Raw genomic sequence first — 44,536 nt, 5'->3', positions numbered from 1 at the left:
CCGCTGCTGCCCTCGACGCGCCACCGCGATCGTCCAGGCCATCCTCGTCCTACATCACATCCACACCAGCCGAAACCCACGATGAAAAGGGCTCACCGCACCCTTGTCGCTCATCTACTCCGAATTTCGGTGCCGGTCCCGTGGATGGGAAGTGGGTTCGATGCTAATCTGCAGGCCGCGATCCTTCCGTTCTTCGACTCACTGGCCGCACGTTTCCTGGCGTTCTTCAACGGGCTGGAAGCTTGGAGTCGGATCGCGTCCGAGCTGGGTGTGACGCACAACGACACATGGTTGAGGAAACGAATTGTGGAAACTGCGGCGCAGCGTTACCGCAATGACTATCGCCTGCTGGCCGCGAAGGTGCCGGAGTTCGGCATGTGGGTACTCCTGGATCAGTTCGAATCGGCGGAGACGGTGCGTAAGGTCGAACATCGGCAATCCGCGCAGTTCATGCAGCACTCGTTGGTCCTGCTTGAGGAATTGCTGAGCCAGGTGTCCCGGATCGGGAGCGCTCTGCAGCATCGCAGCCGGGAGATGCTGGCCCAGCGCAACCAGCAGTTCCTATCTGAGCCGCTGGCTCCGGTCAGCGATCTAGATCGACTGTCCGGCCTGAGGATGCCTGACGTCAGGTCGGGATACGTGAATCCCCGCTTTCGATGGGCTGTAGTCGGTGCTGACTCCCGTACCTGGGACGAGCAGTGGTGGCAGCGGCAGGCGCCCGGACGGAATCTCGATCAGTTCCTGGCCGGGTACTTCGTGTCCGCTCGTGCTACGGAACAGCCCTTGGTGATTCTTGGCCATCCCGGCGCAGGAAAGTCCTTGCTGACCAAGATTGTGGCAGCGCGACTGCCGCCGGACCTCTTCGCGACGGTTCGGGTGCCACTGCGTGAGGTCAGGAACCCCGCAGCCAGAATTTACGAACAGGTCCAAGAATTTCTCGACGAGGAGACCCACCTCGGCGTGCGGTGGCGGGACTTGTCCGATGCCAGTAAGGACGCCACGAGAGTTGTCCTACTCGACGGCCTTGACGAACTGATGCAGGCCACAGGAGCCACCGAGTCCGAATTCCTGCACGAAGTCCGGCAGTTCCAGGAGAAGGAGGCGGCCATCGGTTCGCCCGTAGCGGTGGTGGTCACCTCCCGCACCGTCGTGGCCAACATCGCGAACATACCGGCTGGGTCGATGGTGTTGAAGTTGGAAGACTTCGACCAGGCCCAGATGGCGGATTGGGTTGGCATGTGGAATGGTGTCAACCAAGGTTCGATCACAAGCGGGACAGTCAAGCCGCTATCTGTCAACGCTGTCTGGTCTATGGGGGAACTCGCCTGCCAACCACTACTGCTCCTCATGTTGGCCATCTTCGGTGCCACCGAGGAATTGCCCAACAACGACGGAGGGCGGGTTACGCAGGGGCAGCTATATAAATGGTTGCTGAACGGTTACGTCAAACGTGAGGTGACCAAGTTGCACGGTGCGACCGTGGCGCCGGCGGCTATTTTGGAAACCAATGATGTCAGTGCTCGTGTGGATCAAGAGTTGTGGCAACTGGGACTTGCTGCCTTCGCCATGTTTAATCGCGGCCGGCAGTCCGTAACCGGTGAGGACCTGAATAGAGACCTTATCCCGATGCTGCCCGCGACGGTCACCCACGTCGGGCCGCGCAAAAACCCGGCACATTCACTGGATGCGGCGATTGGCACTATTGCCCGCTTCTTCTTCATTCACGCCGCTGACACCACCAAGACCCTCATGGCCGGCAGTAGCTACGAGTTCCTCCATGCCACCTTCGGCGAGTATCTCATTGCCTACCATACGCTCAATCAGGTCGGCAGTCTAAATGATGCCAGGCGCCACGTGCCCCTAGGTCAGGAATGGACCGACGATCAGCTATTTGCGCTGCTATCTCATCAGCAGCTATCCATCGGCGGTGCGGTACTGCCGTTCGTACGAGAACTCTTCGACGCCATGCCGCCACCCCGCCAGCAGGTCATCGTTGCCGAACTCAAGACGCTTGTGCAGACCGTTCAGAACCGTCAAGGTGTAGGTCGCCTTGGCGGCTACAATCCCTCAGGCCGTAACCTCATCAGTCGGATCGCCGCCTATTTGGGAAACCTTCTCGCCCTCCTCACGGAGATCAGCAAGGAGCCGATCCCGCTCAACGAGTTGGCACCGGGCGGGACCGATTGCCGGACCTGGTGGCGATCGACAATCCGGTTCCTGCACTCGGGCCTCGACGAAACTGGATGGACAACGCTCCTGTCTATCCTGGATGTCTCCATCGCGGGTGATCTGGCTGTTTCCAAGCGTAGGACGCCGGCCGACCGTCTGCTAATCTACGCTTACGAAGCCCGTCTCGCTGGCGATCGAGATCGCGAACTGCAGATCCTGCTCGGCAACACAGCCCTCTACGGGCGCCGCCTTGCATTCTGGGACGATCCGTTCGGTGACGCCTGTATGAAAGTCTTGTCGTCGTTGATGCGGCGCAATGAGCAACCGGATGACCGTAGTGCGATCCTCGACATGGTGAACAGAGACTCGTCGCAGGAAATGACTACCTTTCTCGTCGAGTATCTGGTCCGCTGCTCCGGCCGGCTCGCCTACCAGGATGTGCGTCCTATTGCCCAGGCTGTGGTCGCCACCAAGAGCACCGAATTGGCGGTGCGTCTCGCGCCGATCGTGGCCCAATACCCGGACCTTCTGCGAGAGTTTCCTCGGCTGTTCTACACCTACCAGCACGGTCTGGCCAACACCCGGGACATCGCTGAGGTATTTGCTGCGGTGCGCGTCGGCTTGGCCCTCTGGCGCGGCAGTGAAGGGGAGATCCTCAAAGAATTGCTCCGCCATCTTGTCGGAAAAGCGAAGGAACTCGGGGAACCAGCGACCGATGTGTTCAGGCAGATATCAATGCTGGACCCAAAGTCCCTGCTTCCCGCCATCCCATCCATCGTCGCGGTGATCGCCGACTACTATGGCCCTCGTGGACCAGTCGTCACCTATCGAACAAGCCTGATCAGCGGCCAACACCGTCACGACTAGCGACCCATCGACGACAATGCCAAGCCCCGGAGCAGGAGCCAAGAAACTGTAGGTCCCGATCTCTACGCGAGACGACGACCGTGCGCCGCCATCGAGCATCGGCGAAGATGCACACGGGTTTAGAGGGAGCGTAGCGCTCGCCTTATGAATCTTGCTTCAGGGTTCGAAGCCGGCGATACATACATCAGATGTTGCGTTGCCCGCCCGGTCACGGTGTAGATCTGCCGGATGTCAGCAGGTTCTGGACCAGGTACGCCTTTCTTCGCGCGCCGGCTCGCTCGGCTCGAATCCCGCCGAGTAGACAGTCGGTTGTCTCGCTGGAAGCGGGGCTGCTGCTGGGAACGGCACGTCGTCCAAACCCTAGCGGTCTGGGGACGAGAGGTGGGAGCCGCCGCCTCCGACGGCTCCATCCCTGTTCCGGTGATCAGCGGCGGGCGTGTCACGGCGTCGGTGCCGAGTGGACTGCTCCTGCCTGGCGCGTTCCCGCAGGTGCTCGGGCACGAGTTCGAGCAGTTGGTCGGGGCGCAGCGGCAGGTTGAGGAGGCTGAGCTTGACGCGGTTGCGTCGCCCGAGTGCGGCGGCGTCGAACCGGACCACGTTGACGACGTTCGGTCGTAGCCGCAGGGTCACGTGGCCCCCGGGCCCGACCCGGCTGACGGCCGCACCGTCGAGGGACATCCGCAGGGCCTCCTCCTCGGAGGGATTGCGGAGCGCGACGGTTTCCTCGCCGCCGAGGACGATGGTGCGGCTGACGCCCGACATGGGCGCGACCGGCGTCAGCCCGATCGCGGGGATCGCGGGGGAGATGACCGGCCCTCCCGCGGCGTAGTTGTAGGCGGTGGAACCGGTGGGTGTGCACGCGATCACCGCGTCACAGCGGTAGTAGCCGTGGCGGACGTCGTTGATCTCCAGATCCAGGGTCACCGCCGCCCCTGGCCGCTCGCCGGCGAGCACGATGTCGTTGAACGCGGTCGCCGGTCCGAGGGAGCCGGTGTCGCCGTCGACTTCCAGGCAGCTGTGTGGTTCGAGGCTGAACCGGCCGTCGACCATCTCGTCGAGTGCGGCGGGCAGCTGCGCCGGGGAGACCTCGATGAGGAAACCGAGGTTGCCGTGGTTGACGCCGAGCACGGGAGTCTGCCGCCCCGCCATCAGACGCATGGCGCCGAGCATGGTGCCGTCCCCGCCGAGGCTGATGACGGCGTCGACGCGCTCGACGAACTCCTGGTCGTCCATGGCCAGCACCCCGTCGCCCAGCCGCGCGGCGTCGCCCGGGCGGGCCACGACGGGTGAGCCGTGACGCGCGGCGGCCCGCGTCACCGTGGCGACCGACTCGCTGACGTCGTTGCGCGGATGAACCACCAGGCCCAGGACGAAAGGCTCCCGTCCTGGTGTGGGCACGTCGGTCATGCTGCTCCCGTCCCGGGTGGGCCGGTCCGCCGCAGGGCCACCCCGATCAGGGCACAGGTTACGCACCGGACGGCCCGGGAGTCCGCAGCACCGGGAAAGCCGTCCCCGGCCGGCTCGCTCGCGTGGTACCTGCTGGCTGCGTCGCGGGACGGGCGCGGGGGCCGGGTACCCGGCTGGCGCGCGTTCCCTGGCCGAAGACGCCGGACCAGGCAGGACCCGCCGGACCCCGCTGGCCCCGGCCCCGTCCGGTGCGCTAACTCTGGTCGACCCCCCGCCAGTGCCGCCCGGCGGTCCCGGGGGCGGGCCCCGGCACGGTAAGGGGCTCCGGGCCGGCGAGAGGCTCCGGGTCGCCCACCGGGTCCACCGCGGTCGCCGCGGCGGGGTGGGTCGCCGGAGCGGCACCGGGGCGGGGCTTTTTGGCCGGGGTCCAGGCGAACGCCAGGCAGCCGCCGACGAGCGCGAGCAGCAGCCCGACGAAGAACCCGCCCAGGTTGGAGGTCAGCCAGGAGACCAGGGCGAGCACCAGGGAGACCAGTGCGTAGAAGAGCCGCTGGGGCGGGTGGGCCACCAGCAGCACGCCGCACAGCAGCAGGATGACCGGCACGAGGTAGCCGGCCAGCCCCTGCGGCCCGATGTGCAGGATCACCGGCAGCGGGGCGCGCAGGGTCACCAGGATCTCGGCGCCGCCGAGGGCGACCAGCAGCCCGCCCCAGAAGGGTCGGCTGCGCCGCCAGGCCCGCCACCGGCCGCCCCGCGTCGCACCACCGCGCCCCGTTCCGGCCACGCGTGCCCCGTCACCACGCGCCGTTCCGGCCACGCGCGCCCCGCCACCCTCGGTCATATCAGCACCCTTCGGAGGTGAACCGCATCCGCAGGTTCGGCAGGGTGAAGACCGCCGCCGTGGTGGCGTAGTTGTTCTGCCGCAGGTCGGTGATGGTCACCGTGTCGGCCTGCTGGCCGAAGACCCCCGGGTTGCCCCGTACCCCGGGCACCTGATCCAGCGTGCTGGCGTCCTGCCCGATGTCGATGGACTTGAACGAGGCGTTGCCGGAGAGCTCGTCCGAGTCCACGACCAGGGTGCGCGCGCTGACCGGCTTGCCGTCGCCGCCGGCGGTGAGCTTCATGTACATGCCGCCGAGGTTGATGCTCTGGCACAGGTTGGTCAGCTCGGCCTTGTCGATCGCCGAGACGATCACGACGACCTGGCCGCCCGTGTCGCCCTGGTTGGGGCTGTCCTCGATCATCTGGTCGAGGGTGGCGAACTGCTCGAACCCGGTCCCGCTGAGCTTGTCGGCGGTGACCACGAAGGGCATTCCGGAGATCGCGAACTGGGCGCCGAGCACTCCCTGGGCGGTCAGCATCACCATTCCTGCGGCGCCGGCGCCGACGACGGCCAGGCTGGCCACGAATCGCCGCCAGCGCACGCCGCCCTGGGGCGGGACCGGCTCGATGGGTACGGTGTCGTCCGACATGACGGCTCCTCTTCGAGATCGATTCGTCCGCGACAATGCGATGAACGCGCCGCGGATCATGGGGGATGATCTGAATTGGTTGCGCGTTGTGCTGTTCGGGTCGCTGCCCCGCGAAGTTACCGCTCAGTAAAGGGCGGGTCAAGATTGGCGTCCGGTGGAATCGGCGGATCTGCGAAATGCGGCCAATAGTGAGAAACCGCAGCGGTTTCTGATGGTGGCCGGCGGGTCGGTCAGGCGCCCCGCCTGGGCGGGCGGGCCGGGTCGGCCGCGCAGGGGGCCGTGACGCCGGGGGTGGCGTCCGCGCTGGCGGTCCGGGCGGCCCGCCCGCCGGCGGCCGGGCCGAGGAACGGTGCCGTCATGGCGTACGTCAGCGCCGGCAGGAGTTGGGGCAGTTCCGCCGTGCGCCCCTGGGCGACCCGCTGCCGGACGGTGGTGTGGATGCCGCCGACCACGGCGGTGACCAGCAGTTCGTCGTCCTGTTCGGTCAGCGGGGACCGGGGGCGGGGCGGGTGGAAGAACCGGTGGAACTCCGCCAGTAGCAGGTCCCGCTCGCCCCGGGCGGCCGGGCCGGCGGCGTCGATCTCCACCAGCGCCATCCGGGCGAACGCGGGCACGCTGGCCAGCACCTCCAGCAGGGTCCGCAGGGTGGCCCGGGCGGTGTCCGTCCAGTCCGGTCCGGATGCGGCGTAGGCGTCGTCCATCAGGCGCAGCAGGACGGCGGTGCCGTGCCGGTAGGTGGCCAGGAAGGCGTCCTCCTTGCCGGCGAAGAGGGTGTAGAAGGCGGGGCGGGTCACCCCGGCCGCGCGGCAGATGTCGGTGACCCGGGCGTTGTCGTAGCCCTTCGCCGCCACCTCGTGGACGAGCCCGTCGAACAGCCGGTCGCGCTGGGTCGCCGCCACCACCTCGGCGGACAGGCGGCGCGGGCCGCGTTTGATCGCCCGTTCGGGATCGCGGCCGGGGCGGGCTCCGGGCAGGGGGGTCGCCCCGGCCGCCGGGTGCGGTGCCAGCGACATTGATATCGACCTCCCTGAATTGACGATTGACTTTGCGACCCCCCGGGGTTTATAACTTCACCACGTTGAGTTCCGGTCGTGTCACTCATGGTCATCTTCACCGGGCGACCGCACCGAGCAGCGCTGAAGGAGGGCTCGATGTTCGCCATTATCGCTGACCGCACCCTCGCACCCAAGGCTGGAAGATCCCAGGTGACGCGGCTGCGCCGCAGTGCACCAGCCCGCACCGCCCGCTGACCGGCCGGAAGCCCTCGGGCCCGGTGGTTCACCGGTCCCCGGCCGCCGATGCGCACGTCGCCCCGCCCGGCGGCGTCCAACCCACCGCCGAGGCCGTCCCCGGCGGCGTCCAACCCGCCGTCGAGGCTGCCCCCGGCGACGGGCCCATCGGCCGCGATACGTCCCTACGCGGCCGTCCCCTGAGCGGCCGTCCGGTCGCGCCCGGTCCACGCCGGGCACGGTCGACCCCGGCCGGCCGCCACCGTCGCACCACCGTCGAAAGGATCCACCATGCCCAGGTACGGACGCGCCGTCGTCGGCCTCGCCGCCGTCGCACTGCTCGGCTCCCTCGTCGCGGCGGCCCCCGCTGCCGCAGCACCGCCCGCCTCCCTCGCCAACACGGTGCTCACCACCGGCAGCGCGGCCGGCACCGCCGTGGCGGTCGGGGACGTCCTGCAGGCCAGCCTGAAAGCCAGCACCACCGCCAACTTCTACTCCACCGCCACCGGCACCACCGGCGTGAAGTGCGCCGCGTCCGCCTTCACCGCCAAGGTGCTGACCAACCCGGCAGCGCCGGGAACCGCGACCGAGAGTCTCACCGCGCAGACCTTCACCAACTGCACCACGAACGTGGTCGGCACGCTCGGGGTGAACAGCGTGATCGTCGACAACCTGCCGTACTCCGTCTCCGTCACCAGCGCCGGCGCGGTCACCCTCACCGGGGCGATCCAGAGCACCGTCTCGCTGCGCACCCTGCTCGGCAACATCATCTGCGTCTACAAGGCCAACGGCAACGTCGTGAGAGGGACGGCGTCCAACGCCACCACCTCGATCGCCTTCGTCAACCAGCCCTTCACCAAGTCCTCCGGGCCGGGCACCTGCTTCTCGGCCGCGTACTTCAGCGCCACCTACTCGCCGGTCCGGGACACCACCCAGGCGGGCAGCCCGATCGTCTACGTGAACTGACCGCGCACCCGGTCCGGGTCGGCGTCCGACACCCCGTCGGGCGTCGGCCCGCGCCGCCTCAGCCGGCGGCGAGGCTCGCGTGCAGGGCGCGCATCGACCGGATCGCCGAGCGGATCTCCTGAAGGTGGCGGCCCGGGGTGAGCGCCGGCTCGGGCAGCCGGGCCAGGTCGGGCACCTCCGGGTCGACGCCGACGGTCTCAATCGCGCACCCGTACGGCACGGCGAGGGTGCGCAGCGCGTCGCAGTGCTGGAACGGCACGTAGATCGGCGCGGTGACCACCAGCACCGGATCGCCCGGCGAGAGCCGCACGTGCTCGGCCCAGAACCGCTGGGTGTCGGCCGTGTGCGCCCGCCGCCGGTCCGGCTCGCTGGACGGGGCGGCGAGCACCCGCACCGGGGGCAGCCCCGCCGGCCGGTAGGTCCGCGAGGACCAGGAGTGGTGCGGGTGCCCGGCGTCCGCACCGTCGGACGCGGCCGGCCCGGCCACCCGGAACGCCAGCCGGACCGCCGCGTCGAGGGCGTCCACCTCGGTGTCGCCGTCCGTCACGCCCGCCTCGGCCAGCGCCCGTAGCTCGGGGCCGGACAGTGGACGGAAGCTGCCCAGCACCGCCACCTCGCCGGCCACCCGGGTGCCGGAACGCAGCAGGTGCGCGGCGTATCCGACCCGGCGCAGGCAGGCGTGCGCCAGCCCGCCGAGGACAACCAGGTGGGCGTACCCGGGGCGGGCCGGCGGGACCGGGCGGACCAGGCCGAGAGCCGACGCCGCAGCGAGCACCAGGCCGGCGGTGCGCGGGTCGAGGGCCGGCTCCCGGGCCTCGGGGCGCTCCCGGCCGCCCCGGAAGTCCCAGTGCCGGGCGGAGAAGTCGTCCAGCCACGCCAGCACAGCAGCCAGATCCCCGGTCGGCCAGTCCCCGCCGAAGCGCGCCACCAGCTCCCGCAGCGGCGGCGACGTCACCCAGGACCGCACGCCGTCGGCGATCTCCTGCGGGGTCGTGCCCGCCCCGCCGCTCGGCAGCGCCACGTCCGGGATGATCCGCACTCGCCGGATCCTACCTCCGGGGCCAGCAGGCGACCCATTTTCCCGCCCCACGTCGGCTGGGATAGTGAACTGATGGTGCCTGTGGTCGCCTTCGTCGGTATGCCGGGTGTGGGGAAGTCGACGGTCCTGGCCCAGGTGGCTGACAGGCTGGTCCCGACCTGGACGCCGGTGGGGTGGTCGATCGACGACGTGCTGGAGATCCAGTGTCCGGAGGGGACCGCCGAGTTTGCCGGCTGCCGCCTGTATGTCCGCGACGGGGCGCACTTCCTGATGCATGACGAATGGCGTCCGGACCAGATGCGGCGGGCCACGCGTGGCCTGGTCGCGCTGGCCCGGGCGAGCGCCCGACCGGCGTTGTTCCCGCGTCCACCCGTGCTCCTGCTCGAACTGCCGCTGACCGAGCTGGCCACCTTTCGCGCCGCGGTGGCCGGGCAGCCGGACCTGACCGGGCTGGTGGCGATCCTGCGGGGCAGCCGGTCGGTGCGGTGGAGCCGGAATGCCCAGCGGGGTGAGCGGCAGCGCCTGCCCGAGCCCGTGCTGGAGTACTTCGAGCAGGCGCTGCGCTCGGTGGACGTGGTGGGGGAGTGCGCGATGATGCGCGCCGCGGGTTGGCGAGTCGTCAACCAGCGGACAAGCCAACCGCCCGCCGTGCTCGCCGAGCGGTTGGCCGACATCGTCAGATCGATGCTCGCGCCCGGCCCCGGCGACTGAGAGAGCGGTGTGCGACTGAACGGCTGCGGTCGGTCGGGTGACTGCTGGCCGGTTGGTGTGGCGGCGGGTTTGCTGACCGGCCGAAGTGGGCGGACACGACCTGCCACGTCGCGTCGGTCAGCGCGCACGGGCAGGCTCGGTGGGCGTCGAGGGGTTCCCCTGGCCGGCGACCTCAGGTGGCCGACTGGTTACAACACTCACTCAACTCGGTCGTGTGCGAGGACGTTGATCACGTGGCCGTCAGGATCCCTGACGAAGAACCGTCGCACACCCCACGGTTCTTCGGTCAACTCGTGCACGATCTCGGCTCCCGCAGCCCGGACGGCCTGGTAGCTCGCCTCCACGTCGTCGACCTGGATCGAGGCAACCGGGACGACGGGAGCGGTCGCGTCATGGGTCATGAGACTCAACTGCACGTCGGGATGCCCGGGGTCGGCCAGCGTCACGATCCAGCTATGATCCATGACCACCTGTAGCCCGAGGACCTGCGTGTAGAACTCTCCGAGGGGTGGCAGTCGGTCGGGTTACAGCTCGTGCGGCGTCATGCGGCCGAGATAGTTCGTGCCGGCCCAGGCGCAGTCCAGGTCGACCACGTGCACGGCGAGCGCGTCGCGTGGGCGGGAACCGTCCGACTCGGCACTGCCGTGCAGGACCAGACCGTCGACGGCGACGGCGTCCCCCGGGTCGCACGGAACCAGGGTGAGCGCGTCGAGGCCGTCGCGCAGCCGGGGGTCCGGTACGGCGTCCGACAGGGGGACCAGCCTCGCTTCGTCGGCGTGGCGTACCAGCCGGTGGCTCGGGCCCGGCACGGGCCCACGCTCGTCCACCAGTAGCCCGCCGTTGGACTCGTCGGCCCGGTCGAGGGCGATCCAGAACACCTGCACCGAGGGCGGGTCCGTCCACAGATAGGTGTGGTCCAGGTGCGGCGGTAGCGGATCCGACCACGCCGACTTGCGCACGAACATCGTCTCGATCACGGCAGGCCGTCGGCGGCCGGTACGCCGGCTCCACTCGCCCAGCTCGCTGCCGCCCAGCCAGTCCCGCACCGCGCCGGGTATCGCGTGCAGCCCGTGGCCCACCCGGGCCACGGCGTCGGTGTACCGCTCGATTCCCACCTGGTCGGTCCAGGTGAGCGCGACAGGCTCGTGGAACACGGTCGCGGCCATGCCTGAGTCCAGGAAGAGCGGATCCCGGTCGTGACTTCCATCGATTTTGTCGAATGCCGCGACCCGCTGCCCGGCCGCGTGGGCCGCGCCGATCAGCGAGTACAACTCGGACTTGAGTCGGTCGACGGTCCCGGCCGGCACCAGGGCGGGGATCCTGGCGGATCCCCGCTCCGCGTACCGGGCGGCGAAGGACTGGGCAGTCTCGGGCATCGTGCGATCTCCTCACCAGCCGTCAAGGACATAGACCCCGGCGGCGCCGCCCACCACAAGTTCGTCGAGGTCGGGCCGCCACAGGGCGCAGTACAGGGGTTGTTCGAAGGCCAGCGCGATCTCGGGCGACTCGCCGGTCAGCATGTTGATCCGCGCCGTATGGTCGTCGGAGACGCTGGCCACCCTGGTGCCGTCCGGGCTGAGGGTGACCTGGCCGACCCAGTCGTCGTGGGTGGCGATGACCCGCCGGTCGACCAGGGTGCCGCCGCTGACCGCGACGAGGCGGACCACGCCGTCGTCCCCGCCGGTCACCACGTCGTCACCACCCGGCCCGGCATCCAGGCAGAGGGCCGGGCCACGGTGGGCGGCAACGCGAGACAGCAGCGTCCCGTCCACGGTGTGCAGACAGATGTCACCGCTCTCGTGCACCGACACCAGCCGCTTCCCGTCGGGCAGCAGCCGCGCCTCGTAGACCGACCCGTAACCGGCGTCGATCCGGCGCACCGGGATCAGGTCGCCGTCGATCCAGCGCAGCAGGTGGATCAGGCCGTCGTGGCACGAGGTGACGACGGTGCCGTCCACCGCCGTCTGCTGCACGCGCCGGATGCTGCGCCCGGAGAGCTTCCGGAGACCGCGGGTCACCCACGACGTGCCTCGCGGCTCGATGTGCAGCAAGTTCCCGCTGTCCGTTCCGGCCAGCAGGACGCCCCGAGGGGCGACGGCCAGCCCCCGCACCCCGCTGCCCACCTCTGCCTGGTCGGTCGCCGTGTACTCCGGCCTGCCGTCGAGGCGGATCAGACGGTTCGCGGTGGTGCCGACGTAGAGCAGGTCGTTGCGCACGTCCGCGGCGATGGCGAAGACCCACTCGTTGCGGCCGTCGTGGCGGGCTACCTCACTGCCGCTCGTCAGGTCCCACAACCGAAGCGTCCCGTCGTCGGAACCGGAGACGGCCAGAGCGGTGCGGCGGGCGGTGCGGCAGCACATCACCCAGCTGGTGTGACCGACCAGGTCGCGGCGCCCGCCCCGGCCGTCCACGGGCCACAGCGAGAGGAGGTTGTCGTGTGCCCCGGCAGTCAGCACAGCCGACCCGTCGGCGGCGAAGTCGACATCCCGGATGACGCAGCCGTGCTCGCCGAGGACGCGGGCTTCGTCCTCACCCGCCCCGGTGCGCCAGAGCCGCACCGTACCGTCGTCGGAGACCGAGGCGATGTGCCGGCTGTCGGGCGCCACGGCGACCCCACGGACGCGCGCCGTGTGCCCGCGCAGCACCTCGTGGACGGTGGCGTCCGCGCTGTTCCATCGCCGGACGGTGCCGTCGTCGGAGGCGGAGACGATCCAGCTCCCGTCCGGGGCGACCGCGACGGCCCTGACCCGGTCGGAGTGGCCGTGGAAGGTGTTGAACAGCATTCCGGTCTTGAGATCCCACCGCCGGATGGTCGTGTCGTCGGAGGCCGAGACGACCCAGTTCCCGTCGGGGGAGACGGCCAGGGCACGCACCTCGCCGCGATGGCCGGCGAGGACGGCCATCGGTGTGCGTTCGGCATCGCGGAACAGCCGGATCTGCCCGTCGTCGCTGCCCACCGCGATGCCACCCGGGATGAACGCGCAAGCCCGGGTCCACCCGCCGGGCAGCCGGAGGGTCCAGCGGAGCTGCAACAGCGCTGCGTCCAGCACCGCCACGATGCCTTCACTGGTGGTGACCAGCACCTCCGTCTCGGTGGCGTTGAGCGAGCAGCCGAGGATGCTGCCCTGTAGGCGGCGCGGGCGGTCCCCGTCTCCGAGGGTGAGCACCTGCCGGTACCGGGGACCGCGCGGGGCGCCCTCCGTCTCGCCGAGGAACGAGCGGACCGACGCCGTCGCCGATGCCCGGTCCCGCAGGTGCCGCATGCTCGCGGTGAGTCGGGTCACGCGGTGGGTGCGCCAGTCGTTGGCGTCCCTGACGAGCGTCAGGTCGGCCAGGACCGCGCCGACCCCCGCCGTCACGACCTTCGCCCCGACGTACTCCGGGTCGGTGACGATGCCGGCGAGCCGGGCTGGGGAGACGAAGGCCCGCAGGTGCCAGACCAGGTTCTCGCGCAGGTAGGCGTCGTTCTCGATCGCGTCGGCCAGCCGCACGCGGTCGAAGTCGTCGCTGTCCAGCGCGAGGCCGACGAGGCTGTCGACGAAGTCCCTGTGCAGCGCCGCCTGCTCGGCGGGGCCGAGGTTGTAGCGCAGGTGGTCGAGCAGGATGTCATGCACATTCACGAGGTAGCCGTTTCCCTCGAAGCGCAGCTCCGAGATCAGGGAGTGGCTCCGGAACTGGTCGACTATCGTGAACGCCTCGTGCGGGGTCACGTTCCACACGTGTGCCAGCACCCGTAGCGGCACGGCCTGGTCGCTGCGGAACAGGGCCAGGTGGCGCAGCCGGTCGGCATGGTGCGGCGGGAGCCGTTCGATGCTCCAGTTGAGCAGGGAGCGGGCAGTCGGCCCGTCACTCGCCCCGACCACCGACTCGACGAGCCCGTCGATGTCAGCCACACCGGCCACCCGGCGCAGCAGGTCGTCCACGGCGTCCTCGGGCGGCCGTCCCGCCTGGATCTCCTGGCGTAGCTGGCCGCCCACGAGGCCGAGCAGGAACGGTCGGGCCCCCATCAGCGCGCTGACCCGGGTGCAGTCCAACTCGTGCAGCGCGGGCGCGGTGCTCTTGAGCATCCGGGCCCCCAGCTCGGTCGAGGGCCCGGTCAGCACGTGCCGTTCGGCGTCGGCGCCCAGCAGCGTGCCGTCCCGAGTGGTGATCAACACCGACGCGCTCGTCGCGACGAAGCGGAGCATCTCCGGCCAGTCCTGCTGCCAGATGTCGTCGAACGCGAGCAGGCAGCGCTGGTCGTTCAGGCGCCCGGCGAGGAACTGCGCGGCGAGCACCGGATCGGTGACCTCGGGCCGTACCCCGGACGCCAGGAAGGTGACCTCGTTCAGCCGCTGCGCGAGATCGGGAGCCGCGAGATCTCGACCGATGCTGAGCCAGTAGACGTGCTCACCGAACGCCTCGGTCAGCCGCGGGTCCCGCACCACCTGCTGGGCCAGGGCGGTCTTGCCGTACCCGGACGGGCCCACCAGCGCGACCATGCCCTCAGCCCGGAGACGGTCGACCGTCGCGTCGAGCACCGGGGGGTACAGGACGATGGGTGAGGGAGGCTTCGGGCCGGGCAGCCGGAACCGCGGCGCCGGTGTCACCTGCTCTTCCCGGGCAGCCGCGCGGGCCCGTCGGTAGAGCAGCAGCCCGCGGGTGGCGTCGTCGTCCCCGCCGCCGAGCGCCTTCACGAGGAGCCGTACCTGCGGCTCGTCGGCGGGAAGAGTGCCGTTGGCGCCGCGCAGCAGGGCACTCACCCGGGACCGGGAGGCCAGGCGCATCGCCCCGGCGATGACGGTCAGGCTCTTCGTGCCGTTGGCCTCGTGCACCTGGTCCAGGTGCTCCAACAGCTCCCGGTGCGGGCCGGACGCAGGCCAGGCGGTCCGGTCGATGCGCCTGCCGTGGTGCACGGTGCCTCCCCTCGATGACGGGCTCCGGGCCCTTTGCTGTGCGCCACCCCCGCACCGCCTGTCGCGGTCACGTCGGCGCAGCGCCTGATCGCAGGTGTTCGCCCGGCTGTTCCGCCGTCACGGCACAGCCGAGCACAGCCCATTCCACGGTGCTGCCCCGATTCTCGATGTCACGAGGAGCTGGCCAGCTCAGCAGAACCGGTGGAAGAGGAGTCGAGGGTGGACACGATGTCGTTCTGTCTGAGCATCGCCGCGGACGCGGCGAATCTGTTGACGGCTGTGGCGGTGCTGGTGATCGAGTTGCGGAACCGGCGCCGCCGGGACGGCGGTCACCGATCGTGATCAAGTCGTGGAGGGGTGACTGTTCGGTCTGATCGGACGGTCCGGACGTGGGGACGGGATCTCGGCTGGCGCAGTTCCGCAGCCCGCCGGGGTCTCGTCCCCGTCGGGGCGCTGTGCGTGGTCGGCGGCGGCCCGAATGACCGCAGGTAGCTCCGGTGGCACGTCCAGCGCGGCCACCTCGTCGACCGGCACCCATGCGTAATCGCTCAATTCCCTCGGCTGGACGACCGGGGTGCCGCCGAGCGGGCGGCAGACGTACACCATGTCCACCTGCCGGCGGGCCTCCGGCGGGCCCTCGGTGTCGAAGGCCAGCATGAGGAAGGGCGCGGCAATCGCCTTGACTGCGGCATGCCGCACCGGAGGGCCACGGACCAGATCGATCTCGATGCCCAACTCTTCCCGGATCTCGCGGCGCAGGCCGTCGACCGGGTCTTCGTCGTTCTCGAGATGGCCACCGGGATAGATCCACCTGCCCAGTCGGCGGTGCTTGACGAGCAGAACCTGGCCGGCTTGGAGGATGATCGCCGAGACCGAGAAACGGTGGATCACGCCGGCCTCCGATCTGCTCGTGGCGTCACACATCGTACGGCGAACAGGTGCGTCCCGCGGACCCCGGACCGCTGTCGGCATTACGACGTGTCAGGGGCCGCGCCGCAGTGCGCTACATGGTGGCGGTTGCCTCTCGCGGCAGCGCGGTGGAAGCGTGCGGTGACCGCCAACGCCCTGGAGGGTGCGACGAATGACCGACGACCTGCTGGCCCGGCACCGGGCCGTGCTGCCTTCCTGGATGCCGCTCTACTACGCCGAGCCGATCGAGCTGGTCGCCGGCTCCGGTCGCCGGGTCACCGACGCGCGGGGACGCAGCTACCTGGACTTCTTCGGTGGCGTGCTGACCAACATGATCGGCTACGACATCCCGGAGATCCGGGAGGCCGTCGAGCGGCAGCTCCGCACGGGCGTCGTGCACAGCTCGACGCTCTACCTGATCCGCCAGCAGGTCGAGCTGGCCGAGAAGATCACCCGGCTCTCCGGCATCCCCGACGCCCGGGTGTTCTTCACCAACTCCGGCACCGAGGCCAACGAGGCCGCCCTGCTGGCCGCCACCAACCACCGCCGCTCGCACCAGATCCTCGCGGTGCGCAACAGCTACCACGGCCGGTCGTACGCGGCGATGGGCGTCACCGGGAACCGGAGCTGGTCGGCCAGCGCGCTCAACCCCCTCCAGGTGGCCTGGCTGCACTCCGGCGAGCGGCTGCGCGGCCTGCTGTCCCGGCTCGACCCGGCCGACCGGGTCGACGCCGCGGTGGAGGACCTGCGCGAGGTGCTCGCCACCCAGACGGCCGGCGACGTGGCCTGCCTGATCGCCGAGCCGATCCAGGGCGTCGGTGGGTTCGTGCACGGCCCGGACGGCCTGTTCGCCGCCTGGAAGAAGGAACTCGACGCTCACGGCATCCTGCTGATCTCCGACGAGGTGCAGACCGGCTGGGGGCGCACCGGCGACCACTTCTGGGGGTACCAGGCGCACGGCGTCACCCCGGACCTGCTCACCTTCGCCAAGGGCATCGGCAACGGCTTCGCCCTGGCCGGGTTGGTCGGCCGGGCCGAGATCATGGAGTCGGTGCCGGCGATCAGCTTCTCCACCTTCGGCGGCAACCCGGTCTCCACGGCCGCCGGCAACGCCGTCCTGGACTACCTGCTCGACCACGATCTCCAGGCCAACGCCGCCCGCACCGGGGCGATCCTCGCCGACGGCCTGCGCGCCGCCGTGGGCGGCCTCGACTGCGTCGCCGAGGTACGCGGCAAGGGCCTGATGCTCGGCGTCGAGTTCGTCCACCCCGGCGGCGTCGAGCCCGACCCGACGCTGACCGCGCGGGTGTTCGAGGCGTGCCGGGCCGGCGGCCTGCTGGTCGGCAAGGGTGGCCTGTACGGCAACGTGCTGCGGATGGGCCCGCCGCTGACCCTCACCGAGGACGAGGCCCGCGAGGGGCTGGCCATCCTCGTCGACGCGATCCGCGCCTCGGCGGCGGTGCCGGAGGTAGCGGCGTGAACCGCACCCCGACGGCGGTGCCCGGGGCGGCGGCGTGAGCGTGGCGGGGGACGGGCCGGTGACCGGGCACTTCGTCGACGGCAGCCGGGTCGACGGCACGTCCACCCGGCGCGGCGACGTCTTCGACCCGGCCACCGGCCGGCGTACCGGGCAGGTGGCGCTGGCCTGCGCCGCGGACGTGGCGGTCGCGGTGCGGGCCGCCTCCGCGCTGGTCGCGGTGGAGCCGGTCGCCGACGCCCTGGTGGCGCGGATCGCCGGGCGGACGGCCCGGCTGCGCACCGGCGACGGCCGGCGGGGCTGGGACATGGGCCCCTGGTGACCGCCGCGCATGCGGCCCGGGTGCGCGGGTACGTCGAGGCGGGGGTGGCCGCCGGGGCGGTCCCGGTGGTTGACGGGCGGGACGTCGCCCCGGACGGGGACCCGGCCGGGTTCTGGCTCGGCCCGACCCTGTTCGACCGGGTCACCCCGGACATGTCGATCTACACCGACGAGATCTTCGGCCCGGTGCTCGGCGTCCTGCGGGTCGGCTCGTACGACGAGGCGGTGGACCTGGTCAACGCCAACCCGTACGGCAACGGCGGCAAGGTGGTCACCAGCCGGTGGCCCGATCCCCGGCACGGCGGGGTCAACCTCGGGTTCCCCACCCAGACCTGAGCAGCCGGAGCAGCCCCGCCCCGGCCAGGTACGCGACCAGCGCCGGGGCGGGCAGCCCCAGCGGCGCGGGCGCGCTCTGCGGGGTGACGGTGTTGACCAGCAGCCCGCCGAGCGCGGCGGCGTACCCGGCGACCACCAGCGCGGTCCCGACCCGCCGGTGGCCCGTCGACCGTCCCCCGGCCGGGCGGCGCCGGCCGCCACGTGTCTCGACCGGCCCGAAGACGGCGACCAGGCCGGCCAGCACCAGGGCGAGCAGCAGCAGCCACGGCACCCGCCAGGCGTACCAGGCCGCGGTCCCCACCGCCGGGGTGGGCAGCAGGCCGATCGCGTCCAGCAGCCCGATCAGCAGCAGGACGGCGGTGAGCTGCCAGAGGAACACGGTCAGCACCACGGAGTTGACCGCGATCACCGCCTGCCACGGGCCCGGCCGGCGCAGCCACCGCCGCGCGGGCCGGCGCAGCAGCAGGATCAGCCCGAGCTGGGCGGTGGCCAGGGCGAGCAGCGCCAGGCTGGGCGGGCCGGTGTTCTCCAACCGCTGACCGGGCACGTGCAGCATGGAGACCGGGTACGGCCCGATCGTGGTGAGCAGCAGCAGCGCGCCGAACCCGCCGACCAGCAGGGCCGTCGCCGTCCGCCGCGAGGTCGGCAGGGGGTGCCGGGTCCGGTCGCGTCCCGGGTCCCCGGCCGGGCGGGCGTGGGCGTCGTACCAGGCGAAGCCGACCTGGTGCACGGCGAGCCAGCCGGCCAGGTAGTTGCCGGCGGCCAGCGCCGCCGGGCCGGCCAGCCGACCCAGGTCGCCGAGGGCCACCAGCGCGACCAGCGTCACCGGCACGGCCAGCCCGAAGCGGCGGTGCAGCGCGTGCATCGGCGGGGTGAGGACCACGACGGCCAGGTAGGGCACGAGGAACCACAGCGGGATGGTGGCGAACCAGACCACCTGGCGGACCTGGGCCGGGTCGATGCCCCAGAGGTAAGCGCCCGCCGCGCCGGCGGCCAGGACCACCAGCAGGACGGTGGTCGGCGGTACCAGCCGGGCGCTGCGGTCGAGCAGCCAGCCGGTGGCGTCGCCGCCCCGGCCCCCGTGCGCGGTCAGCGAGGCCGCGTTGGCGAACCCGCCGACCAGGAAGAACACGGGAAGCACCTGGGCGACCCAGGTCAGCGGGTACGCCCACGGCAGGTCGCCGAGCGCCGAGTGCCCGGTGGGCCGTCCGGCGGCGTCCCGGTCGATCACGGTGACGCCCCAGTGACCGACGACGACCATCCCGATCGCGACCGCCCGGAGCAGGTCGACGTAGCGCTCGCGCCCTGCCGGCGTGCGCTCGGCGAGCTGCCGGAGACGGCGCATGGGCTCAGGCTATGCCAGGTCGGGTTGCCCGACGGTGATAACGGTTCGGTGGCCAGGGCTTGAAGTCGACGCCCTCCTGCCGTAGAAATTCTTCAGTCGACTTCAGTGACGTGAAGAGAAAAAACAGATTCGCCCGGGACGATCCGAGGAGCAACGATGGACAGGCGTGACATCCTGCGGCGCAGCGCCGCCGCCGGCCTGCTGGCCACCCCCGCCGCCGGCCTGCTCGCCGGCTGCGCCAGCTCCGGCGGCGACGACTCCGCTGACGCCGAGGTGTACAAGGGCACCAAGTCCGCGCAGAACCCGCTCGGGGTCGCCGAGGACGCCCCGCTGGAGGTCGTCATCTTCAACGGCGGCTTCGGCGAGGACTACGCCAAGGCCCACGAGGCCATGTACACCGCGAAGCACCCGAAGGCCAAGATCAAGCACTCGGCCACCGCGGAGATCAGCAAGACCCTCCAGCCGCGCTTCGTCGACGGCACCCCGCCGGACGTGGTGAACAACTCGGGCGCCGGGCAGATCGACTTCAACGGCCTGGTCTCCCAGAACGCCCTCGCCGACCTGGGCGAGCTGCTCGCCGCCCCGAGCCTCGACATCCCCGGCAAGACCGTCAAGGACACCCTGCTGCCGGGCGCGGTCGAGGTCGGCTCGTACGACGGCAAGTTCCTGGTGATGAACTACACCTACACCGTCTACGGCATCTGGCACTCCACCAAGCTCTTCGCCGACCGGGGCTGGGAGTACGCGAAGACCTGGGACGAGCACATCGCCCTGTGCAAGAAGATCAAGGCCGCGGGCATCGCCCCCTGGACGTACGCCGGCAAGCACCCCCGCTACATGAGCTGGCCGGTGATCTCCACCGCGATCAAGTTCGGCGGCACCTCGGTCGCCACCGCGATCGACAACCTGGAGCCGAACGCCTGGAAGTCCGACGCGATGAAGGCCGCGGCCGACGCCTGGCACCAGATCGTCAAGGACAAGTTCATCCTCGACGGCACGCCCGGCCTGGACCACGTCCAGTCGCAGACCGCGTGGTGCCAGGGCAAGGCGGCGTTCATCTCCTGCGGCTCCTGGCTGGAGAGCGAGCAGAAGGCGGTCACCCCGGCCGGGTTCAACATGACCGTCGCGCCCACCCCGAGCCTGGGCAGCGGCGACAAGCTGCCGTTCGAGGCGGTCCGGGGCACCGCCGGCGAGCCGTTCATGGTGCCGGCCAAGGCGAAGAACCTCGCCGGCGGCCTGGAGTACTTCCGCACCATGCTGTCGAAGCAGGGGGCCCAGGACTTCACGAAGAAGGTCGCCAGCCTGACGGTGGTCGCCGGGGCCACCGAGGGCGTCGAGCTGCCGTACGGGCTGACCACCGTGGTCAAGGCCCTGGAGGCGTCTGGCGCCAACGGCTTCAACTGGGTCTACAACAACTACTACCGCAAGCTGGAGCGCAACCTCGTCGACGCCGCCTGCGGCGAGTTCTTCAGCGGACGGATCGGCCCGGCGGAGTTCCTCGCCCAGTGCCAGAAGGGCGCCGACTCGATCGCCGCCGACACCTCGATCAAGAAGTACAAGCGGTCGGCGTGAAGCACGGCAAGATTCCGCTGATCGTCACCTTCCTGGTACCGCCCCTGCTGCTCTACGTCGTCTTCGTCGTGTCGCCGTACCTTCAGGCGTTCCAGATCTCCACCACCGACTGGCTCGGCTACTCGGCCGAGGCTAACCCGGTGGGGCTGGCCAACTTCAAGGCCCTGTGGCACGACGACTACGTGTGGAACGCGCTGAAGAACAACGCGATCCTGCTCGCCCTGGTGCCCGTGTTCACCATCGCGTTCGGGTTGTTCTTCGCCACGATGCTCAGCATGGGCGGGCGCCGGGGCCGGGCCGGGGTCACCGGGGTGCGCGGCGGCGCGTTCTACCGCACCGTCTACTTCTTCCCGCAGGTGCTCTCCGTCGTGATCATCGCGGCGCTGTGGAAGGAGGTCTACCACCCCACGAGCGGCCTGCTCAACGGCATCCTGGGGACGGTGGGGCTGTCCGGGCCGGCCTGGCTGGGCGACCCGGGCTTCGCCTTCTGGTGCGTGCTGGCGGTGATGGTGTGGTCCAACGTCGGGTTCTACGTGGTGCTCTTCGGGGCCGCCATGTCGGCGATCCCGAGGGAGATCTACGAGGCGGTGCTGCTCGACGGGGCGTCCCGGTGGGCCACCCTGCGCCGGATCACCATCCCGCTGCTCTGGGACACCGTGCAGGTCGCCTGGATCTACCTGGCCGTCGCAGCCCTGGACGGGTTCATCCTGGTGCAGCTCATGACCAACGGTGGCCCCAACTTCTCCTCGGACGTGATCGGGGTGCGGATGTACGACACGGCGTTCGGCAGCGAGACCAAGTTCGGCTACGCGTCGGCGATCGGCGTGGTGATGTTCTTCCTGACCCTGTCGGTGGCCGTGCTGGCGCTGCGGGTCAGCCGGCGGGAACGGATCGAGCTGTCATGACCGCTCTGGACAGGCCCGTCGGCGTGGTCGTCGACGGTGACCGGGACGCCCGGGAACCCCGCCCGGTGCGCCGCGAGCGGGGAGTCGTGAACCTCCTCTCGCACGGCTTCCTGCTGTTCTGGAGCGCGTTGACCGTGCTGCCGCTGCTGTGGATGCTCATCAGCTCGTTCAAGACCAACGCCGAGATCATCGCCGATCCGTGGGGCCTGCCCGGCGCGCTGCGGTTCGACAACTGGGTCCGGGCCTGGACCGGGGCGCACATCGGCCGGTACTTCCTCAACAGCGCCGTGGTGGTCACCGGCTCGGTCATCCTCACCATGCTGATGGGGGCCACCGCCGCGTACGTCTTCGCCCGGTACGAGTTCCGGGGCCGCCAGCTCGCCTACTACCTGTTCGTCGGCGGGCTGATGTTCCCGGTCTTCCTGGCCCTGGTGCCGCTGTTCTTCGTGGTCCGCAGCGCCGGGCTGTTCGGCACCTGGACCGGGCTGGTGCTGGTCTACGCGGCGTACTCGCTGCCGTTCACGGTCTTCTTCCTCACCGCGTTCTTCCGCACCCTGCCCACCTCGGTCGCGGAGGCGGCGCTGGTCGACGGGTGCGGCCACTTCCGGCTGTTCTTCCGGGTGATGCTGCCGATGGCCCGACCGGGACTGATCAGCGTCGCCATCTTCAACTTCCTCAGCCACTGGAACCAGTTCCTGCTGCCACAGGTGCTGCTCCAGGGCGACGACTCGAAGTGGATGCTCGCCCAGGGCCTGGCCGCCCTGTCGATCAGCCAGGGATACGCCGGCGACTACGCCCAGCTCTTCGCCGGCCTCACCATCGCGGTGATACCGGTGCTGGTGGTGTACCTGCTCTTCCAGCGTCAGGTGCAGTCCGGGCTCACCGCCGGCCAACTCAAGTAAATTGACCCGGTAGCGGTTCTGGCGCGACGTCCGCACCGGCAGCGGGCGCCGCCCGGGCCCCCGACGGGGCGACCTGGCCGTCAGACCGGCGTCGGTACCAGCAGCGGGTGCAGGGCTGCCGGGTCGGTGACCTCGGGCAGGTCCCGGGCGGCGAGCCAGGCCGCCGCCGCGGCCCCGTCGCCGGCGGTGCGCAGCGGCGCGTCCGGCCATCGCCGGCCCAGCTCCGCCCGGAGCGCCACAGCCAGCGGGGTGTCGCCGGTGAGCAGGCCGCCGCCGAGGACCACCGGGTCGACAGCGCCGGGCGGACGGATCCGCCCGGCGCTTTCCACCAGTTGCCCGGCGGCCTCGTCGAGCAGCCCGGTGGCGACCGGGTCGCCCGCGAGGGCGGCGGCCACCACCAGCGGCGCGAGCCGGGCCAGCTCCACCGGCGGCCGGCGGGTGACGGCCTGGACCACCGCGTCCACGGTGTCCCGGGGACGGGCGGCCACCCGGTCGGAGCCGACCAGTTCGGTGAGCACCTGGGCGGCCAGCGGCCCCGCCGTCCGGCCCCGGTCCAGCTCGGCCAGGAGCCGGCGGACCGCCTCGCGGCCCAGCCAGAAGCCCGAGCCCGCGTCGCCGAGCAGCCAGCCGTGCCCGTCGGCCACGCGATCCAGCCGCAGGTCGCTGACCTGTGCGGCGATCGCGCCGGTGCCGGCGATGAGCACCGTGCCGTCCGGGCTGGCGGTGCCCGAGGCGTACGCCACCAGAGCGTCGCCGTGCACCGTGCAGGGGCAGCGCAGCCCGGCGTCCCGCCAGGCCCGGTCGAAGGCGGCCTTCCCGGCCGGGTCGGCGAGCAGCCGGCCGGCGCCGGCCAGCCCGATGGTGCCGGCCCGGACCCGGGACGGGTCCGTTCCCGACAGCGCCCCGCGCAGGGCGGTCAGCACCTCCCCGGCGGCCTGCTCGGCGCCGTGGCTGGTCGGGTTGCCCCCGCCACCCCGCCCGGCGCCGAGGCGTTCCCCGGCCAGGGTGAGGGCGACCGCCCGGGTGGAGGTACCCCCGACGTCGAGACCGACCACGACAGTGTCGGACATCGTTCGGGCCTCCCCGGGACTACGTTGCGGGCGGGTTCATGTTGGCCGGGCCCGGCTGCCGGAGGCAAGCCCTCGGGCTCGGTCGGCGGCTGTGGTTCAGGTAACGGTTTGAAAACTTCGCCCACAGGCTTGACACCGAGGGGTCTTTAGTAAGAAATTTTACCACTAACAGTTAAGACTCTTTCCCGAAAGGCGTCGCATGGTGGATCACGAGTTGGAGACCCCCGAGGGGGCCGCCGTGGTCGACGCCGACACGGCCGACCGGCGGGGCACGCTCCCCACCGACGGAGTGCTTGCCCGGGTCCGGGCCGGCGCGGGCGAGTTGACCGGCGCCCTGCGCCGGGTCGCTGAGCACGTGCTCAGCGACCCGGAGTCCGCGGCCCGCGCGACCATCGTCGAGCTGGCCGAGCGCAGCGGCACCTCCCCGGCCACCATCACCCGGTTCTGCCGGGCGATGGGCTTCGACGGGTACGCGGACCTGCGGCTCGGCATCGCCGCCGAGACCGGCCGGGCCCGTTCCGCCGGCTGGACCGTCGACATCGGCCGGGAGATCCAGCCCGGCGACCCCCTGGCCCGGGTACTCGGCCAGATCATGGCGGCCGACACCCGGGCCATGCACGACACCGCGACGCTGCTCGACCTGACCGAGGTCGAGCGGGCGGCGGTGGCCATCGCCGGCGCCAACCGGGTCAACATCTTCGGCGCCTCCGGCAGCGCCCTGGTCGGCGCGGAGATGCAGTTCAGCCTGCACCGCATCGGGGTGGCCGCCTGGGCCTGGAGCGACGTGCACGAGGGGCTGGCCAGCGCCGCACTGCTGGGCCCCGGCGACGTGGCACTGGGCATCTCGCACACCGGGCAGACCCGGGAGACCATCGAGATGCTCGCCGAGGCGGACAGCCGGGGCACGACCACCGTCGCCCTCACCGGCTTTCCCCGCTCGCCGCTGGCCGAGCTGGCGGACATCGTGCTGCTCACCGCCAGCCAGGCCACCACCTTCCGGCCGGACGCGCTGTCCGCCCGGCACCCGCAGCTCGTCGTGCTCGACCTGCTCTACATCGCGGTGGCGCAGCGCACCCACGCCCGCGCCCACGCGGCCTTCCGGCGCACCGCCCAGGCCGTCGACGGGCACAAGGCCGCGAAGGGGGCAGCCGCATGATCAGCGCGCAGGGGTACGCTGAGGCCGTCCGCCCCGTCCTCGACCGGCTCGTCGACTCGCAGGCCGAGGCTGTTGGCCGGGCCGCCGACCTGATCGCCGCCAGCCTGCGCGCCGGCGGGGTGCTCCAGGCGTTCGGCGCCGGCCACTCCGAGGCGTTCGCCGCCGAGCTGGTGGCCCGGGCCGGCGGGCTGGTCCCGACCAACCGGATAACCCTGCACGACCTGGTGCTGCATGGCGACGTACCCCGCGACGTGCTCGCCGATCCGAAGCTGGAACGCGACCCGGCCGTCGCCCACCCGCTCTACGCCCTGGCCGCCCCGCGCCCGCGGGACGTCTTCGTGGTCGCGTCCCAGTCCGGCATCAACGGCTCGGTTGTCGAGCTGGCGACGCTGGTCAGGGGCAACGGCCATCCGCTGATCGCGGTCACCTCCGTCGAGCACACCGCGCGGGTCGCCCCTCGGCACCCGTCGGGGCACCGGCTCGCCGACCTCGCCGACGTCGTGCTGGACAACGGCGCGCCGTACGGCGACGCACTGCTGCCGCTCGAGGGCGGCGGCGCGGTCTGTGCGGTCTCCTCGGTCACCGCCGCGCTGCTGGCGCAGCTGCTGACCGCCGAGGTCGTACGACGGTTCCACCAGGCCGGAGAGGTACCCCCTGTCTACCTCTCCGCCAACGTCCCCGGTGGGGACGAGCACAACCTCGCCCTTGAGTCGCGGTACGCCGGGCGTCTCCGGCGGACCGCCTGATTCGACACCACCAAGGAGAGACAACGATGTCGGTTATCCCCGAGCACCCGCTCGACCTGAACCGCCGGACCCTGCTGCGCCGCGCCGGCGCCGCCGGCCTGCTCGCCATCCCGGCCGCCGGCCTGCTCAGCGCCTGCGCGACCAGCAGCTCCGACAAGGAGAGCGACACCAAGGCCGAGACCGGCACCAAGAGCGCCACCAACCCGCTCGGTGTCAAGGACGACGCCCCGCTAGAGGTGATCATCTTCAACGGCGGTTACGGCGAGAAGTACGCCACCGACGTGCACGAGCCGCTCTACAAGAAGGCGTTCCCCAAGGCGGAGGTCAAGCACCAGGCGACCCAGGCGGTTTCCACGGTGCTCCAGCCCCGGTTCGCCTCCGGCAACCCGCCGGAGTTCGTCAACAACTCGGGCGAGAAGCTGATGGACTTCGGCGCCCTGGTCGCCGACGGGCAGCTTCAGGACCTCACCGAGCTGTGGGACGCCCCGTCGGTCGACGACCCGAGCAAGAAGGTCCGCGACACCGTGGTCCCCGGCACCGTCGACGTCGGCTCGTTCAACGGCAAGCCGTACGTGCTCTACTACGTCTCCACCGTCTTCGGCATCTGGTACTCCGGCAAGCTGTTCAAGGACAACGGCTGGGCGCCCGCGAAGGACTGGAGCGAGTTCACCGCCCTGCTCGACAAGATCAAGGCCAAGGGCATCACCCCCTATGGCTACGCCGGCGCGAACGCCGCGTACTACCAGTGGAACGTGATCCTCACCCAGGCCGCGAAGATCGGCGGCGCGGACGTGCTGAAGAACATCGACAACCTGGAGGACGGCGCCTGGCAGCAGGACGCCGTCAAGCAGGCGGCCACGGCGTGGGCCGAGATCGGTGCCAAGTACGTGGACAAGAGCTTCGAAGGGCTCAAGCACACCGACGTCCAGCTCCGGCAGAACCAGTACAAGTTGGGCTTCTACCCCAGCGGCGACTGGCTAGAGGGCGAGCAGAAGAAGGACACCCCGGCCGGCTTCGAGTACCAGCTCATGCCGGTGCCGAGTCTGTCGGCGTCCGACAAGCTGCCGGCCACCGCCCTGCGGGCCACCGCCGGTGAGGGCTACTTCGTCTCGGCCAAGAGCAAGAACCCGCGCGGCGGCCTGGAGTACATGCGCCAGATGCTGTCCACGGCCGGCGCGAAGGGCTTCACCGAGGTGGTCAAGGCCCCGACGGTCGTCACCGCCGGCTCCGAGGGATACGCCTTCCCGCCCGGCGTGGCCAGCTCCCAGGCCGCGCTCAAGGCAGCCGGCCAGGACGTGTTCAACATCTACTTCGACGGTTGGTACAAGGAGCTGGACACCGAGGTCCGCACCGCCACCAACGAGTTGATGTTCGGCCGTATCAAGGCCGACGCCTTCGTCGAGCGGGTGCAGAAGCGCGCCGACGCCATCAAGAAGGACAGCTCCATCACCAAGTTCAAGCGCTGATCGGAGCGGGGTCATGCGGCACGGCAAGTATCCATTCGTGATCGGATTCCTCTTCGCCCCGGTCACGCTGTACGTGGTCTTCGTCATCGCACCGTACGCCCAGGCGTTCCAGATTTCGATGACCAACTGGCGGGGCCTGTCCGCCCCCCAGTGGGTGGGCTTCGACAACTACCGCAGGCTGCTGGACGACGGCAACTTCTGGAAGGCGGTCCAGCACCACGGCGTACTGCTGCTTGCCCTGCCGCTGATCACGATCGCCATCGCGCTGTTCTTCTCCTTCCAGCTCAACGTGGGCGGCCGGAGCGTCGGCGGTCAGCGTCAGGGGGTCTGGGGGGCGAGGTTCTACCGGGTGGTGTTCTTCTTCCCCCAGGTCCTGGCCGTGGCGATCATCGCGGTGCTGTTCCAGATGGTCTACCGGCCCAACGAGTCCGGCCTGATCAACGGCGTGCTGATGGAGTTCGGTTTCGACCCGGTGCTGTTCCTGGTCAAGCCGAACCTGGCGCTCTGGTCGATCATCGCGGTGCTGGTCTGGCAGGCCGTCGGCTTCTACGTGGTGCTCTTCTCGGCCGGGATGGCCTCCATCCCGGGCGAGATCTACGAGGCCGCCGAGATGGACGGGGCGACCCGGGTCACCCTCTTCTTCCGGGTCACCCTGCCGCTGCTCTGGGACACCCTCCAGGTTGCCTGGGTCTACCTCGGCATCGCCGCGTTCGACGCGTTCGCCATCGTCGCGGTGCTCTCGGTGGACAGCGGGGGCCCCGACGGGGCGACCACGGTGCTGGCGAACGAGATCTACCGCAACGCGTTCGTCTACTCGAAATACGGTTACGCCTCGGCGATGGGCGTGGCGCTGTTCTTCCTCACCCTCACATTCGCGGCGCTGACGCTGCGGCTGACCAAGCGGGAAAGCGTGGAGTACTGACATGAAGACCACGTTGCCGTCGGCGCCGGCGGCGCTGCCACCCCGTACCGGGAAGTCCACCACCGGGTCCGACCCGAAGAGCCGCCGCTCGGAGGTGCGACTGCTCGCCGGCCTCGGTCACGTCGCGCTCGCAGTCTGGGCGGTGATCGTCATCGTGCCGATCCTGTGGACGTTCCTCGCGGCGTTCAAGAACACCAGCGAGATCTTCAGCAGCCCCTGGACCCTGCCGGCCGAGCTGCGCTGGGAGAACTTCGGCCGGGCGTGGACCAAGGCGCGCGTCGGCCGGTACTTCGTCAACAGCGTCATCGTGGTCGGGTGCAGCACCTTCGCCACCATGCTGCTCGGCTCGATGGCCGCGTACGTGCTGGCTCGCTACAAGTTCTGGGGCAACCGGGCGGTGTACTACCTGTTCGTCTCGGGGCTGGCGTTCCCGGTCTTCCTGGCCCTGGTGCCGCTGTTCTTCGTGGTGAAGAACCTGGGCCTGCTGGACACCCACACCGGCGTGATCCTGGTCTACACCGCGTACTCGCTGCCGTTCACCGTTTTCTTCCTCGCGGCGTTCTTCCGGACGCTGCCGAACTCGGTGGCCGAGGCCGGGATGATCGACGGCTGCTCGCACACCCGGCTCTTCTTCCAGGTGATGGTGCCGATGGCCAAGCCGGGCCTGATCAGCGTCGCGATCTTCAACATCATCGGCCAGTGGGCGCAGTACCAGTTGCCGCTGGTGCTGCTGTCCAACGCCAAGGACAAGTGGGTGCTCACCCAGGGCATCGCGGACATTTCCGTCAATGCGGGGTACGAGGCCGACTGGTCCGGCCTCTTCGCCGCCCTCACCATCGCCATCCTGCCGATGATCATCGTGTACGCCGTGTTCCAGCGGCAGATCCAGTCCGGTCTGACCTCCGGCGCGGTGAAGTAGCCCCACCCGCGTCCCGTCGGGCGCGCGTACTACGGGAGTGACCAACCCCTCCAGGGGTTGGTCACTCCCGTGCGTCGTGCCCGTGCCCGGCGTGAGGGAGTGTCACACGGGCGAGGCAGAATCACGTCCGTGCTGGTGGCGGTGGTGTCGGACGACCGGGGCGGGGGAGTGCTGCAACCCCTCGACCCCGCCGGCCGCCCCACGGCCCCGGCCGAGCCGGTGGCCGACCTCGCCGCCGCCGTGGCCGCCCGGGAGGCCGCAGAGCGTCCGCGCTGGGTCTGGGCCTGCGGCGCGGCCGTCTACCCGGCGCTGCTGCGCGCCGGGGTCCGGCTCGACCGCTGCCACGACGTCGAGCTGACCGAGTCGCTGCTGCTCGGGCACGCCGGCCGCTGGGGCGAGCCCCGTTCGTTCGCCGCCGCCTGGGCCCGGCTGACCGGTGCGCCGGTGCCGCCGGACCCGCCGCCCCGCGCGGCCGAACCGCCGGGCCACGGGCAGGGCGCGCTCTTCGATGCGCTGCCCGGCCCGCCGGGCCCGGGCATCGAGGCCCTGACCCGGGTGTACGCCGACCAGCTCGCCCGGACCGCGGCCACCGGGCACCCCGGTCGGTTCCGCCTGCTGGTGGCCGCCGAGTCGGCCGGCGCCCTGATCGCGGGCGAGATGGGCGCGACCGGGCTGCCCTGGCGCGCCGAGGTGCACGACGCGCTTCTCACCGAGCTGCTCGGCGAGCCGTCCCCGGTCGGCGGCCCGCCCCGTCGGCTGGCCGAGCTGGCCGCCGGGATCGCTGCGGCGTTCGGGCTGCGCCAGGTGCACGCCGACTCCCCGGCCGAGCTGCTCAAGGCGTTCGCCCGGGCCGGGGTGGAGCTGCCCAACACCCGGGCCTGGGTGCTGCGCGGGGTCGACCACCCCGCGGTGCCGCTGGTGCTGGAGCACAAGGAGCTCTACCGGATCTGGACGGCGCACGGCTGGGCCTGGCGGGACGCCTGGGTGCGCGGCGGCCGGTTCCACCCGGAGTACGTCCCCGGCGGGGTGGTCTCCGGCCGCTGGGCCACCCGGGGTGGCGGCGCGTTGCAGATTCCGAAGGTGATCCGGCGGGCGGTGGCGGCCGACCCGGGCTGGCGGCTCGTCGTCGCCGACGCCGGTCAGCTCGAACCGAGGGTGCTCGCGGCGGTCTCCGGCGATGCCCGGCTCGCCGCCGCAGGCGGGGCCGGCGACCTCTATGCCGCCCTCGCCCGGGACTCCTTCGGCGGCGACCGCGCCCGGGCCAAGGTGGCCCTGCTCGGTGCGATGTACGGGCAGACCGGCGGGATGGCCGTCCCCGCCCTCGCGGTGCTGCGGCGCAACTACCCGACCGCCTTCGCGTACGTCGAGGCGGCGGCCCGCACCGGCGAGGCGGGCGGGCTGGTCCGGTCCTGGCTGGGCCGGACGTGTCCGCCCGGCACGGCCGGCTTCGCCGACGGCGACGACGCCGGGATCGACCCGGACGCGGCGGCCGACCCGCAGGGCCCCCGGGCCCGGGCGGCCCGCTCCCGGGGCCGGTTCACCCGCAACTTCGTCATCCAGGCCACCGCCGCCGAGTGGGCCTCCACCCTGCTGGCCACCCTGCGGACGGCGCTCGCCGGCACCGACGCCGAGCTGGTCTTCTTCCAGCACGACGAGGTGATCGTGCACTGCCCGGCGGCGCAGGCCGACGCCGTGGCCGAGGCGGTGCGCGCCAGCGGCGAGCGGGCGGCTGCGCTGCTGTTCGGCGACACCCCGGTCCGCTTCCCGCTCGACCTGTCCGTCGTCGACTGCTACGCCGACGCCTGAGACGCCACCGCCCCGGGGCCCGGCGCTGGTCGGGTCCGCGCGCCGGTCAACCGACGCCCGGTCAGCCGACGCCCGGGCGGGCGCGCCCGCGCAGCAGCGGCAGGTACACCTCGTCGACGATCTCGACGAGCACGTCGTCCGGCGCGCTGGCGACGCCGCGCGTGATGATCTCGTTGCGCAGCAGCGCGAGGGCCACCGTGGCCACCCGGGGGTGCCGGGCCTCGGGTGACGCCTGCCCCCGGGCGACGGCGCGGTCGAGGACCGTCAGCCAGCCGGCCGTCCCGGCGGCGCCGGCCTGCTCCTGCAACTGGGCCAGCAGCTCCGGCTCCTCGCCGACGCCGGACAGCAGGCCGCGCAGCACCTCGCCCAGCGGGGACGTCCAGTGGCAGTTGGCCCGGCGCAGCAGCTCCAGCGCGTCGCCGCGCAGCTCGCCGGTGTCCGGCGGGTCCAGGTTGGCCACGGCGAGCTGCCGGTACGCGGCGACGCCGAGCGCGGCCCGGTTCGGCCAGCGCCGGTAGATCGCGTTCTTGTTGGTGCCGGCCCGCCGGGCGACCCGGTCCATGGTGAGGCCGGCGTAGCCGGACTCCAGCAGCTCGTCGGCGGCGGCGCGCAGGATCGCCTGTTCCAGGGCCGCCCCGCGCCGCCGCGTCGCCCCGGTCCGTTCCGCCCCGTCGCCTGCCATGACGGGTACGGATCGTACCCCAGCCCCCGTCTTGCGCCGCGTCCCGCCACCGCTTTAAGGTACCCTGCGTACCCTAACGAAGGTGGGCAACTGTGCGCGGCAAGGGAATCACGTACGACACCGGCTTCGTCGACGCCGGCGAGAGCACCCGTGAGCCGTTCGACCCGGAGGTCGTGCGGCGCGAGATGCGGGTCATCCGGGAGGACCTGCACTGCACGGCGGTCCGGGTCACCGGCGGCATCCCCGAGCGGCTGGAGATCGCCGCCCGGCACGCCGCCGACGTCGGGCTGGAGGTGTGGTTCTCCCCGTTCACCTGCGACCTGACCACCGACGAGCTGCTCGACGTCCTGGCCGACTGCGCCGAGCGTGCCGAGGGGCTGCGCCGGCGTGGCGCGGAGGTCGTCCTCGTCGCCGGGGCCGAGCTGACGCTGTTCACGAAGGGGTTCCTGCCCGGCGACACGCTCGCCGAGCGGCTGGACGCGCTGACCCGGCCGGACCTCCTCCGCGAGGTGCTGCCCGAGGTGCCCGCCCGGCTGAACGCCTTCCTCGGCGAGGCCGTCCGGGTCGTCCGCGCGCGGTTCGGCGGGAAGGTCACCTACGCCTCGCTGCCGAGCGAGCGCGTCGACTGGACGCCCTTCGACTACGTCTCGTCCGACGCCTACCACTCGGCCGAGGTCGCCGACGCGTACGTCGACGGCATCCGGACCCTCGTCGCCCAGGGCAAGCCGGTGGCGATCACCGAGTTCGGGTGCACGACCCACCGTGGGGCCGCCGACCTCGGGGCGCGCGGCATGTTCATCGTCGAGTGGGACGGCGCCAACGGCGTCCGGCTGACCGGCGACTACGCCCGCGACGAGGACGAGCAGGCCGGGTACCTGCGGAAGCTGCTCGACATCTTCGCCGCCGAGGGGGTGGACACGGCGTTCTGGTGCACCTTCGCGGCGTACAACCTGCCGCACCGCGAGGACCCGGTGCGCGACGTGGACCGGGCCTCGTACGGCCTGGTGAAGGTGTTCGAGGACCGGCTCGGCGACACGTACCCCGACCTGCCGTGGGAGCCCAAGGCGGCCTTCACCGCGCTGGCCGACGCGTACCGCCGCTGAGCCGACGTCGGGGCGATGCGTGGCAAATACCCGTTTCGCCCCGACACTGATCTGTCGGGCGCTCGTTGCACCCGATGTGCGAATCGCAGGAATGATCATCGCGGCGGGCGGGGGACGCCGCCTCGGCGGCCCGGAGGCATTGCTCCACCAGGGCGGGCAACCCCTGGTGGACCGGATGATCGAAACGATGACCGAGGCGGGCTGCGAGCAGCTCGTGGTGGTGCTGGGCGCGGCGGCCGACCAGGTCCGGCAGACCGCCGACCTGGCCCGGGCCACGGTGGTGGTCAACCGCGCGTGGGGGACCGGGGTCGGCTCGTCGATCCGGGCGGGCCTGGCCGCGCTGACCGACGAGACGGTCGAGGCGGTGGTGGTGGTGCCCGTCGACATGCCAGGGCTCACCCCGGCGGCGGTGCGGCGGGTGGCCGCGCTGCCGTACCCCGACGTGCTGGCCTGCGCCACCTACAGCGGGCTGCGCGGGTACCCGATGCTCTTCGGCCGCCGGCACTGGGCCGGCATCGCCACCCTGGCCAGCGCCGACGTCGGCGCCCGGCCCTACCTGCTGGCGCACAAGGACCAGATCGTGGACATCGCCTGCGACTCGGTGGCCGACGGCAGCCGCGTCGACACCCCCGAACTGATGGCCCTGTACGGCCTCACCGTCCCGCCCCAACGCGTCGGCGCCTGACGATAGGCGTCATTGCCGGGGTGACTCGAACGTGCGTGCGGCGGCCGGCTCGGTGAGAACGTAGGGTCGAACGGGTGTCGCGTCCCCCCATCGACCTGGTGCCCCCCGACGAGCCGGCCGAGGAACTGACCCACAACCCGCTCAACGCGGTGACCGGCGGTATCTGGCGGACCCGCCGCCGCGGCCGCCCGGCCGTGCTGAAGCTGATCACCCCGCCTGGCCGTGAGGGTCCGGCGCACTGGGCCGGCAGCGTCGACCCCGGGCACTGGAACTACTGGCGGCGCGAGGTCGAGGCGTACCGCGAGGGCCTGGCCGCCCGGGCGTACGCCGACGCCGGGCTGGCCGCGCCCGAGACGCTGGGGGTCGACGAGCGCCCGGACGGCGGCGTGGCGCTCTGGCTGGCCGACGTCGCGGGGCGGCCCGGCACCGCCGGCACGGTCGCCGACCTCGGCGACGTCGCGGCCCGGCTCGGCGCCGGGCACGCCGCCTGGCTCGGCCGGTCGCCCGGTCACGACTGGCTGGCCCGGGACTGGCTGCGCGACTACACCCTGACCCGGCCGGTCGTCGAGCCGGTGCCGTGGGACCACCCGGTCGCGGTGGCCGCGTGGCCCGCGCCGCTGCGCGCCGCCCTGCGCGGGCTCTGGGAACGCCGGCACGCGCTGCTGGCCGCCGCCGACGGGCTGCCGCGTACCCTGTGCCACCACGACTGCTGGCCGATGAACCTGGTGTTCGGCACCGCCGGCCCGGTGCTGCTGGACTGGTCGTTCGTCGGTCCGGGACCGGTCGGCGAGGACGCCGCCAACCTGGTGCTGGACACCTTCCTCGACGGGCTGGTCGACGTCGCCCTGCTCGACGAGGTGGCGACCACGGTCGTCGACCGGTACGCCGACGGCCTGCGCGGCGCCCTCGACCGGACCGAGGTCGCCCGCGCGGTACGGCTCACCGGGGCGGCGAAGTACTTCTGGCTGGCCCCGCTGATGCTCGGCCGGGCCGGCGGCGGCACCGCACAGACCTACGACCTGCGCGGCGAGGCCGAGATGTTCGCCGGCCGCCGCCCGGTGCTGGAGCTGCTGGCCCGCTGGGCGGACGAGCAGCTCCGCTGAGCGCGCCTCCCTCCCTCGGAGGGGAGCAGGCCGCCCAGGCGAGCGGGGCCGGTCAGGAGCCGGCCGGCGGCTCCAGCCGACCCGTGGCGACCAGACCCCGGTACCAGTGCGCGCTGTCCTTCCAGGTCCGGGCCTGGGTGTCGTAGTCGACCCGGATGATGCCGAACCGCCGGTCGTAGCCGTACGACCACTCGAAGTTGTCCAGCAGCGACCACGCGAAGTAGCCGCGGACATCCGCGCCCGCGTCCATCGCCGCCCCGACCGCGTCGACGTGCCGGTACAGGTAGTCGACCCGCCGGTCGTCGTGCACCCGGCCGTCGGGGGAGACCACGTCGTCGAACGCGGCGCCGTTTTCGGTGATCATCAACGGCTGGCCCGGGTGCTCCCGGGACAGCCGCAGCAGCAGCTCGGTCATCCCGCTCGGGTCGATGTTCCAGCCCATCGCGGTGTACGGCCCGGGCTGGGGCAGGAAGTCGACGTTCGCGGCGCCGACCCACGGGGTGTGTGCCGAGCTGCCGTGCCCGTCGGCGGCGGAACGGGCCGAGGTGCCGTCCCACGCCCGGACCAGGGTGGTCGAGTAGTAGTTCACCCCGAGCACGTCCAGCGGCACCCCCGCCGCCCGTTCGTCGCCGTCGCGTACGAACGACCAGTCGGTGACCTTCACGGTGTCGGCGATCAGGTCGGCCGGGTACGCCCCGCCGAGCATCGGTCCGAGGAACGACCGGTTGGCCAGCGCGTCGATGCGGCGCACCGCGTCGGCGTCGGCGGCCGAGTCCGACGCCGGGCGGATCACGTGCAGGTTCAGCGTCACCGACAGCTCCGCCGCCGGGGCCAGCTCCCGCACCGCCCGCCCGGCCAGCCCGTGCGCCAGGTTCAGGTGGTGCACGGCGGCCAGCGCCCCGGCCGGCTCGGTGCGTCCCGGCGCGTGCACCCCGGAGCCGTAGCCGAGGTACGCCGAGCACCACGGCTCGTTGAACGTGGTCCAGGTGTGCACCCGGTCGCCGAGCGCGCCGACGATGCCGGCCGCGTAGTCCCGGAAGCGCAGCGCGGTGTCCCGCTCCGGCCAGCCGCCCGCGTCCTCCAACTCCTGCGGCAGGTCCCAGTGGTACAGGGTGGCCACCGGGCGGATGCCCCGTTCCAGCAGGCCGTCGACGAGGCGGGAGTAGAAGTCCACCCCGGCCCGGTTGAACGCCCCGGAGCCGCCGGGCTGCACCCGGGGCCAGGAGATCGAGAACCGGTACGCCCCGAGTCCCAGCTCCGACAGGTGGCCGAGGTCGTCGACCCACCGGTGGTAGTGGTCGGCGGCCACGTCGCCGGTGTCCCCGTTCAGGGTGCGGCCGGGAGTGTGGCTGTAGGTGTCCCAGATGGACGGACCCCGGCCGTCCTCGGTGGCCGCGCCCTCGACCTGGTACGCCGCTGTGGCGGCCCCCCACAGGAACCCCTCGGGAAAACTTCTCGTCACCGGTTCGCCTCCGCTCCCACGACCACCACGGCATACCCCGACGATTCTCCGCCCACCAGTTCGGCGGTGGCCGCCCCGTCGGCGTACCGGATCTCGAACTCCGCCCCGGGCCCGCCGCCGGGCGAGGGCACCCGCACCCGGGTCCGCTGCCCCTCGACGGGCGCGTACAGCCGCAGCTCGACGCCGTCGGCCCACGCGTAGTCCGGCCGGTCGTGGGTGGACCCGACGGCGAGCACCGCGCCGGGCCGGGCCAGCACCGGCAGGCTGTCGAAGCCGTGCCTCTGGTCCACCCAGGCCGGTCCGGTGAGCTGCTCGCCGGTGACCACGTGGGTCCAGGTGCCGGCCGGCACCCAGAACGTCACCCGGCCGTCGGCGCTCAGCACGGGCGCCACCAGCAGGTCGGGGCCGAGCATGTACTGCCGGTCCAGGTACGCCGCGGCCGGGTCGTCCGGGAACTCCACCACCATCGGCCGCATCACCGGCACGCCGTCGCGGTGCGCCTCCTCGGCCGCCGCCGCGAGGTACGGCATCAGGCGCAGCTTGAGCCGGGTGAAGTGGCGCAGCACCTCGACGGCCTCGTCGTCGAACGCCCACGGCACCCGGTACGAGCCGGAGCCGTGCAGCCGGGAGTGGGAGGAGAGCAGCCCGAACGCGATCCACCGCTTGAACACCGCCGGATCGGGGGTGCCCTCGAAGCCGCCGATGTCGTGGCTCCAGTAGCCGAACCCGGACGCGGACAGCGACAGCCCGCCCCGCAGCGACTCGGCCATCGCCGCGAACGTCGATTCGCAGTCGCCGCCCCAGTGCACCGGGAACTGCTGGCCGCCGGCCGTGGCCGACCGGGCGAACACCACCGCCTCGCCGGTCCCGCGTTCGGCCTCCAGCAGCTCGAAGACCGCCCGGTTGTAGAGGTGGGCGTAGTAGTTGTGCATCCGCTGCGGGTCCGACCCGTCGTGCCAGACCACGTCGGTGGGGATGCGCTCGCCGAAGTCGGTCTTGAAGCAGTCCACGCCCATGTCGAGCAGCGCCCTGAGCTTGCCGGAGAACCAGGCCACGGCGTCCGGGTTGGTGAAGTCGACCAGCGCCATGCCGGCCTGCCACCTGTCCCACTGCCACACCGAGCCATCGGGGTTGCGGACCAGGTACCCGGCCTGCCGGCCCTCCTCGAACAGGTAGGAGCGCTGGGCGATGTACGGGTTGATCCAGACGCACACCTTCAGGCCCCGCTCGTGCAGCCGGCGCAGCATGCCCTCCGGGTCGGGGAAGGTCGCCGGGTCCCAGACGAAGTCGACCCAGTGGAACTGCCGCATCCAGAAGCAGTCGAAGTGGAACACCGACAGCGGCAGGTCCCGCTCGGCCATCCCGTCGATGAACTCGGTGACGGTCTTCTCGTCGTACGAGGTGGTGAACGACGTCGACAGCCACAGCCCGTACGACCAGGCCGGGACGCGGGCGGGCCGGCCGGTCAGCGCGGTGTAACGGCGCAGGACGTCCTTCGGGGTGGGCCCGTCGATCAGGTAGTAGGTCAGCGACTGTCCCTCGACGCTGAACTGGGTCTGCGAGACGACCTCGGAGCCGATCTCGAACGACACGTGCTCGGGGTGGTCGACGAAGACCCCGTACCCGGCGCTGCTGAGGTAGAACGGCACGTTCTTGTACGCCTGTTCGCTGGCGGTGCCGCCGTCGGCGTTCCAGATGTCGACGGTCTGTCCGTTCTTGACGAACGGGCCGAAGCGCTCGCCGAGGCCGTACACCGTCTCGCCGACGCCCAGCGCCAGCCGCTCGTGGACGTACGTGCGGCCCTCGTCGTCGGTGGCGATGCCGACGCTGCGCTCGGTGGACGAGGTGACTAGGCGGTCGCCGCGCAGGAAGTCGACTCGCCACCGGTCGACGAGCGTGACCCGGGTGGTCAGCTCGCCGGTGGTCAGGGACGCGCTGTCTCCGGTGACCTCCACGGTGACCGGGTGGTCGTCGCCGGCCGACAGCGCGAAGCGGGGCTGCTTCGGCAGCCCGCCGCGGTGGTGGCCGACGGTCACCCCGACGACGCCGGGGGCGGGGGAGAAGAACCGGACGGTGACGACCGGCCGGTTGAGGGTGTCGCCCCGCCCGGTGATCCGGCCGGTCGGCGCGAAGACGGTGAAGCCCCGTTCGTCCGGCTCGACCGACTCGACCGTGCCGGGGCGCAGCACGCTGACTCCCGGCCGCAGTAACCAGTACCCGTCGGTGAACTTCACTTTTCGGCTCCTACCGTGATGCCGCGGCAAGTCGACCCGCGTCGAAACCCTGCGTCGCACCACTCGCGTGAAACGCCCTGTCGAACCACCGCGTCGAAAACGCTACGTCGAAACGCTTCGACAAGACGTTTCGGCAGACCGTAGGACACGTGTCACGAGGGCGTCAATAGTCGACGACGCCAGCCGCTGGACCCACGCGACGCCGGGCGCTACCCCTGGCTCCGCCGGACGTCCCTGACGAACACGATCCCGTCCGTGCTGGCCAGGTGGGCCGGATCAAGCGGGAAGTAACCGAACCAGGGGGACACCCGGGGAACGGGCGTCACCGTGGCGAGGGCGGTGACCAGCCGGCGGGTGTCGACGACGTATCGCTCCTGCGGGAGCGCGTACAGCAGCCCCTCGACGGTGTTCGGAGGCGGGGCGTCCACTCCCTGGTGGGGGATCGTGCCGAGGGCTGTGGCGAGGAAGGCGTATCCCTCGCCCAGGTGGGCGCTGACGATCGCGCCGGCGCTCCACCACTCCACCGGCAGGCCGCCCATCCGCATCGTGCTCTTGTTCCGCTGGAGGTGGCCGTTGTGCGCGTTCACCAGCGTCGGCCCGCGTTCGGCGAGGGCGAGCAGGTTGGCGGCCATCATCGAGTCCCGCACGCCGAGCAGCCACGCCATGCGACTCGGTGACGTGTCGGCCATCCAGAAGTGGTAGCGCAGCAGCCCGGTGGCGGTACGCCCGTACAGGCGTGCCCGGTGCCAGTCCTCCTCCGGGGAGGCCGCGATCAGGTGGGGTTGCTGCGCGTCGAGCAGGGCCACCAGGTCGTCGGCGAGCAGCCGCAGCTGCCTGGCCTCGGGCGTCCGTCCCACGGACCGGGACGGGTCCATCATTGCGGCGGGGTTCGGCCAGCGGTCGTCGGCCCCGAGCAGGCGGTCGAGCGTTTCGGCGGGGCAGGGGAGCAGGTCGGCGCCCACCCAGGCGGTGAGGTAGGCGTGCAGTGCGGTGAGGGCCTGCCGGGGGCTCGCGGCGCCGGTGATCTCCAGCGGGCCGTCGAAACCGGCGAAGCGCAGCTGCTCCGACGCGGGCCGGCCGTCGTTGTACGCGCGCATCCAGCGCACCAGCTCGCGGTTGCCCGCGAAGGCGCCCCACCCGTGGCTGAAGCCGCGCGCCATGACCTCGTCGAGGATGCCGGTGCCCGAGGTGACGTAGTCGTCCACGACCAGGCCCGTCAGGCAATCGCTCTCGATCGCGATCGTCCGGTAACCCTCCTGCTCGACGAGCTGCCGGAAGAGATCGTTTCGCAGGTCGAGCAGAACGTCCTCGCCGTGGGTGGGCTCGCCCAGGGCGAGTAGCCGTGGCCTGGTCGGGAGCAACCCCATGACGGCGGCAGGGGCGAAGACTTGGGCGGCGTCGGCGAAACCAGTGGTCATGCCATGAACGGTATCGTTGAACCAACGGTGAAGACTTTTCGTCGAGATCAGCAGTGCAGCGAAGCAGAACCCTCAAAGCAGTGGACAGTGCAGCCCGGTTCACCCGGCGCGAGCGCACGCTCTGTCCACATGAGCGGATCGCGCCCGCCGGCGCGTGGCTGCCCACTCGGCGGGATGCTCTCGGATCGAATCGTGAGTAGTAGATGAAAGACCCTCACGGATGATGGACCTCGGCGCTCGGCGGCGGCTACGTTGTTACGCCCCGACCACCCGGAGTCGCCACAATGTCCTCTGGCGCCGCAACGCCAATGCTCTCCGTCATCATTCCCACCTACAACCGCTCCCGCCTGTTGCACGGCACGCTGACGGCCCTGGCTGACCAGCGGATATCGTCGGACGCCTTCGAGGTCATCGTCGCCGACGACGGGTCGACCGACGGCACCCGCCAGACGGTGGAGGCCTTCACCGACCGGCTCCGCCTGCGTTACCACTTCCAGGAGGACCTGGGCTTCCGGGCCGCCGCCGCCCGCAACGCCGGCGCCCGCCTCGCCCGGGGCGAGATCCTGGCCTTCGTGGACAGCGGCATCCTGCCCGGCCCCGACTTCGTCGCCGGGCACCTGGCCGCGCACCGGGAGCCCGGCCCGGCGCGGGCGGTGATCGGCTACACCTACGGCTTCCGTCCCGACTACCCGACCCCCGGCCTGGAGGGGATCCTCCAGACACACACCCCCGAGGAGGTCGTGCGCGACCACGGCAGCGACCCGGAATTCCAGGACTCCCGGCACTCCCTCTTCGCGACCGCCCGCTTCTACCTCGCCCGCACGGCGCTGCCCTGGCAACTGTTCTGGACGTGCAACTGTTCCGTCCCGGCCAAGGAGTTCTGGGCCGTGGGCGGCTTCGACGAGATCTTCCAATCCTGGGGCGCCGAGGACACCGAGCTGGGCTTCCGCCTGTACCGGCACGGCCTGTCGTTCGAGGTAAGCCGCGAGGGCTGGGCGGTGGACGCGCCGCACCCGCGCCGGTCGGACCCGGACCTCAGCGACAACCGCAGCAACATGCTCACGTTCCTGCACAAGCACCCCGAGCCATTGATAGAACTGCTGTGGGCCTGGTACTCCAAGCACCTGCCCCAGCTTGAGGACACCCGCGACTGGCACGTCAGGCTGGAACTGCCCGCCGTCCGCCGGGGGACCAACCGGGTCCGCGGCCTGGACGTGACGGCGGAACTGGCCCACCTGCGCGACACCCTGCCGCCGGGCACCCGGATCGCCGTGTTCGGCTGCGGCGACACCCTGCCGGCCGGGTTCCCGGCCGCCGAGCTGTTCGACTACGACGAGACGCTGCTCGAACGGCTGCCCGCCGACCCGGCGCACCCGACCCACCACGCCATCGGCATCCGCACCGTCCTGCCCGACGACGCCGTCGACGTCGTCCTGGTCACCTCCCGGCTCACCCCGCTGTGGCGACGCTGGCGCACCCACATCCTGGCCGAGGCCCACCGCATCGGCCGATCCGTGCGGGGGCCGCTGCTGGAGGCCGTCGAGCCCGAGTTGGGCGTCGGAGGCTGACGCCCATCGGTCGAGGACGGCGCCGCCGGGAACCGGCCCGGCGGCGCCGTCCTCGACCGGACCCGCCGGCCAGGTGGGACGGTCGGTCCGTCGGCGCGGCCCGGGCGGCTGACCGGGGCGCGGTCAGATCTCGATGTTGAACTTCCGCAGCACCGAGGGGGCGACCAGGCCCACGGCGGCCAGCACGGTGATTGCGGTCAGCACGCCGCGCAGCACGATGACCTCGGCCTTGCTGCCGGTGCGCAGGGCGATGCTGTTCGGCAGGCCGACCATCGTCCACATCCGGCGCTTGATCGGGATCGGCCAGAGGATCGGCACCCCGGCACGGGTGATCATGTCGCCGAGGATGTGCACGAAGCAGCCCACCCCGACGGCCAGCCCGATCAGCGGGTACCCCCGGTCGCCGGGCAGGTTGACGAAGGTGAACCAGGCGGCGGCGGCCGAGGACAGGGTCACGATCACCCAGCCCGCGCGCTCCGCCCACCGGTCGAACAGCCCGCGCAGGGCCAGCCCGAACATGAAGAACAGGATGCCGACCACGGCCCACTTGCCGTAGGCGGCACACAGCGCGGTGGTGCCCCAGCCGACCAGCACGGTGAAAGGGATGGTGTGGGTCAGCGTGCGGTGGCCGTTGTTGCGGCGCGGGTCCTTGCTCAGTTTGGTGGCGTAGTAGACGCCGAGCGAGATCTTCTCCATTACCTCGGCGACGAAGAGGCTGACCACCCCGAAGGTGCGGGCCACCGTGGCGCCGCCCTGGTTGCGGGTCACCTTGCCGGACAGGTCGAGGTCGGGGAAGAGCGCCCCGCCGGCGCAGACCGCGGTGCCGACCGCCAGCGCCAGCGGCGACTGGTGGTAGTCGGCGAACTGGTCGAGCGCCCAGGAGCCGGTCAACCACACCGCCGCGCCCGACAGCGCGTGGGACGGTCCCATCATGACGCCTCGCCCTCCCCAGGGTTCTTGATCCACAAACTATGCCACTCTGGCAGAGCCGCCGCCCGGGGGCAACAACCCGAACGGTCCACAGGAGACGGTGTCGGCGCGCCGTGTCGTTTCGGCACCGCGTCTCAGCCCGGGGTGCCGGGCCGGAAGCTGACCCGCACCGTGTTCCGCTCGGTCGCGCCGGTCAGCCAGTCCGCGTCGGGGGCGCTCCAGGACAGCGACCACGCCCGGGCGTCGCGCGGGATCAGCTGCACCGCGTGCAGCCGGGCCCCGTACGGGGCGTCCCAGGCGGACTCCCACTCCGACCCCCGGCCGGCCACCGTCTCCAGCCGGATCCTCGCGTACCCGCGCAGGGCGCCCGCGTCCAGCGCGCGCCGCTCGTTCACCCGTAGCTGGGCCAGTGGGGCGGAGTCGGGATCGCTGGCCGGAGCGACGGTCAGCACCCGCCGGGCCGTCGGATCCTGGAAGCAGACCGCGTCCCCCACCTGGTAGTGCCGCCAGCCCGGCGGCACGGCGAGCCGGAACCCGGCCAGGTCGGCGTACCAGCGCCAACCGGCCGGCAGCCGGAGCCGCTCGCCCCGGGTGGGGGAGACGGTGGGAACGGGTTCGCCGGCGGGGTAGGGCCGCAGACAGGGGAAGGGCGGAGGCGGTACGGGCCCGCCGGGCGGCCCCGCTCCGGGCTCGGCTCCCGTCCCGCCCGGTACGGCTCCCGTCCGCCCGGCCTCGGTCCCCGGCGGCGTGCCCCGGTCGTGCTCGCGCTGGCCGATCGCGAGCGCGGTGGAGATCGCGGCGAGCACGGCGAACGCCCCGGCCGCCACTGCCAACGGCCAGCGCCGGCCGCTCGGGCCGGATCCGGCGGGGCGGCCGTGGTCGGCCGGGGTGGACGGCCACGGGGCGGCACCCGGGCCGAGGACGTTCGGCGGCGGCACCGTGGCCGGTGCGGCGAGGGCCAGGGGGCACGGTTCCCCGCCCCCGGTGGCCGAGGCCAACCGCCGCCGCGTCTCGTCGTGGTCGGTGCGGTCGCGCGGGTCGCGGCGCAGCAGGCCGGCCAGGACCGGGCCCAGCGGGCCGGCGTGCGGCGCCGGGTCGGGTGGCCGGGTGGCCAGGGCGCTCAGCGTCGCCATCGCGGTGCTGCGGGCGTACGGGGACCGGCCCTCGACGGACGCGTGCAGGGTCGCCCCGAGCGACCACAGGTCCGCCTCCACGCTGGAGCACCCCTCGGCGGCCCGCTCCGGGGCGACGAACTGCGGCGAGCCGAGCACCAGCCCCGGCCGGGTCATCGCCGGGTCACCGTCGTCGAAAACGGCCAGCCCGAAGTCGGTGAGCATCACCCGCCCGTCGTGGGCGATCAGCACGTTGGCCGGCTTCACGTCGCGGTGCAGCACCCCGGCGTGGTGCGCGGCGCGCAGCGCGGCCAGCAGCGCCAGCCCGATCGACGCGGCCCGCCGGGGCGACACCGGCCCGGACGTGTCCAGCACGTTCTGCAACGACCGGGACGGGACGTACTCCATGATCAACCATGGGTCGTCGCCCACCGTCACCACGTCGTACACCCGGACCACGTTGGGGTGGTTGAGCCGGGCCGCCGTCCGGCCCTCCCGCAGGGTGCGCAGGCGCAGCTCGTCGCGCTCCTCGTCGGACAACCAGGCCGGCGGGACGACCTGCTTGACCGCGACGTCGCGGTGCAACACGTCGTCCCTCGCCCGCCACACCCGGCCCATCCCGCCGCGACCCACGAGGTCGAGCAGGCGGTACCGGCCGGCGATCACTACCTGCTGCACCGTTCTCCTCACCGCTGGTCGACGTACACCATAGCCAGCGGATCGGTGTGCACCTATCGGACGACAGGCCGGGGAAAGCTGTCAGCAGGCCGTATGTCCAGCCGTCAGCAGGTTCCCCTCCGGAATGGCGATCCGGGTGCGCCCAATGGCCAGCCGGCTCGCCGCCCGCCGGGCCTGGAACGTGCCGTGCTCGCGGCGGGCCGCGGCGTAGCTGCTCGCGGTGTGCGCGGCGATGGTCGTCCAGCCGTACCGCTCGCTGACCATGGTGCGGGCCCGGCGGGCCACCCGGCGGGCGAAGACCTCGTCGCCGAGGAGCCGGTCGACCGCGCGGGCGAGCGCGTCCGGGTCGCTGTGCGGGAAGGTCACCCCGGTGACGCCGGGCTCGACGATCTCGGCGAGGCCGCCGGTCGCGGAGACCGCCAGCGGCGCGCCGGCCGCCGCGGCCTCCAGGGCGACCATGCCGAACGGCTCGTAGAGGCTCGGCACCACGGTGGCGTCGGTGGCGGCCAGCATGGCCGGGAGTTGGGTGGAGTTCATGAAGCCGGCGAAGCGCACCGTGTCGCCGAGGCGCAGCCGGTGCGCCTGGTCCACCAGTTCCTCCTTGTACGGGCCGTCGCCGGCGATCACCACCCGCAGCCCGGGGTGCCGCTCGCGCAGGTACGGCACCGCCTGCATCAGGTGTTGCACGCCCTTCTCGTAGACCAACCGGCCCGCGTACCCGACCAGGGGGCCGCTCCCGGCGAACCGGGCCCGGGCCCGGACCACCGCCCGGGGGCGGGCGTGCCAGGCCCGATCGTCCACCCCGTTGGGCACCACGTCGACCCGGCCCGCCGGTACGTCGAACAGCCGGGTCACCTGCTCGCGCATGTATCCGGAGCAGGCGATCACCCGGTTGGATTCGCCGCTGATCCAGTGTTCGACGCTGTGGATGGTGCGGTTCATCTCTTCGGGGAG

General features: G+C 71.6%; 36 protein-coding genes and 1 pseudogene. 19 read left to right on the top strand and 18 right to left on the bottom strand.

Translation table 11 applies throughout. The features are described 5' to 3' along the window. Positions 1 to 81 precede the first annotated feature (81 nt). Entirely contained in the window at positions 82 to 3,036 is a 2,955-nt protein-coding gene (locus ACFYZF_RS29485) for an NACHT domain-containing protein (protein WP_387026269.1), read from the top strand. Between the two features lie 360 nt (positions 3,037 to 3,396). On the opposite strand, the gene ACFYZF_RS29480 is transcribed toward ACFYZF_RS29485, so the two are convergent. From ACFYZF_RS29480 to ACFYZF_RS29465, 4 genes are all read right to left on the bottom strand, one after another. Next, positions 3,397 to 4,434 carry an NAD(+)/NADH kinase gene (locus ACFYZF_RS29480; RefSeq protein ID WP_387026267.1) on the bottom strand — a complete coding sequence of 346 codons (1,038 nt, stop codon included), beginning with the start codon at positions 4,432 to 4,434 and terminating at the stop codon, positions 3,397 to 3,399. A 262-nt stretch (positions 4,435 to 4,696) separates the two neighbouring features. Then, positions 4,697 to 5,227: a DUF6114 domain-containing protein gene (locus ACFYZF_RS29475; protein ID WP_387026265.1), complete on the bottom strand. Its 531-nt coding sequence runs from the start codon at positions 5,225 to 5,227 to the stop codon at positions 4,697 to 4,699. A gap of 58 nt (positions 5,228 to 5,285) precedes the next feature. Further along, the gene (locus ACFYZF_RS29470) at positions 5,286 to 5,915 is read right to left on the bottom strand and encodes a DUF6230 family protein (RefSeq protein ID WP_387026263.1); all 630 of its coding nucleotides are present in this window, start codon (positions 5,913 to 5,915) and stop codon (positions 5,286 to 5,288) included. 230 nt (positions 5,916 to 6,145) lie between these two features. Continuing rightward, positions 6,146 to 6,928 carry a TetR/AcrR family transcriptional regulator gene (locus tag ACFYZF_RS29465; protein WP_387026261.1) on the bottom strand — a complete coding sequence of 261 codons (783 nt, stop codon included), beginning with the start codon at positions 6,926 to 6,928 and terminating at the stop codon, positions 6,146 to 6,148. 507 nt (positions 6,929 to 7,435) lie between these two features. On the opposite strand from ACFYZF_RS29465, the gene ACFYZF_RS29460 reads away from it, so the two are divergent. Next, on the top strand, positions 7,436 to 8,110 hold the full coding sequence (locus ACFYZF_RS29460) for a Tat pathway signal sequence domain protein (protein WP_387026259.1): 675 nt from the start codon (positions 7,436 to 7,438) through the stop codon (positions 8,108 to 8,110). Positions 8,111 to 8,168: 58 nt separating this feature from the next. Here ACFYZF_RS29460 and ACFYZF_RS29455 read toward each other — a convergent pair whose 3' ends face one another. After that, positions 8,169 to 9,149: a hypothetical protein gene (locus ACFYZF_RS29455; RefSeq protein ID WP_387026257.1), complete on the bottom strand. Its 981-nt coding sequence runs from the start codon at positions 9,147 to 9,149 to the stop codon at positions 8,169 to 8,171. Between the two features lie 72 nt (positions 9,150 to 9,221). On the opposite strand from ACFYZF_RS29455, the gene ACFYZF_RS29450 reads away from it, so the two are divergent. Continuing rightward, positions 9,222 to 9,860 carry an ATP-binding protein gene (locus tag ACFYZF_RS29450; RefSeq protein ID WP_387026255.1) on the top strand — a complete coding sequence of 213 codons (639 nt, stop codon included), beginning with the start codon at positions 9,222 to 9,224 and terminating at the stop codon, positions 9,858 to 9,860. 197 nt (positions 9,861 to 10,057) lie between these two features. Here ACFYZF_RS29450 and ACFYZF_RS29445 read toward each other — a convergent pair whose 3' ends face one another. The 3 genes from ACFYZF_RS29445 to ACFYZF_RS29435 are packed head-to-tail and all read right to left on the bottom strand — an operon-like array spanning position 10,058 to position 14,755. Continuing rightward, positions 10,058 to 10,375: a VOC family protein gene (locus ACFYZF_RS29445; protein ID WP_387026271.1), complete on the bottom strand. Its 318-nt coding sequence runs from the start codon at positions 10,373 to 10,375 to the stop codon at positions 10,058 to 10,060. Between the two features lie 9 nt (positions 10,376 to 10,384). Beyond that, complete coding sequence (locus ACFYZF_RS29440) at positions 10,385 to 11,236, bottom strand: phytanoyl-CoA dioxygenase family protein (protein ID WP_387026253.1); 852 nt, start codon at positions 11,234 to 11,236, stop codon at positions 10,385 to 10,387. Positions 11,237 to 11,248: 12 nt separating this feature from the next. Then, the gene (locus ACFYZF_RS29435; RefSeq protein ID WP_387026251.1) at positions 11,249 to 14,755 is read right to left on the bottom strand and encodes an NB-ARC domain-containing protein; all 3,507 of its coding nucleotides are present in this window, start codon (positions 14,753 to 14,755) and stop codon (positions 11,249 to 11,251) included. A 219-nt stretch (positions 14,756 to 14,974) separates the two neighbouring features. On the opposite strand from ACFYZF_RS29435, the gene ACFYZF_RS29430 reads away from it, so the two are divergent. After that, complete coding sequence (locus tag ACFYZF_RS29430; RefSeq protein ID WP_387026249.1) at positions 14,975 to 15,097, top strand: hypothetical protein; 123 nt, start codon at positions 14,975 to 14,977, stop codon at positions 15,095 to 15,097. Here the strand turns inward: ACFYZF_RS29430 and ACFYZF_RS29425 are convergent, their stop codons facing one another. Next, positions 15,098 to 15,646 (bottom strand): NUDIX hydrolase, encoded by a 549-nt coding sequence (locus tag ACFYZF_RS29425; protein WP_387026247.1) that lies wholly within the window; start codon positions 15,644 to 15,646, stop codon positions 15,098 to 15,100. A 190-nt stretch (positions 15,647 to 15,836) separates the two neighbouring features. Between ACFYZF_RS29425 and ACFYZF_RS29420 the strand changes: the two genes are divergently transcribed. Continuing rightward, positions 15,837 to 17,144 carry an aspartate aminotransferase family protein gene (locus tag ACFYZF_RS29420; protein ID WP_387026245.1) on the top strand — a complete coding sequence of 436 codons (1,308 nt, stop codon included), beginning with the start codon at positions 15,837 to 15,839 and terminating at the stop codon, positions 17,142 to 17,144. Between the two features lie 160 nt (positions 17,145 to 17,304). Then, positions 17,305 to 17,798 (top strand): annotated as a pseudogene (locus ACFYZF_RS29415) (aldehyde dehydrogenase family protein); the annotation flags it as partial. Here ACFYZF_RS29415 and ACFYZF_RS29410 read toward each other — a convergent pair. Then, positions 17,770 to 19,143 (bottom strand): acyltransferase, encoded by a 1,374-nt coding sequence (locus tag ACFYZF_RS29410; protein WP_387026243.1) that lies wholly within the window; start codon positions 19,141 to 19,143, stop codon positions 17,770 to 17,772. The pseudogene ACFYZF_RS29415 and the gene ACFYZF_RS29410 sit on opposite strands and share 29 nt — an antisense overlap. Before the next feature lie 156 nt (positions 19,144 to 19,299). On the opposite strand from ACFYZF_RS29410, the gene ngcE (ACFYZF_RS29405) reads away from it, so the two are divergent. From ngcE (ACFYZF_RS29405) to ACFYZF_RS29395, 3 genes are read left to right on the top strand one after another with little or no spacing between them, the layout of a single operon-like run. Next, positions 19,300 to 20,715 carry an N-acetylglucosamine/diacetylchitobiose ABC transporter substrate-binding protein gene (gene ngcE, locus ACFYZF_RS29405; RefSeq protein ID WP_387026241.1) on the top strand — a complete coding sequence of 472 codons (1,416 nt, stop codon included), beginning with the start codon at positions 19,300 to 19,302 and terminating at the stop codon, positions 20,713 to 20,715. Beyond that, entirely contained in the window at positions 20,712 to 21,620 is a 909-nt protein-coding gene (locus ACFYZF_RS29400; protein ID WP_387026240.1) for a carbohydrate ABC transporter permease, read from the top strand. Before ngcE (ACFYZF_RS29405) ends, ACFYZF_RS29400 begins: the two co-directional genes overlap by 4 nt. After that, positions 21,617 to 22,522, top strand: a complete 906-nt coding sequence (locus ACFYZF_RS29395; RefSeq protein WP_387026238.1) for a carbohydrate ABC transporter permease — start codon at positions 21,617 to 21,619, stop codon at positions 22,520 to 22,522. The genes ACFYZF_RS29400 and ACFYZF_RS29395 overlap by 4 nt, the downstream gene beginning before the upstream one ends. Before the next feature lie 80 nt (positions 22,523 to 22,602). Here the strand turns inward: ACFYZF_RS29395 and ACFYZF_RS29390 are convergent, their stop codons facing one another. After that, positions 22,603 to 23,592, bottom strand: a complete 990-nt coding sequence (locus ACFYZF_RS29390) for an N-acetylglucosamine kinase (RefSeq protein ID WP_387026236.1) — start codon at positions 23,590 to 23,592, stop codon at positions 22,603 to 22,605. A 199-nt stretch (positions 23,593 to 23,791) separates the two neighbouring features. On the opposite strand from ACFYZF_RS29390, the gene ACFYZF_RS29385 reads away from it, so the two are divergent. From ACFYZF_RS29385 to ACFYZF_RS29360, 6 genes are all read left to right on the top strand, one after another. Then, positions 23,792 to 24,748: a MurR/RpiR family transcriptional regulator gene (locus ACFYZF_RS29385; RefSeq protein ID WP_387026234.1), complete on the top strand. Its 957-nt coding sequence runs from the start codon at positions 23,792 to 23,794 to the stop codon at positions 24,746 to 24,748. Beyond that, the gene (locus ACFYZF_RS29380) at positions 24,745 to 25,494 is read left to right on the top strand and encodes an SIS domain-containing protein (protein ID WP_387026232.1); all 750 of its coding nucleotides are present in this window, start codon (positions 24,745 to 24,747) and stop codon (positions 25,492 to 25,494) included. The genes ACFYZF_RS29385 and ACFYZF_RS29380 overlap by 4 nt, the downstream gene beginning before the upstream one ends. Before the next feature lie 26 nt (positions 25,495 to 25,520). Beyond that, a complete protein-coding gene (ngcE, locus tag ACFYZF_RS29375; RefSeq protein WP_387026230.1) occupies positions 25,521 to 26,960 on the top strand; it encodes an N-acetylglucosamine/diacetylchitobiose ABC transporter substrate-binding protein in 1,440 nt (479 codons plus the stop codon). 13 nt (positions 26,961 to 26,973) lie between these two features. Continuing rightward, complete coding sequence (locus tag ACFYZF_RS29370; protein ID WP_387026228.1) at positions 26,974 to 27,882, top strand: carbohydrate ABC transporter permease; 909 nt, start codon at positions 26,974 to 26,976, stop codon at positions 27,880 to 27,882. Between the two features lies 1 nt (position 27,883). Next, positions 27,884 to 28,801 (top strand): carbohydrate ABC transporter permease, encoded by a 918-nt coding sequence (locus ACFYZF_RS29365; RefSeq protein WP_387026226.1) that lies wholly within the window; start codon positions 27,884 to 27,886, stop codon positions 28,799 to 28,801. Positions 28,802 to 28,900: 99 nt separating this feature from the next. Continuing rightward, complete coding sequence (locus tag ACFYZF_RS29360) at positions 28,901 to 30,607, top strand: bifunctional 3'-5' exonuclease/DNA polymerase (RefSeq protein ID WP_387026224.1); 1,707 nt, start codon at positions 28,901 to 28,903, stop codon at positions 30,605 to 30,607. A 61-nt stretch (positions 30,608 to 30,668) separates the two neighbouring features. Here the strand turns inward: ACFYZF_RS29360 and ACFYZF_RS29355 are convergent, their stop codons facing one another. Continuing rightward, positions 30,669 to 31,289: a TetR/AcrR family transcriptional regulator gene (locus ACFYZF_RS29355; protein ID WP_387026222.1), complete on the bottom strand. Its 621-nt coding sequence runs from the start codon at positions 31,287 to 31,289 to the stop codon at positions 30,669 to 30,671. Positions 31,290 to 31,381: 92 nt separating this feature from the next. Here ACFYZF_RS29355 and ACFYZF_RS29350 point away from each other — a divergent pair, with 92 nt between their 5' ends. From ACFYZF_RS29350 to ACFYZF_RS29340, 3 genes are all read left to right on the top strand, one after another. Further along, positions 31,382 to 32,392 carry a hypothetical protein gene (locus ACFYZF_RS29350; RefSeq protein ID WP_387026220.1) on the top strand — a complete coding sequence of 337 codons (1,011 nt, stop codon included), beginning with the start codon at positions 31,382 to 31,384 and terminating at the stop codon, positions 32,390 to 32,392. A gap of 91 nt (positions 32,393 to 32,483) precedes the next feature. Next, positions 32,484 to 33,077: an NTP transferase domain-containing protein gene (locus ACFYZF_RS29345; RefSeq protein ID WP_350887511.1), complete on the top strand. Its 594-nt coding sequence runs from the start codon at positions 32,484 to 32,486 to the stop codon at positions 33,075 to 33,077. Positions 33,078 to 33,151: 74 nt separating this feature from the next. Continuing rightward, the gene (locus tag ACFYZF_RS29340) at positions 33,152 to 34,180 is read left to right on the top strand and encodes a phosphotransferase (protein ID WP_387026218.1); all 1,029 of its coding nucleotides are present in this window, start codon (positions 33,152 to 33,154) and stop codon (positions 34,178 to 34,180) included. A 52-nt stretch (positions 34,181 to 34,232) separates the two neighbouring features. Here ACFYZF_RS29340 and ACFYZF_RS29335 read toward each other — a convergent pair whose 3' ends face one another. From ACFYZF_RS29335 to ACFYZF_RS29325, 3 genes are all read right to left on the bottom strand, one after another. Beyond that, positions 34,233 to 35,642: a GH1 family beta-glucosidase gene (locus ACFYZF_RS29335; RefSeq protein WP_387026217.1), complete on the bottom strand. Its 1,410-nt coding sequence runs from the start codon at positions 35,640 to 35,642 to the stop codon at positions 34,233 to 34,235. Continuing rightward, the gene (gene yicI / locus ACFYZF_RS29330) at positions 35,639 to 37,876 is read right to left on the bottom strand and encodes an alpha-xylosidase (RefSeq protein ID WP_387026215.1); all 2,238 of its coding nucleotides are present in this window, start codon (positions 37,874 to 37,876) and stop codon (positions 35,639 to 35,641) included. The genes ACFYZF_RS29335 and yicI overlap by 4 nt, the downstream gene beginning before the upstream one ends. 209 nt (positions 37,877 to 38,085) lie before the next feature. After that, the gene (locus ACFYZF_RS29325) at positions 38,086 to 39,294 is read right to left on the bottom strand and encodes an erythromycin esterase family protein (RefSeq protein WP_387026213.1); all 1,209 of its coding nucleotides are present in this window, start codon (positions 39,292 to 39,294) and stop codon (positions 38,086 to 38,088) included. A 308-nt stretch (positions 39,295 to 39,602) separates the two neighbouring features. Between ACFYZF_RS29325 and ACFYZF_RS29320 the strand changes: the two genes are divergently transcribed. Continuing rightward, positions 39,603 to 40,862 carry a glycosyltransferase gene (locus ACFYZF_RS29320; protein WP_387026211.1) on the top strand — a complete coding sequence of 420 codons (1,260 nt, stop codon included), beginning with the start codon at positions 39,603 to 39,605 and terminating at the stop codon, positions 40,860 to 40,862. 123 nt (positions 40,863 to 40,985) lie between these two features. Here ACFYZF_RS29320 and ACFYZF_RS29315 read toward each other — a convergent pair whose 3' ends face one another. The 3 genes from ACFYZF_RS29315 to ACFYZF_RS29305 form a co-directional block, all read right to left on the bottom strand. Further along, complete coding sequence (locus ACFYZF_RS29315; RefSeq protein ID WP_387026209.1) at positions 40,986 to 41,795, bottom strand: metal-dependent hydrolase; 810 nt, start codon at positions 41,793 to 41,795, stop codon at positions 40,986 to 40,988. Positions 41,796 to 41,926: 131 nt separating this feature from the next. Further along, a complete protein-coding gene (locus ACFYZF_RS29310; RefSeq protein ID WP_387026207.1) occupies positions 41,927 to 43,582 on the bottom strand; it encodes a serine/threonine-protein kinase in 1,656 nt (551 codons plus the stop codon). 81 nt (positions 43,583 to 43,663) lie between these two features. Next, a partial coding sequence (locus ACFYZF_RS29305; RefSeq protein WP_387026205.1) for a glycosyltransferase family 4 protein occupies positions 43,664 to 44,536 on the bottom strand: 873 nt, incomplete at its 5' end.

The sequence above is a fragment of the Micromonospora sp. NPDC001898 genome (assembly GCF_042891255.1).
GTDB lineage: Bacteria > Actinomycetota > Actinomycetes > Mycobacteriales > Micromonosporaceae > Micromonospora.
Note: the sequence above shows the minus strand (reverse complement) of the source record. Positions and strands in the feature narration are given on the sequence as shown.

What these genes read in the sequence shown, in the direction of transcription:
- ACFYZF_RS29485 (WP_387026269.1), top strand. Translation starts at nt 82, where the DNA reads ATGAAAAGGGCTCACCGCACCCTTGTCGCTCATCTACTCCGAATTTCG.
- ACFYZF_RS29470 (WP_387026263.1), bottom strand. Translation starts at nt 5,915, where the DNA reads ATGTCGGACGACACCGTACCCATCGAGCCGGTCCCGCCCCAGGGCGGC.
- ACFYZF_RS29465 (WP_387026261.1), bottom strand. Translation starts at nt 6,928, where the DNA reads ATGTCGCTGGCACCGCACCCGGCGGCCGGGGCGACCCCCCTGCCCGGA.
- ACFYZF_RS29460 (WP_387026259.1), top strand. Translation starts at nt 7,436, where the DNA reads ATGCCCAGGTACGGACGCGCCGTCGTCGGCCTCGCCGCCGTCGCACTG.
- ACFYZF_RS29450 (WP_387026255.1), top strand. Translation starts at nt 9,222, where the DNA reads ATGGTGCCTGTGGTCGCCTTCGTCGGTATGCCGGGTGTGGGGAAGTCG.
- ACFYZF_RS29440 (WP_387026253.1), bottom strand. Translation starts at nt 11,236, where the DNA reads ATGCCCGAGACTGCCCAGTCCTTCGCCGCCCGGTACGCGGAGCGGGGA.
- ACFYZF_RS29420 (WP_387026245.1), top strand. Translation starts at nt 15,837, where the DNA reads ATGACCGACGACCTGCTGGCCCGGCACCGGGCCGTGCTGCCTTCCTGG.
- ACFYZF_RS29410 (WP_387026243.1), bottom strand. Translation starts at nt 19,143, where the DNA reads ATGCGCCGTCTCCGGCAGCTCGCCGAGCGCACGCCGGCAGGGCGCGAG.
- ngcE (WP_387026241.1), top strand. Translation starts at nt 19,300, where the DNA reads ATGGACAGGCGTGACATCCTGCGGCGCAGCGCCGCCGCCGGCCTGCTG.
- ACFYZF_RS29395 (WP_387026238.1), top strand. Translation starts at nt 21,617, where the DNA reads ATGACCGCTCTGGACAGGCCCGTCGGCGTGGTCGTCGACGGTGACCGG.
- ACFYZF_RS29390 (WP_387026236.1), bottom strand. Translation starts at nt 23,592, where the DNA reads ATGTCCGACACTGTCGTGGTCGGTCTCGACGTCGGGGGTACCTCCACC.
- ACFYZF_RS29385 (WP_387026234.1), top strand. Translation starts at nt 23,792, where the DNA reads ATGGTGGATCACGAGTTGGAGACCCCCGAGGGGGCCGCCGTGGTCGAC.
- ACFYZF_RS29380 (WP_387026232.1), top strand. Translation starts at nt 24,745, where the DNA reads ATGATCAGCGCGCAGGGGTACGCTGAGGCCGTCCGCCCCGTCCTCGAC.
- ngcE (WP_387026230.1), top strand. Translation starts at nt 25,521, where the DNA reads ATGTCGGTTATCCCCGAGCACCCGCTCGACCTGAACCGCCGGACCCTG.
- ACFYZF_RS29370 (WP_387026228.1), top strand. Translation starts at nt 26,974, where the DNA reads ATGCGGCACGGCAAGTATCCATTCGTGATCGGATTCCTCTTCGCCCCG.
- ACFYZF_RS29365 (WP_387026226.1), top strand. Translation starts at nt 27,884, where the DNA reads ATGAAGACCACGTTGCCGTCGGCGCCGGCGGCGCTGCCACCCCGTACC.
- ACFYZF_RS29355 (WP_387026222.1), bottom strand. Translation starts at nt 31,289, where the DNA reads ATGGCAGGCGACGGGGCGGAACGGACCGGGGCGACGCGGCGGCGCGGG.
- ACFYZF_RS29345 (WP_350887511.1), top strand. Translation starts at nt 32,484, where the DNA reads ATGATCATCGCGGCGGGCGGGGGACGCCGCCTCGGCGGCCCGGAGGCA.
- ACFYZF_RS29325 (WP_387026213.1), bottom strand. Translation starts at nt 39,294, where the DNA reads ATGACCACTGGTTTCGCCGACGCCGCCCAAGTCTTCGCCCCTGCCGCC.
- ACFYZF_RS29320 (WP_387026211.1), top strand. Translation starts at nt 39,603, where the DNA reads ATGCTCTCCGTCATCATTCCCACCTACAACCGCTCCCGCCTGTTGCAC.
- ACFYZF_RS29315 (WP_387026209.1), bottom strand. Translation starts at nt 41,795, where the DNA reads ATGATGGGACCGTCCCACGCGCTGTCGGGCGCGGCGGTGTGGTTGACC.